The following is a 56,035-nucleotide window of genomic DNA, read 5'->3' on the forward strand; positions in this document are numbered from 1 at the left end:
TTGAGCCGTTGAAGCCGTAGCCGCCGTATTCAGCGGGGCATTGCCTGTACCAAAATCGGTAGCTTTCACGTTTTGCCCATTATCAGCTTGATCTGCATTTAGTGAGCTTTCACTGCCAGCCTGAGTATTGTCAGCTTTTGTTTGAGTAGGCTCAGTCACTTGCTGAGTAGCATTGGCTTGAGCTGTTGAAGCAGCACCCGTATTCAGCAGGGCATTGCCTGTACCAACATTGGTAGCTTTCACGTTTTGGCTATTATCAGCTTGATCTGCATTTAGTGAGCTTTCACTGCCAGCCTGAGCACTATCTGCCTTTGGTTGAGTAGGTTCATTCACTTGCTGAGTCGCGTTAGCTTGAGCCGTTGAAGCCGTAGCCGCCGTATTCAGCGGGGCATTGCCTGTACCAAAATCGGTAGCTTTCACGTTTTGCCCATTATCAGCTTGATCTGCATTTAGTGAGCTTTCACTGCCAGCCTGAGCACTATCTGCCTTTGGTTGAGTAGGTTCATTCACTTGTTGAGTAGCGTTAGCTTGCGAAGTTGAAGCCGTAGCCGCCGTATTCAGCGGCGTATTGCCTGTACCAACACCAGTAGCTTTCACATTTTGTGCATTATCAGCTTTTGGCTTTGGTGCATCAGTCACTTGTTGAGTCGCGTTAGCTTGCGCAGTTGAAGCTGTAGCCGCCGTATTCAACGATGCATTGCCTGTATTAACCTCGGCATCATTCACGTTTTGAGCGTTATCAGCTTGAACATCATTTAATGAGTTATCACTGTCAGCCTGAGCATTATCTGCTTTTGGTTGAGTAGGCTCAGACACTTGCTGAGTAGCATTGGCTTGAGCTGTTGAAGCAGCACCCGTATTCAGCGGTGCATTGCTTGTACCAACATCGTCAGTTTTCTCGTTCTGGGCTTGTTCACTATTTAGTGAGTTTGCATTATCTACTTTTGGTTGTGTAGGCTCATTCACTTGCTGATTCGCGTTAGCTTGCAAAGTTGAAGCCGTAGCGCCTGTATTCAGCGGTGCATTGCTTGTAGCAGCATCAGCTTTCACGTTCTGAGCGTTATTAGCTTTTGGTTGAGTAGCATCATTCACTTGCTGAGTCGCGTTAGCTTGCGCAGTTGAAGCAGTAGCCCCTGTATTCAGCGATGCATTGCTTGTACCAACATCGGTAGTTTTCTCGTTCTGGGCTTGTTCACTATTTAGTGAGTTTGCATTATCTACTTTTGGTTGTGTAGGCTCATTCACTTGCTGAGTCGCGTTAGCTTGCGAAGTTGAAGCCGTAGCGCCTGTATTCAGCGGTGCATTGCTTGTACCAACATCGGTAGTTTTCTCGTTCTGGGCTTGTTCACTATTTAGTGAGTTTGCATTATCTGCTTTTAGTTGAGTAGGCCCATTAACTTCTTGAGTCGCGTTAGCTTGAGCAGTTGAAGCAGTAGCCCCTGTATTCAGCGGTGCATTGCTTGTAGCAGCATCAGCTTTCACGTTCTGAGCGTTATCAGCTTTTGGTTGTGTAAGCCCATTAACTTCTTGAGTGGCGTTAGCTTGAGCAGTTAAAGGAGCAGCACCCGTATTAAGTGGCGCCTTACCTTTACCAACATCGTTAGCATTCGCGTTCTGATCGTTATCTACTTTTGGTTGTGAAGTATAACCATCAATAGAAGAAGTATTTCTTGGGACAGAAGAAGAACTATCAACGCCTTGTATCTGTTTTTCTGCCGCTTCATCACTTACTTTTGACTGATTAGTGTTAGTTTGTGAATTTACATAATTCAATAGACCAGGAACACCAACTGCGAATGCTGATACACCCATAGATAATGGTATTTCGCTATTATCAAACTGAGCTGTATTTGAAGACCCTTCAGGTGCCTCAGGCGGTTTAGCACTAGTATTACTAGTCGGATTTACACTAGATGGCTCTTTACTCTCTATAGGTGACATATAAGCATCACCTTGCTTATAGGAATAACCATTGTCCTTTTCATTTTTATAAACAAATGAACCATCTTCATTTTGTGATTGTAAAGTAAATCTACCGTTATCTGTCTTGAATGTTGATACAGGTGATTTACTAGAGCTTACTTCCGTTGGTACATCGACATTATTTGTTTTTTGTATTTCATTCCCGTCAGAATACGGTGAAAGGGATGAGAGACCCTGCCTATTATATGCTTCATTAGCTTGATTAAGAATATCGTTGAAGTATGGTTTAAAGTTTTTTGGTAATTCTTCGTCTGGTATTGAGTCCAAAGCACCCCGAAGTTCATCAGAGTTTTGATAAACACTTCTTAATAAATTGTTGTCTCCGCCCCTCAACATTTTGTCTATAGTTACATCATTCATATTAATATAAGGATTACCCGGAACGGTTTCATTTCTGTCAAGAAGTGAAGTAAATGCTTTAGCTGCTGATGTTGAATTATAACCTTCTTCATTAGAACTCATTATATGTGCTGCATTTTCTTTGAATGAATTCAACGCAGCTGTAGGAGCTGATTCATCTTTATCATAACTAACACCAGTACCAAATAAGGTATTTTTATCCGCTTTATCAACCCCATTTTTGTATGATTGATTATTGTTTATAAGATCGACTTTGTTGGCTTCATAAGGGAATTGAGCCCCGACAGTACCACCTTTACCGGCCATCAAGCCCACTGCATCCATTGTAGATGCATAGCTAAAACCATTTTTACCACCCATTTCCATTACACTGTTAATATCGCGACCTAGGGATGTATTACTTAACGCTTGCTCTCCAGCTTTAAATGCTAATGTAGAGCCGCTAAATTCATCTAACTCGCCAGCACCTAAACCTACAATAAAAGAGTCGTTGCCAGATTGTGTATTAGTCAAATAATCAGCTGCATGTGACATTTGTGCTATTGATTTCATATCATCAAATGAAGCTATGCCGGTATTCACGCGACCAAACATATCTTGGACCTCAGAAGGCGATTTTGTATTCAATGCTTGAGTACCTTCATAAACACTCTTTTCGTCATAGCCTAATTCAGCAGCTCTATCAGCAGCAAATCGCGCAAATTTATCTTCTCCTTCAATCTGCCCGAACGCCCACATTGCACCGTTTAACTCTCCGCTTTTAATTCTATCGATTACATCTTGTTGGTCACCACTTAATAAAGTATGACCTTCAACACGTTTCATTGCATCAGCTTGTTTTTCAGTCATTGCCCCGTATTTTTCTTTTGAATAGTCACTTTCAGAAGGAATATCATTTTTAAAAGGCTTATCAAACTTGGACGTTTTAATCGCATTTTCGGCCTGTTTAGCATTAGAAGTATCTGTATCTAATCCTAGTAACTCAGGGGAAGCATTTTTTATCACGCCACCATCTGCTGTAGTTTCATCAAGTTTACGGTAAGAGTCATTCATCATACTTAGCGCATTAAGCTGAGATGGTGTTGCGCCATTTGATTGGGCATTGTCGGATACAACTTGGCTCCAATCAGCAAGCATATCTGCTTGGCTGTTAACATCATCGATAGACTGCGGTTGTTTTGCTAATGTGTCGTCAAGTATAGACAGCATACCTCCGTAACCTGCTTGCGCTGGACCTGCTAACTCAGCGCCTTCTTTTTGATATTTATCTTTGAGGTAATCTTTTTTACTATCAACTGAGCCACCAGCATCATTACCCACTAATGATTTAACTTGATCGTCGGATAGACCATCAATATAAGTATCTAAAGATTTGCCATCTACAAGGGGTGCTAAAGCTTCATTATTTAGCGCTTGACTAAATTTAAGACCATTACTTGAGTTATACATTTCACCTAAGTTAGTTGAAAGTTCTCGTGATTGTGCAATTTGCTCTTGTAATTTATGCCCTTTATTTAAACTTTCTTGAAAACTTTCGCTTTGTTGATTTGATTCGGAAATATTGTAAGCACCTTGCTCACTATTAGTTGTTTGCCCCTTGTGGCTTTCTGCTACATCTTCCAGAAGCTTTTGGGCTGAACTATCTTTAATACCAAATTTAGTCATATCCATATTTGATAAATTTGATGAAACGCCTGCGTTCACACCAAGCTTAAAAGGAGTAGGAGCACCACCTATCGCAGAATAATCTTTATACGTATTAACGCCGCCAGCTACTGAAATTCCTGCTTGCCCCATAATTTGGAATGCGGCTTGGCTAGCTGCATCGGAAGAAATATTTTGGCCTTCTTCGAGTGACCTTTTCAATGCAACGGTTTTTTCGGCCGTATTCATATCACTCCAAGTCTTGTTTTTTGATCCTGCAACTACATCTGCGTTTTGTTCAAGCGACGCCATAGCAGTTGATGCAGTCTGCTCATATGCTTGGGTTTTTGATTGAACATCTTTCTCGGCAATGGATGTTGAATTACCTAATGAATTATTAATACCAGAATCTATATTTACGTTTGCAAAACGACCCGAATCACTTGATTTCACGTTAGCTTCAACAGCTCCAGTGCCAGCGTTGTATGTATTGCTGTGCGTACCCATACTTTGCGCACCATCAGACCACGAACTTGATAACCTTGGCGCAATATTTGTACCATCAACACTGCCTTTACCAGTTGGATTAACTGAACTCATAACACCCATTAGTGAGTGAACACCACCGTAAAGTAAAAACATTGCAAGCATTGGTATTGCAGCGGTTAATGCCGAAGCTACACCTAAGAACCCTTCAACTTCCGATATTACAGCGGGCATAGCTCCCATTGAGAATGGGTCCATCTGAGCGAAACTAGTAGATACTGAGAATGCTTTTTCTGCTGCTTTATATGTAAACAAATCAACAAAAACTTTAATGAAACCCCATAAGTTAACGAACAAGATAAGGTACATGTATTTGCCTATCATGGCGAAACCAGCGCCCCCCATAACAGATAATAGAATCATTACAGGCCCAATAAAGAACGTAAACATTTCAAATACAGAAATCATTGGAATCATGTAGTTCATGAACAAAGAGCGTTCACCTGCTTGCTCGTACAAACGTTTTTGCATTGACTCAAAGACCATTTTATTAACCCACGGGCTATCTTGGCCTTGTAGAGCCTCATAAGTATGAAAAGCAAGAAAACGACCTGCCATTACTTCATATGGATTAGGGCTGGCCATACCACCACCAGTCAAAAGGCTATATGCAGCAGTTATAGAAGGAGCATCAACACCGCGCGCTTCATAATAACTAGAAACCATAGTAGGGAATTTACCCGTATTTATATGGGCGTATATCTTGTTATAAGCCACGTCACACGATAGATACTCTCCATCAGGACTATTATTTAAAAATATTCTAGTGTAGTAGTCAGGGTATGTAACCTTAATTTTATCAATTACCTTGTCTAATCTAGCTGCATCTAATCCACCCATATTCCCATTTGGATTACCTGTACTTAATAGCTGATCAGGTATATAGCAATCATTTATATAATTTTTGATAGATGTCTTAAAATCGTACTGTCCCGGATGATCTAAGGAGTTTATAACGGGTGACATAGGAATAGAATGGAGTCTTACAAGTGCTCCTAATGGATCTGCGGGTGCATTACTGCCCATTGAAGGTGTTGTGAAGTTGTTTGCAGCTAAATCACGTAAGCCACCAATTAAATTCGTACCAGCCCAAGAAGGAACAGCTACTAAGAACGGTACATTTGAGACAGTCCGAACATCAAGCGAACTAGTTGAAACTGATTGTAGATGAACAGTAAAACGCGGGGATAGAGGGCCTACAAACATAATAAAGCCCATAACGCCGAAGACAAACTCTTTAAAAGGGTAAGGTGAGCGTTCTGGATCTAGAATATACTTAAAGTATGATAGAAATAGAGTTAGGAATATTAAAACTCCTGCACCAGTTTGTATTTGATCGTAAGTCGAACCAGCGTTAAACATACGGGCTACAGCAACAAGAGTATCATTCGCAAACTCTAAATCACCTTGTAAATAAACATTTAAGTCCATATATCACCCTTTAGTCTGTTTGGTTATAGCAGAGATTTGCACTACTGTTTGGAGGGCTTGGGTGCTCTCTGTATTACTTGCATATATCTTTTTGCTTACAAGCTCGTACTGTTTGCTAAAGTCTCGGTATGCAATTTCATACTCCTTTTTTAAAGATGTACCTGAGTTATACATATTTTCTTTAGCCGAAGCGGTCATTGCATAAACTTTGCTGACTTGATTAAAAATTTCCTCGTTAAGTTGTCTCAACAACAATGTAGCTGCATAGTTCGCAATATCGTCTATGTTTATATGGTTCTCTTTAGCAAATACTGCCCAACGTACATATGGGAAAGTGAATATTTTAGCAAAGCGCTTCTCCTCTGCGTTAAGAGGTGTTTGACTTAAATATTTAGCAAAAATACCAGGACTACCTGCTTCTCCAACAAGTCTCGCTTTTACTACCATCTCTAATGGAGTAAAGCTCACTGTTTCTGTTTCAACATTTAAACAGCGATATTCGCCACCTATAGGAATAGTTTCAGTTCCACAACTTCTAATTTTTATCGGTACAGCTGTTTTCCCAAAAATGAAATCTGAATAATTAGCAGGTCCAGTGTTATCAACTCCAGGTTCTGCATCTACATCAGTGGCACCATTTTCAAACTTAATAACTTTGGTACCTAATAAAGTCATTAACATAGATGCCATTTTTTTCTTCTGCGTATCACCTTTGAACTCAAGCGCATCCAAAAAAGGTGTTGATGAAGTTGGGTTTAATATGGTAACAGCTTGATACACTGAATTACCTTCAAGAGTTAGCTTTCTGGTGTTTAAATCTTTCTTTTCATTTGTATTTTTATCGCCAAGAATAGAACCAGCCCAACTAGTAACAGAACCAACTTTTGAGGCCATATCGGAACTAATAAGGCTTTCTTGCATTACCAACCTATCTTCACCAACATATTCGTTATTAGCTAAGAAGGTTTGAGATTCAGCGCAGGCATTTCGAGCCAGTTCATTAAATCGCTGTAATTTATTTTGTAAGTTTTCCATTTCTGCAGCACATGTTGAGCAGATATTATTAATTGCTAGTTTAAAAAAGTAAGCAGCTGCACCTTGAGCTACCGCTCTACCAACTTGAACTAGCTCGTCGCCAGATATTAGACCAAACGAACCTCCGTATAGATCTACGCCACCACAACCTACGGACATAGATGGACTTTCCAATGAAACGACATCAATTGTAGGCTGATTCCAACGAGCAGAAAATTGACCTACCCCCCAGTTATTGCCACTAGCAACGTCAACTTGATATGGACCTAAATCATTTTGATACGAATCAAATAAGTCTTTCATTCCTGCATTAGCATTTAGAGAGCTTGTTAACATGCACAAGCTAACAAAAATTCCAATTCTTTTTAATTTCATCATTATTCCCCAGAAAGAGAGTTAAATAATTGAGCACCTACTGGCTTAGAATCAGCTAATTTCGATTTAAGTATTTCAGCTAAATAACCAGGGTCATTCTCAATTAATTCTGCATCAGCTAACATAGTTCCATCCGTATCGGTCAGCACATTTATCTCCCGAACGTTTTGAGTTTGTTGATACTGTTCATCGGTAATTACATTTTTTAATCGGGCGGATAAAAGAATACGATCTTGCATTAGAGGTAACGTAGTTAAGCCTTCACCTATTTTGGTGAAACCGCTACCGTCATTAAGAGCCATAAACATGGTTGGTGTGAACTGAACGCCAAAGCGTTCAGCAACATTTGTTGTATCAACCACGACTTCAATATCTTCCATGTCGGGCAATACTGACCCATCCATTGAGATACCAAGTACATTCATACCAAAGCGTATTTTTAATTCTTTTAATAACGGGAGTTGTTTTTTGCAATAGGCGCAATTAGACGAGAAGAAAAACCATAAATGAGACTTTTCATTGATTGCACTAATAACATTGCTTATGGCTTTTTTGGTGTCATCTTTAAATACGTTTAATGAAAACGTGGACATAGGGCGACGTTTTGATTCATCTAATTCAGATTCGAACTGATTAAATTCCATTGTTTTAGTAGCAAATCGTGAGCTAATATCGAGCATATAACGCTGCACATACATGTAGCGTGCAATGTTTTCCCTGGTTGGGTTATTAATAGCGGCTTCTTGATACTCAGGTATTTTTGATTTGAGCCAAGCAACATCTAAGCGTACTTTTTCTTCTTTTTTCTCTTCTTCTGGCTTAGTTTCAGCTGCTGGTACTGCCGGCTTTTCTTTTTCTGGCTCATCTTCAGGTTCTACAGGTGGATCTTCAAACCAATACCACCCTCTGTACTTATCGCCATAAAAAGGAGAGTTTGTTGAAGTTGATGATGCAGCTGAAGCATTAAAGCAAGTTGCAAGTAGTAAAGTAGCTAATATAGTGTTTTTCAAAATGACCCCCAATATTCAATTGAGCCATTTTCATATTAATATAGGAAATTTTGAAATATTAGAGAGTACAAATATGCCACCTCTAATCATTCAACAGCCAAAAAAGGAGGAGGGGAGAGTTAATCGAAGAAATAAATAATTATGTAATAAAAAAGAGGCTTATGAGCCTCTTTTAAAATTATAAAAATTGATTTGGTATTTCACACAATGAAATTGAATTTATATTACCAACATCTGAGATTTGTTGAACAAAATGCCTGCCATTACTTGCTTGCTGAAATCGATGCCATGGAGCAGAAAATGACATTTGTTTATAATACAGTTCCACGCTTTGTGATAAATAAGCCTTAGTTTTTAAGAGTTCATCTGCAAAATCACCTTTTAGGCGAGAACATGTTGCCTTTACATTTACGTGATTGAAATAAAAATCAAATCCAGACAAACTTTTATCGAAGTTAGCTACTACTAAAGTTAAATATTTAGGTTTCTCTTTTTGAATTAGCACACCCGCGACATAATGCTTTTGTTCAGCATTGTTGTTTAGCCCAACATTAATTAGTGAAGCCTGCTCATCACCTAGTAAGTTAACAAAATTAATGCTTATTTGTGACTTCTTAGGAGTCATTGGATCAAGCCATTCGACAGCCTGCAAAGGTAGTGTGGCAATAAGAAGTAATGATAAAAAAGTTTTACGCATAAAAAAAACAACACCTTGGCACTTGAAATTGCTATTAGTATTGGTTTTCAAATATTAAAAATCAAATTTTTTAAATACGTCTCTTACATTAACTTTTAAACTTGTTGTCGCTGAGGTAAATTATCATGCATTGGAACGTCAGTTATCTGATCTTCAAATAGCCCATGTTTCTCACGTTTAGCCTTTGGAGCTTTTGCACCAGTAATATGGCACGATGCACAAAGGTTTATGTCAGAGTTGTCATCATAATGAACTACGTAAGACTTAGAACAGCAAGCACATGACGGCATAATACCAAGTAGCTGTTCACGTACTAGTGGGAAAAAGTAAAATATACGAGTAGGGTGAATTTTAGAGTTTGGGTATAATGCATTATAGGCATAGTACATGTTCAATAATTGCACACCAGTTATAGGTCTGTCTAGTTGGGTATCTTTATACATTTTTTTATATAACGATAAAATTCTGTCGGCCATCAGCCGACCTTCAGTATCTTTTACCCAACCACCTTGACCACGACGAAATTGTCTTGAAAAAGGGAGGTCTTTCCAAAAGTGTTTGATATTGTCTTTTCGTCTATGAGACAGAGCAAGTAGAATTTTCTTTTCAGTACCTAACACTGCTAAAGCGCAAATAGCTATTTCATTTTTATAAATATTAGTCAACGATATAGACATTCTATTTAACCTCAGATGCAAATATGTGGTCTATTGACCCTGCTTTTGGTTTGTTTATTTTCATAGAAGCAATAGCTTGAGTTAGGTCACTTGGTGAGCACGCTAATTTGAATAAAGGAACGCGAGAATCTGCATTTTTTAAACATGCAATATCTTGAACATGAGCATTTTTAAGAGCTGTTACAAGTTGTGAATCAATGCCAATGACACCCTCAATATCACAATCAAAATCAATAAGTGATTTAATTATTAATAACAGCTCCACATTGCAATTAAAGTAGTTATTAATTTGATCGGCAAGGTTGTTTGCATTTTCTAGCATTGCTCTAGTTCCGTTTAAAATTATTCTATGAATTTGAATTATAGATTCATAAAAGGAACATCTCAATAAAAATAACGCCACCACTTGTGACTTAGGGCGAGTTAATTTTTAATTTAGTATATAAATACTAATAGATTCAATGATTAACGAAACATCAACTTAAATTATATGAAGTAAAATAAAATTTAATAGCATTTTTTTTCTAATCGCTTTACAAAATGCCCATCCTAAAGTATTGGATAGGCAGGCCTTTAATCGGGACTTGCATTTGAATCTGTAAAATCAAAATCTTCCATGTATCTATCCAAGTAAGGTACGAGGTCAAGTTGATTTTTACCTTCCTCAACTTCTTCTACAGGCTCACTTTGGGTTTTCTCTACAGCAACAGAAGCTTTGTTCAAACTACTGTCAACCAAAGGGTGATTCGGTTGGTTAACTGATAACTTTACCTCCCCTCCATTATTAACTAGACTCTCAAATAACAAACCTTGAATGGCTAACCTAATTAACTCATTAGGGTAGCCAGATAACTGAGAATCATTAACCAAATGAATCCCAAGTTTACTTTCTCTTTTTATTCTCGCTGTTACTTTAATTATACTACTCATAGATTAACCTCTAACGACTTGTTTGCCCGCGTAGAACAGCCCCTCAACAACTGTAGTTAAATTATTTTCTAGTACAATCATTTTGTGATGTGGATATTGCGCTCTAATAGCTGGTTCAAAAGTTTTCATTGGTCCACCGAATAAAACAAAATAATCAATGTCATCACCGCTACCTACAATGTTTCTTACATAGTTTGCAGCCGTACTTGTCGAACTATTAATATTACCCGTTACGTCATATTCGATACCGAGATCATTATCTTCTTTTTTGCAAATTGGGAATGGGTATTCGTAACCTCTAACCTTTAGCTTGCCATTAGTTTTCCAGAAAGCATCATCCACTAAGCGTCTTGATAAGTTGTTAGTTAATGAAAAAGCTTTAGATAAGGTCGGTATAATTTCATTCAACACGGTTGAAAAGCCGTTCTCAGTAGCACCACTTCTTTTTTCAATTGGCGTTAATCCACGAGATGTACATACATCTAGTGTTAAGTATCCGGCATCGACACAAACAACGTTTGCTGTTTTAAAGTTTTTTTCAAACTCTTGTTTAGGTAGACTTGTCGCATAAGAAACTAATCCAGCAACCGGTTGTGGTAACACCATAGTCTTTTTAACTATTCGTTGCTTACCGCCTTTGAAATCATGCACACCTTCTGTTAATTTGATAAGCTCGTTTTTTTTTGACCAATGATTAACAGGTAGGCCAACAACAAGCAAATCAATAACACGATCATGCATTAGTGAAAGACTGCCTTTTAATAATGCTTTATATTGTTTGGAACCAACATAATGATCACTTAAAACATCATCAGAGTCTTGAGCACTTAAATAAGCGTCAGGCCCAACTTCAAAAATGTCGCCATCAATATCGACTTCTACCGTTTCACGCTTACCAATTCCCATATCGGCTTGCCCAATTCGGCTCTCATTAATTCGCCCAACAGAAGAGCTAAACGTTTTTATCACTGGCTTATCGTCACCCGACACAGTAAAACTTACTGTTCCAAACCCAACCTCAGCAGCTCTCACTATCTTCTTAGCCATTCTCTACACTCCTATATGTATTGTTCAGGCAGAGAATACACCCAGTAATTAAAAGCTTTAAATATTAGAGCACCCCAAAATGACACCTCTAAGGTTTAATTATAAAACTTATTAGTTATTAGTTGAGTGAACGAAAACCAAAAACACAGACCAATACAAAGCTATAGAACAAAAGTGGCATAATAGCGGCATAATATGGCAATGTACGATTTATAATATTGGATATGTAAATTATTTACCGACCAGCGGCATGAAAGCGGCATAAAAAGGGAGCGATATGGCGATGCGAAATTTATGGTATTGGGTATGTCAATCGCTTATCGGGAAGTGGCATGAAAGAGGCACAAAAGCGGCACAGCATTGCAATTATGACTAAGTAAATTCCATATTGTTCGCATGCAGCTTTAATTGATGAACTGCGCTACTCATTTTACCTTTCCCTCTAATTAAATACATTAGCACTTTCACAAAGTGAGCTTCATTTCTTCTTGATTGGTATATCCAGCATTATGATTGAGATGCTGAACGATAAAAAAATCGCATATTTATAATAAATAACTAAGCCAAATACGCCTCAATAATTTAGAACCACAAAAATATATAGTTTAATACCGCCCTCAATTAATGGGGTGAGATTTTTTTTACGCCCATTTTTAGGGCATTATCCCTAGTCTAAAAAATAAAAAATTATTAAAACTACCCTCAATTAATAGTGCACTTCCCTAGAACCTACCCACAATGGCGCAACTCCATTTATTTAGAGGAATTACGCTAAATTTCATACTTCTCCAAAATTAAAGTTTACAAAATATTAATTCAACAAAAAAAGAAGCCGCCCTCAATTAATAGGGTGAGATATTTATTGCGCCCATTTTTAGGGCAGGATATTAAATTAAATTGATAAAAAAAATTAAAAGCGCCCTCAATTAATTAAGACGTCACTCAAAACGCCCTTTTAGGGCATTTTACAAATCATTCTGTTCTTACCAAAAAAAGCACCAATTAAGCAAACCTCGAAAACTTAATTCTCCCCTAATTAATTGAGGGCAGTTTTGGTTAAACCGCCCGTTTAAGGGCAGTTTGATGAAACTGCCCTCAATTAGATTTTAGGGCATCAATAGTAAAAGAATACCTCACCGGAAGGTGCCCGAAATTTACAGCATGCATTTATACCCTCTGTATTTTTTTTCTCTTAAGGATAATTACGCGAAAATGACATCACGACAGAAACAAGAGTTTTGAAAAATGAACCAAGATGCATTTGAAGTTCGACAGTATTTAACTGATAAAAAAGACGACCTAGCTTTAAAGCTTGATTCGTTAGTGGATGGATATTGGGGTGTTTGGCGAGACATTAATAGACAAATCATAAGTCAAGCCGCTAATCCGGACCGAACCGATAAAGTCGGCAAGGTTGCACCGAGCATTCGCATATACAAAACCAAAAACCATAACCGAGTAACGCTCAGGTGGCGAATTTACGAAAACAGTTGGGCAAGGCTCAATGTTGCTAAAAGCAATAAGCAGACACTTCGCTACGCAAAAGAACTCAAGCGGAATAAAGATGGCACAACAAGTCGATTCCAATTAGTGAAAAACGCTGAAAGCTGGGAAGTTAGTTTAATTGATGAATTCCTAATTAAAGCGGAACCAATTATCACGCTTATTAATATGATTCATCAAAGCTTAAAGCTACTGAACAACACAAAAACTTTAGAAACTGAGGAGATACAAAATGCAGAATAAAACTGAAAATTCAATATCAGCTGAACATGTCAAGAATGAACAGGCGCAAAGAGCGGCCACAAAGCATGCTGGAAAAATGAAAACAATCACTACCATGATTAAGTATGAAACAGACCACACACATTCATATTTAAAGCTTAACGAGCATAAAATTCTAAATGCATTCGAGCGCTTAGCTGCAATTTTACGGATGGCAAAAACCTCTAGCGTTGCGTACACAAGAATAAGTGAATGGCATAGAGATATTAATTTAAGTCTTGCTCAAGCCCAGCTGGATACACTTCATGAGCACCGAGTAGAACGTGAGAAAAGTTTACCGGTTATGGGTGACCTTATAATTAATACTCCAGAAAGTTACGCCATGCAATTTGAAGTGTCTCACCCAGTAGGACTCACAATTACTCAGTTAATTGTTGCCGTGGACAAAGAGTTAAACGCAATTGAAAAATTATTTATGTTTGGTGCTTTAGATGATCTTGAGTATGAGCAAGCATGCAAACAGGCAGCAGCAATTGTTACTGGTGTAACTGACAGAATAATGAAAGTGACTTCGCCGGGTAAACGCGAAGGAGGCCAATTTAATCCGCGTTACTATTTGGAATTTTTACGTGATCCACAATTTAACATGCTTTCACTGTGTGACATTCCTTATGAGGTAGCAAAAACAATACTGACTGAAGAACAATTAGTATTAATTGTTAAAGCCAAAAATGAAGATAGTGAAAGCAAGGTAGCATAATGTCATTTGTATCCACCATGAAAATGCTATTTGGTTTATCCACTTCTACTAAGCCGGTTAACGGTGACGTAGAGGTTCTTAAAGATAAACCTAAGCCGATCCACTTACAGACCAATGTAAGTGGAGAAATTTATTTGGATATTTATAACAGGCCAGTACACGATGCTGAAGCTCAATTTTACCCACCTAAAGTAAATGGTTTGAGCGTGTTTTGTGTAGACGCCATTTTAAAGCGCTATAAAGACCAAATTATAGCGCTTGAGCAACACGTAGATATTGGGTTTCATAGAACCACTGCGGATGGTGTTAATCTTTTTGACGCGCGTTATTTGAGTGTAATTCGCAAGCTAGCGGAATATGTTCACATGCTTCCTGCATCTGAATACCACCACCATTCACAACCAGGTGGATTATTTCGGCACTCGCTAGATGCAGCTTTAATCGCTTTGCGTAAAGCAGACAATCAATTGCCTCCGACCGTTGGTAAAGTGGACTTAGATGCACAACGTCGTGTCCGTTACATGTATGCAGCGTGGGTTGGGGCGCTTTTACATGATACAGGTAAAATTTTGACAGATATGCAGGTGAGTGCGTATACAATTTTTGATGATGAAAAAAATATAAGTGTACCAATCGCGAGCTGGGGGAAACCAATTAAGCCTTGGATACCACAAATTGAAACTTTAATTGAATGGGCTACCCGCAATAAAGTAGAACGATATTTTGTCCACTTTAGAGCATCTCGTGTACACAAGGAGCACGTGTCTTCAGGTGCCACTCTGTTACCACACATATTAAAAGGAGAGGGGTTAGAGTTCATTATGGACTCCCCAGATGACTTATATAGCAATCTAACGTCTGCACTTAACGGATATGCTCACATCAATGGATACCTTGCCACAGCAATTCGTTTTGGAGATTCAGTGTCAACGGCTAAAGATGTCAAAACAATGGCAACTTCGGCTTTTGGTACCTTAAAAAAATCAAGAATGATGTCTATTGTCGACACGATGCGAAGCCTTAAAAGCAAATGGAATTTTAATGCTGAAAAAAGCCATGCTTTTGTAATTGGAGATTGTGTTTTTATTCGTTGGCAATCAGCGTTTGATGGAATCCTAAAAGCTGCACGGGCTAACCAGTTCGATGCTCTACCAAATGATACAAAGTCTCTATTAGGAATGATGGAAGATTTCAGAATAGTAGAGCCATTCGATAAAGAAAATCGCTTTGCGCTATTTGCTATAGGCAAGTTCACTGAACAAGATGTAATAAACATCATTGACGAAACAATCAGCATTAATTGGATTGAGTTGATTAAAGTGGTGTATCGCGAGTGGATATATGATTCTGACCCAGTGCACCCAAACTTAGAAGGTTTACTTTACCTTAGTGGCTCAAACAAATATTTCATTACGAAAGAAGATGGAAGCTTTACAGAGCTAAGCTTTGATACTAAAGCGCTAAGCGAAGAAAAAGAGACGGTAATTGAAGGTACGAACGAATTACATGACAAAGTTAACATTAGCACGACTAAAAAAACCGTTTCCGTTAACAATGGTGTAAACCATGTTGAGGAAAAAACCAGTACCTCCAAAACAGAAAAAACAGTTCCGCCTAAAACTGAAGTAAATACAGAGGAAAAAAAACAAGTCACGGCCAAAAAGAAAAAAATGCCAAAGCCTAAAAAACCGGAAAAAGCGAATGTTACACCAATTCTATTTGAAAACAGCACCGATACCTCTGTATTACAAACTGAACAGACAACACTTGCAGAAAAAACTGAACAGGCTGTACCTGCTCAAATAAATGAACAAACAATACCTGCGGAAAAAACTGAACAGGCTGTACCTGTGGAAATATATCAAAAGGCAATACCACCAGCTTTGGAGAACGAAAAACCTACATTCCACGAGTATGTTTTGCAAATCAATAATAAATGGTACGTAGACGTAAACAAGTACGTTGAAGCCTACAACACTAATCAAATCGAAGCTGGACAAGCGCTATTAAGCAAAGGTTTTATACGGCAAAAACTAGGTAGCTCATCCCTTGCAACACTTGTTCGGCGTCAAAAAGCAAAGTCTGTCGTTTGCTTTGAACTAACACCTTTAGGTCAGTCCTCGTTAACTGGCGCTGTTAAAAGCAGTTCAGAAACCAAAAAAGGTGTTAATACCAATTCACCTAAAGCAAAGAGTGAGACTACTAAGAAAAAAGCCACTGCCGGTAAAGATAAATCTAGTTTTCCTTTGACCGACCCAACAGAGTTTGAATTCACAACAACAAGCATCAAAGGAAGTCTTGGCGAAATCTTGCTAGCTCACAAATTTAATGTAGCTGGTGGTCCAGAACACATAGACATTATATTAAAAGAAGTAGCGTTAGTTAGCGATTCAAGCCCATCTTTTATAAAAGGGATACGTATAAGCAAACTAATCCAATTAATGAAAGCGCGCTATAAACATGACGTAAAAATTAACGACATGAGTTCATTTTCCATACAAGTCCACATACAAGATGTATCAAATACAGAGGTGTTCAGTGAGTAGTAAATACAATAGAACAGATGGGCGATACGTTGAGTTTCTATTTCGACCTATCTATGAAGTAAACACAGCAATAGCTTATGGCATTGGTGCAATAACAACTCCGTTTGTGACTTTAGGTGCATTCCAACCAGGAGCAACCGTTTCATTTGGTATTGCTGGCATACTGGCTGGTGGAAGTTATCTGTATGCTTGGAAAGCAAAACCATTAATAGAGCGTCAGTTAAAACTAAAACTCAATAGAAAAGAGTTTATGGATTGTAAACAATTACGGGAAATCAACTCGCTTGAACCAAGAATAACGAATGACAAATTTATTGACCCTAGACACAACTTTATGGGGTATGGGTTTGAATGGGGTTCAGAACATGCCAATCGTATTTATCAAGTTATGAATATGGACTCAAAATTAACGGATATAAAGCTTCCATTTTTTCTACGCAAAGCAACAGACGAATTTCAGCATGAAACTGAAGAGCTTGGTGGAAAACCCTTTATCCATGCTGTAGGCGATGAAACAGAAATAAAGGTTGTGGAAGATACTTATTTTGGGCACACACTCATATCAGGAAATATAGGTACAGGCAAAACAACACTATTACGCTTGCTTAGCCTCAACGCTATACATATGGGTGCAAAAGTAAGTTCAGCTCGCTTCAATATAAATGGCCAACAAAATAAGATCAAAAAAAGCGACAAAACAAAAAATAACAGCAAAGTAATCGTCGTTATCGATCCAAAAAACGACACTGACTGGAAAGAGTCTATCAAGCAGGAAATGGAGCACTTAGGTTATGGCGATAGGTTTTTCAGTGTACACCCAGCTGCGCAAAGTGACTCTTGTCGTATACCGTTACTAAAGAACTTTGTACGCGTCTCAGAAATTGCTGACAGAGTAGCGCCACTCATGGGAACTTCAGGGGGCAGCAAAACCTTTGAAGACTTCGCCTATGAACAAATAACATTTGTAGCTGCAGGCATGGAGTACATTGGCACACCTATTCGCTTAACTTCCATTCAAAAAGCGTTGTCTTCAGGGAAAATACCTTTCTGTGAAAAAGTGTTGCGTGTGTTTTTTGAAAGGACACTAGGACCAGGATACGAAACAAAGCTGAATATGGCTGAGTACCTTAAAAAAGGTGTAGAGGCGTGGCAAGTAATGAGCGAATACTATAAAGCTCGTTTAAGCGAGTCGCATGAGAACGCGGCTATTTTAGGTATTATTCAATTAATCGAACATCCTTCTGAGCACTTTATAAAGATGATCACATCGTTACGCCCTGTATTAACGGCGCTAACGTCAAAGCCAATGGATGATTTGTTTTCCCCTATTGATGATCCCGAAAGTGAAGATAAGCGAAGAATAGTAGATTTAGATAACCTCATGGAAAAAGGGGGGTGTCTATATATAAGTTTAGATTCAATGACTGATAATAAAACAGCAGGTTTTTTAGCGCGTTTAATTATGGCTGAGATTGCTGCTGTGTCAGGTCGTCGTTATAACAATAACGACAAGAAAGCATCACGAGTTGCTGTTTTCTTAGATGAAGCACATGCTGCACTTGAAAATAATGACAGCTTATTAAATCTCCTTGCTGTTGGTCGCGCATCATCAATCGAGCTTTATCTTGCTACACAAACAATAAGCGACATTGCAGCTAAAACCGATGAGCCTACAGCCAACAGAGTTTTAGGTTTATGTAATAACTTCATTTCATTTAGAACAACTGATCCAAAGACCCAAGAGTATGTTGCTGCGCAATTTTCAAAGACAGCAATCACAAAAGTTCAAAATCAAAGTTCATCTGGTGCATCAAGTAGCGAAAGTATATTTGCCTTCAACTCTATGCATGGTGAGCGTTCAGCTAAAGAGATGGATGATTCATTTCCAATGGGCTTAATGGGCGATTTACCAAAACTTCAATACATAGCACGGTTAGCAGATGGCCGAAAACTTAAAATGAGGCTACCAATTGTAATTAACAGCTGCCCAGAGGAGCGAGCCAAATGGTTATAGATAAGTGGCGAATTGAAAACTTTAATGGTTTAACTGCGCAAAAAACATGGCTTTCACTGAATGACATTGAAAAGCAATCATCTAAGAATGAGATACGAGCACGACTAAGTGAAAAAAATCAGGATAAGTTTTTAAAGTTATGCAGTGATAATGAAGCAGTATTGGAATTGGCAAGAAACATAGCGCTGTATGTTGGTTTACAAAACAAGATATACAAAGAACACGTATTTAGCCTCATTATGAACGGCGTTATAGACAATCTTGAAAATACAAAAGTTGAAACTCTAATTCTGGCAGTATCCGAAAAGTTATACCCAATCATTTACGCAAAAGTGTCGGGCAGGCCAAAAGGCCAGCGATTGTCAGCCTCTGTAACGTGGGATTTTACGAATGAAAGTTTATATTCGTGGATTGAAAACAATAACTTTGAGTCAATTTCAACGACTGAACTTAACGTAAAGTTAGAGTACCTGCGCAAAGATGAAGTAGGACTACTCATTTTAAATAAATTCTTTGACGCTGAATCTATTTTAAAATTCATGCATGCAGTTAAAAATAAAACACTGACAAAGAAAGCGCAATTGGTTGATTCAATCGGTGAGTCAAATATTAAAATACAATTGTCGATGATAGATACCATCAACCCGGCAGTAGTAAAAATATGTAACAAAGTCAAAGAGTACATGGGCAACATTGATATATTCAATAGTGGCGCACCTACTTATATATCCATCATTACAACATCCTTGAGCGCGTATTACGCCAAGGCTGAGATACAAGGACAATCGGCTGCGTATTTGGTTTTTTGTGAATATATTTCTAATCAATTAACTCAATTATGTTGCATGGAAATTAAATGTGAAAGTGAGGTGTGGGATTGGACTAAAGAAAGCTTGTGCGCCTGGACAAAAAGGCACCCAAAAGACAATTTAATAACATTGCACACTCCAACTAAAAAGACGAATAAAAAACTATATTTAATTTTCAATTTATTGGTATTTAATCGCGTTGATTTAAGTATTTGGGGAGTGCCGGCCACAGGCAAAAGGCAGGCAATATTTTGGGGGGATGCAGTATGAAGACTGCAATTACAAGTAAGCATACACGTTTAGAAATATTATTACTGCTCTCCTCATTATCGGTGGCGGCTATGCTGCTCATGCTGCTACTAACTGAACCAGACGAATATAAAACGAATGTACTGCAAGAGTCATATCAGATTAAAGATGCGATTTCAGAGAATGATTGGAACGTATTGCATAACGAAACCCTCTTTTTACAAGATAAATGGGTAAATGGGAGTGGGCTATACAAATGGTTTTTATCAAAGTTGATGCCTGAAAAGGACACTGAATGGGATGGTGTCATAGGTAGTACATTCCAAGAAAGACTAGCAATAAACGGGCAGATACTAGCGTATCAAATCGCTTTGCGAATAATGATGTTTAAGTATTGGCTGTTTGTATCACTTCCACTTTGTTTAGCTTTAATTTACGGCTCTGTTAACAGACACAAAGCAAACGCATATAGATTTGGCGGGGCTAAACCTAATTTGGTGCGTTTATATATAAAGATCATTTGGATTTCATTCTGTTTATTTACATTTTTTATGTTAGCGCCGAATTTTGTAGGCGTAGTGCTGCCCTATTTCCCATTTATTTTTTTGATAGGTATTGCCCTATTGATTTCAGGAATAATCCGTAATTTCCATAAAGGTACAAGTTAAAATGATTACAAATTTACTAAGATAATTTAAAAGAAAAAAAGTTGAGAAGTTAGAGTTCCACCTGAAAATTTAACACAGGCCATATCAGAGTTAACATCTACAGTTGAATCTAAGTTAGGACCAGTAGCGAAGGCTTATTCATTTTCACAGGTTTTTAAAACATTCATTATATTTGGAGGCTTCTTAACGGCCATATTAATCAACTGTAAGACAGAGACATTAGAAATAAATAAGCCTAAGTATGTATCGCAAATAATGCTTGAGGGTGAGATGACTGATGCTGGTGGCGGCTCTGGCTACAATTTAGCGAAAGATTGAGGGTGCAAAGTCAAAAGGTTTCATAGATGGGATAAGTAGCACAATAGAAGTTGAAATTGAATTAATGGAGATGACAGAGACTAAAGATGCTAAGTCAGTTAGCGCTCAAGGTTTCAGCATTAGTCGCCTAATAGGTGGAATTCTATAAATGTATACCTTAGAGGTGCGATTTTAACCCTCTGTAAAATTTAAAATAAGCCAAATTAAAGGTAATAATGATTTTGCTGAGAAGGACTAGGAACACATTAATGTGCTCCTTTAAAATTAGCATAGCTTAGAGGGGCCATTTTAGTACGCTCTAAAATTTTAAAATGAATCAATTACAGTGAATAATCACTTTGAATTAAAACCACTCATTAATCGGAGATAACCATGAGTATAGCAATTGCAAACATCGACAACATGAATAACGTTGAGACATCTAAAAAAACTAAATACCTTCTATTAGCACTAGCTATAGCATGTGTAGTGTTTTCATCACTAGCACTTGCTGCAGGTAGTGGTACTGAATGGAACTCGATATATTCAACGTTTGATGGTTGGGTAAAAGGTATTCCGGGTAAAACAATTTCACTTTTAGCATTTGGTTACTCTGTTTATAACATTACTCAACAAAACTACACTATGGCTGCTGGTGCATTCCTTGGTGCAGTATTAATGGTAAATGCTGGTTCAGTATTAGATTTAATCTTTACTGCGGGTATCCCAGGCCTTTAATAAAAAATTTAGTTTCCCTCCTTAATATAAGGCTCATTTTGAGCCTTTTTTTTTGGTCTAAATAATTAGAGGTATCAAATACACCCTCTCTAATTTTATGCATTCGTTTTTATACGGTAAATAATAGCGAATACATTTTAATGAAGGACAAACCAATGTCAGACAATCCTTTTCAATACAGAATGCCAAAACGCATTAACGAGCCACTAACTCTCATACTGTGGCCAATGCACTACGTACTTATGCCGATCATGTGTTTTGGCTTTGGCATATTAATCAACAAACCAATGGAATTGCTTACTTTTGGTTTAATTTGGTTTTTCACATTGAAATACACAGAAGAGCGTTACTCACGAGGGTTTATTCTTCATTTCCTATGGTGGCATGGCGCTTTGCCTTTTTTGAAAAAAAGTAAATATATACCTGACCCATATAGTCGTGAATATTTTCAATAGGAACTCTTTAGATGAAAAGAAGTGAAAGCAAAATTTTAAAATCCGTTAGCGAGATTAAAAAAAATCAAACTAAAAACACAATTATTCAGTACGGTCTACTTGCCATTGCAGGGGTATTAGCTTGCGCATTGGCTTTTAAAGACACTGAAGTAATCGCCACGCCACCTAATTTCACACAACCTTTAGTCGTTGCAGGTAATGTAGCCAATAAAGAATATAAATTACGATGGGCAGTTGCGGCAGCGTCGATAGCAGGGAACTTATCGAAGGACAATGCTGATTTTGTATTGAATCAACTGGATAGCATGCTTTCACCTTACTTACGGCAGCAAATATTGCCATCACTAAAAAAAGAGGTCCAAATTTTAATAGCACGGGATGCAGAGCAAACATTTGTTATTAAAGACGCGATTTACGACCCAGTAAAGGACTTAGTTTGGATCTGGGGTGACAGGACTATCAAACTAAAAGCAACGGCCAATAATATCAACTTACCTCAAAGATGGACGTATGAGTTCAGAATTAAACCTTTCTCTGAACGTGCAGCTATTACGCATTTTAACTCATACAAAGGTCTGCCAAAGAACCGTGATGTTGAATATCTGGTTGAAGAAAACCCTATGTTAACTGCTGAGCTTAAAAAAGTCATAAGTGACGATTAAGGAATGAAAATGAAACTAATAAATAAAATAACAGCATCTATCTGTTTATCACTGAGCTTAATGCCGGCAGTCTATGCGCAAGACGAAGGGTTAGACATACCAATACAAACAAACTTTGGTAGAAAACCAATGAATGCAACACCGGCGGGTCAACCAGCTTACAACGGTGCCGCTGAATTGCGCGCTGCAACTAATAGCTTTGTACCTAGTGAAACTAATAGAGCAACGTCGAACGCTCCTGTAAGTAAAAGTAGTAATGAACCTGATTTCTTACAAAAGGTGAAACAAAGTTTTAAACCAGAACAATCGTACAATCTAAAGCCGGGAAGAAACATAGTTATTCCAGTCGGACAGGGTTTTAGTAATGCCATACGCACCAACTTTAGAAGTTTATCTGTTAAAACGAGTGCCAACGCAGAGCAAGCTTTACTTGAGGTTGAAGATGGCCACTTGTATGTGACGTTACGAACAATGCAACCAATTAGTTTATTACTATCTGAAGACGGTGTTATTGAATCTGAAATTTCTATCGTATTAGTACCAATGGCTTCACCACCAGCCATGGTAGATATTGATATAGATATGCCAGCTGAAATGACGTTAAAAGCGCTGAATCATTTTAACGAAATGGAAAAACAGAAAAAAATTGATAAAGCGACTCTTGAAGCGCAAAACGCACCGGTACTGCGTTCATCAAGTTATCAAAAGAGTATTGTTTCAATATTAAAACCGATAGCGCAAGGTAAGACACCTGCTGGATACTCAATAACAAACGATATACCAAATTACCTTAAACATCCGTGCCGTATAGCTATATATCATGAAGCGGGCCAGCGATTAAGTGGAAGCCAAGACTTTATTGATGTAGTTCTCGTACACAATGATAGTGATCGTGTTTACCAAGTACGTGAAGAAATGTGTCTAAATGATGGTGTTACATCGGTTGCGCTATATCCAAAGTCCTATTTACAACCTGGTGAAGAAACAGAGATTTATATTATTCGTAAACTGAAAAAGGCAAGTGCGGACTCATATGGTCAGACTAGACCACGCTTAACAATGGGGGCAGGTGAATGATGCAGGAAAAGATAAAAACCTATATTGAAGACAATCCATGGTTACGCAAGGGCATTCTTGGAGTCATATTTCTTGTTATTCTTTGGTTTGTAGGTGGATCACTGTTTACAGATGACACCATGAGTGAACAGCAAGTAGAGAGTCAATCCGTTACATCAATTCTGGGCCTATCCGACACACTAGGCACAATGGATCAACGCGAAGCAGAAGGTATTGTAGATGAAATGAAAGTACGTCTAGCCGATAAAGAGCGCGAGATGGAGGCTAAGTACAACAAAGACGCAGAAAACCTTGAGCAATTGAAACTTTCAATGCAGCAAATGCAAAATGAGATGTTTGAGCTGAAAAGGAAGAACGCTACGAACACAAAACCAATTGATATAAGCACTAAGCTGCCTAGCAAACAGTTTCAAGTACAAGGTGAGCCAGTCAGTTACAAAGCAGATCAGCAAAACCAAAATGTACTATATAGACCGCAAACTGAGATAATAACGCAATCACCGCAAATTAAAGGCAACGTTATTAGAACAATTACTCAACGCAGTATACGTGAAGTGCAGCGCTCTGGTGAAGTAACTATAAGTGATATTAAAGTTCAGCGTTTGACGAATGACAGTCAAAATGTAGACGATAGTCGTGAAGGACAAATTGCTAAAAGTAATGACGAAAGAAACCCGTCAGCAAAAGGGGATAAAGGTGAATTTACATTAGCAATGGGCTCAATATTATCGGGCACGTTAATTAATGGTGTTGCGGCGCCAACCAAAGTAGGTTCACAAGATACACCAATCCCTATTTTACTTCGTGTAAAACGCGAAGCGATTATGCCTAACTTTTTCTCACTCGATATACGTGAGTGTATGGTCCTTGGTGCAGGTATTGGTAACCTAGCAAGCGAACGTGTTGAAATCCGTGCAGAAGCAATTTCATGTATTACCAATGATGGCCAAGCCATTGAAAAATCATTAACGGCTTATGCTGTGTCTAGTTCAGATGGTTTAACCGGTATACGTGGCACGGTAATCGAGCGTAGTGGTAAAGCGATAGGTAACTCTATCAAAGCAGGCTTTTTGTCAGGTTTTGCAAGTGCAGCTGCCCCGCAGCAAGTACCTTCGATTAATACTGAGCTTTCTGCATCAACAGTATGGCAAAGCCAAAACCTAAACCAGTACGCTGGAGCAGGCATAATGGAAGGTGCAAGTAGCGCAATGGAGCGTGTAGCTTCATATTACTTAGCAATTGCTGAGGCTATGTGGCCTGTTATAGAGATTCCAGCAGGTATTGAAGTAGATTTCTTAGTTCAGAAGGGAATGACCTTACAATTGAACCAAGACGATATTAAGGACCTAAAATAATGGCCGGTTATTTAGCAAAACTAATTTTAGCCTCCAGCATTGCTATTTTATTATTGGTAAGCGTTAAAACTTACCAACAGACAAAACAAATAGCTCAGCTGCAGCAACAAGTAAGCAAAAAACCATCTCAAGTGATCGCCTTAAATGGTAAGCGATTAATTGATAAGTTTATGCGTGATGGAAACACACAAGCGGAGTCAATGGAGGCTTTCGCGCTATTAATAAAAATGATGGAGGATGAGGGAGTATTAATTATTGATAGTAACCAAACAATAACTGCGCCTACAGACAAGCAATTTAAAGATCTGCGCGTAAGCGATATAAACGCAATGGCTAAAGATAAAGGTATAAATATAGTTAAGTTTCGGGATGAAATAATTGAACAAGCAAAGAAGGAAGCGGACAAAATGATAAAAGAGTTAGAAGCACTACAAAGGTAGATTTAAAAAGGCCAAATACCCAACGGAGAGTAGTGTTGGATACTCGGCCTAACCCTTGAGAGACATAATACGTATTTCGATATTTTAGGCTACTGATTAGAAAAGGGTACAAATGAGCATAAAAAAGTGATCATCATTTGTGAATTATCTTGATCTAACTATTTAAGCGAAGTATCCTTTGCCCGAATTTCGATAAATAATTGAATAATTAACATATAGTTAAGGCTAAGCACAACGAAGAAATAACAAAAAAATAACATTGCTAAGCAATAGAAAAACAAAACCGACATAAAAGTCGGTTCTAGAAAGGTTTTATATTTATGTAATGTTGTAAGCAACCAGCGCCAACTGGTAAGTCCCACGTAACTCAGGACAGCTTATAACTACATAAAAATAAGGTCAAGGGCTTTTTTGGCTAAAATTTAAGTTATAAGTGTTTTTTTATGAAAATTACTCTATCTGATCGTAGTGTCATCCCATGAGCGACACTGCAATAACGGGTCGCTCTGTGCATAGGCATTTGACTCCGCATTTCGATTTTAAAGCTAAAAATCCAATTGCGAAGCTCCTTGTTGCTCGCATTGAAATGCATGATTTCAAACTAAATACGTTCTTAAACAAAGCGCGATACGCTGGTGGCATTGTAAATCTTGGTTTCAGTAACCTCGTACTCGCGGCGCGAACTAACCGTATGCGAATAGAAAGAGAGCAAACCCTTCGCGAAACGATGAAGGCGTTAGTTTACTGCGCCTCATACAAACCCTATTCAGATTCACTATTTGAAATTAAAATGTCCATTAAAGCTTTGGCCAAAATGGTTAATCAACTTCACATATCAGGGCCAACAGCCAAATACCGCCATGGCCGTGAAAACTACAACCCTGTAATTAATGCATTAAAGGATTTAGCTGCTGCAGGATTGGTCATGCTACAACAGAATTACAGCGTTAAACTAAAGCGCTATCAAAGTATGCGTATCTTCATCACCCCTGAGTTGTTCACATCCCTTGGTATCAATAAAAAAACCGTTAAAAAGCTTATAAACTCACAAAATAAGCACGATATTAAAAATGGATTTGATGTAAATAAATCAAATAGAATAGAGCATTTACGCGCGCAAAATAATGCGGCCATACAAGAACACGACAGCCATAGCTTAAAAGCATTTAAGGCCCGCCTTAAAAATGAATTCAATGTTCCTGACGATATACGCGAGATGAAAGAAAAGGTAACGTCGCTGATTAAAAAGAAACAAAAGGAAGTTGGGAGCGAACAAAAACCAGGGGCCAATCCACAACAGGTGTTTAACCGGTTAGTTGTAAAATTGAATGTGCCTGCGTTTAAAGTTTATGAATTAGAAGAAAACATAAAGCAAGAACATCCCTATATTGAGAAAGCCTCCCCCCCTTACTACGAGCTGTTAATAACATTACTAAAAGAAAGTCACCTATAACCAATTAGGTGAAAGCACACGGCTGCCCAGCCATCAATGACCCATCAAAAAACACCCGATTTCAGAAAAAACCAACCCATAAATACGAGTTTAATTATTTCTTAATGATACTAAAGTTGAGTGCTATTATTTTTGAACAATTAATTGGGGGATTTTTTAACACACATACTTAAATAAATTTATTAGAGCTGGTTTTTAAGCCCAGCATCTAATTTAACTGTTAAAACTATTCACTATCATTAATAGACATCACTACTAGATTATCTGGATCTGAATAGTAATTTGAAGGTAAAGTACCATCAAACTCTAACAGAAAATCGACATCGTCAGAATTAACACTGTTATCTTGATTGGATAATAGAACACCAGATTCACGCATTTGCTCATCAGTTGCAGTATCAGCAAACATTGATGAGCTAGTAGTAATCAAGAAAAACACACCCATTAAAATTACGAAGAAAATAATCATTGAGTTCTCCTAGTGAACTGTTGGTTTAGTAAAGCGTTCAGACTTAGCTTTAATTGATTTGATTAATTCTTGGCTAGACCCTTTAGTTAAACCAAGTTGCTTTTGCGCCTCAAGTAAACGTTTGTTGAAAAGTGATTCCATTATATTAAAAGCCAGTTGTGAGTTGATGAAATAATAGTATCAACATTCAATATTTGGGCTACTGATTGGAAAACAGTTACTGAAAGGGTTTCTGGTAAGTATTCGGTTACCCATAGTCGAAATACTATTTGGTCCACTGAGCTATGTTGACAAGCTTATTGAGTTATATATTGAAATAGGGCGTAATCTTGATTATTGAAAATGCTGGAAAAGAATACCAGGCAAGGACATACACATTAATGCACTGATATTAGTCAATGAAAGTATAGTATCGAGATAGGCAAAAAAAATGCGCTGAACAGCGCATTTGATTACATTGAGTGGTAGATGTTATTTATTAAACTCTAATTTACGCTTCAGCGCGTTAAAGCCTTTTAAAGCATTAAAGGTAATTGCTTTGCGGATCGGCAGTGAAAAAGACATTAACGGTAAACTTAATTCATTGTTTTTGTTTAAGTAGTGCAGCTTAGCACCCAATAGATAATTGAAAACTATGTATATATCTTGATGATAAGCATCTGTCTTAGAACAATAAATTACCCGGTGAAAGATAGAGCTTTTATTATCAACAGAATGGTGTGCATCACGGACATTAAAAACATTAACTGGTTCGCCACAGCACTCACATGAAGTGGGTCTAGCTATTCGTACCTGAACACCATTAGCACATGCAAAACCTATGTTAGCGCTTCTGTTACTTTGGAACGATTCTTTGATTGGTTGAGCTATCAAGCTCTCAACTTTACTCTGTACTTTTTCCATTCTAATTCTCTTGTAATACTTACTGGTAACTCGTTGTTGCAGAATAATTTTAACTTAATAATCAGGAAGTGAAAGTGTGATTCGCTTCATCAATTGTAAAACAACGATACTGGCTGAAAGTGTATAATAGCGTGCACTTATATTTAGTCGTCATAATCAAGGGCTCGTGACATAACAAAACCAGCAGTGCCATCATGCACCACCTGGGCCCAACCCCAATCATCCAAACCTATTAAAGTAACCTCATCACCAGCATCTAAGCTACCGATAACATTGCTTTGTGGGTGTGCATTATCTCTAAAGTTAACAGGTCGAGTAATAACTGCAACGACCTTTTGAATATTTCGATCCATTGGCTGAACTTTAACCTCTTCATCGATTTCAATGTCATTCTGTAACTCTAAAACATCATTTTTACTGGTTTCAGTTTCGCTCTGTGACTTTATATCAATCAAGTCAGTTTCAATGGCAACAGGGGCAGGAGTGGCCATTGGTCGAATATCTTCATTGACTTGCGCAGCATTTAATAAAGATTGCTCTGCAAAGCCATAAACACCTAGTTCATCTTCAACAACAAACACACTGCCGTTATGAAGTTCATCTACAACATTGAAACGTGCGCCACCCATAACTAGGACTGGGGGAAGTGCGTTATCCTGCACGATTGACGCGACATAAATATCTTTTTCGGTCGTTATTACTTTTTTTGAATCAAGTATTAAGTTTTTGTAAGGTAATGCTCCATCGACATCATTTGAAATTGCCTGTGTTAGTAGTGGCCACGCCTTGCTGTACGACTTGTAATGATTGATGTAAAACTTAGCCAGGGTGAACGATGCGTTATTGTCGCCCTCTGAATGCAACTTATTCAGAATTGATTCTATGAAAGGGTAATCTGCACTGATGAATGTTCCTCTGTCATAGAGTGATACTAAATCAGTCATGGCGTCTTTATTACCATGTTTGGCAGCGACTTTAAGCCACAAAATAGCAGGAGAGGCATCATTCAACGGTTGTTCTGTATCAAGTTTTAATAATTCTGAGGCGTAGATGTATTGCGCGGAATCATTTCCCGCTTGAGCGGCTGCGATAAGCGCTTTTTCAGCTTGTTTTGTTTTCCCTTCACGCTTTTCTAAAATGTATAGATTTAGGTAGCCAAGTGCATCCCCTTTTTCACCTGCTTGAGAATACAAATTTCGCGCTTCAATCAAGTCATTTTGCTGCTCTTTAATATAGGCCATGTTGACTAACGACTTAACATACCCATTATTAGCTGCATCTTGGTAAGCGATATAGGCTTTTTCTAAGTCTACCTGACCGAAAACACCTTTTTCATACAACACGCCCACCATGAATTGTGCTTTTGGGTTACCTGATCTAGCTGCGCGTAGTATTAATTCAGACCCTTTTTCGGTTAAATCACCCGCGACACTCACTTGCTTTGTTAGCATTAACTGGCCAAGCAAAAGTTGGGCTGAAGTATCACCCACACTGGCTTTTTGCTGTAAGTCAGTGATTTCGTTTTGCTCAATACTCAGTGCGCTAAATGAGATTGCAGCCAGTAGGCTCGTGTAGATTAACTTCTTTAACATTATTTACTCCGCTTATGAGATGTATAAGCGTATTAAAACGTTTTTAATCTAGGAAGTTAAAAAATAGAGATACCTAAAAAGGGGTGTGTAAATTTAAATGTTTGATATTTGATATTTGATATTTGATATGGAATAGATGGGGAAATGGCGCACCAGTGGAGAGTAACCAATTCAAAACTGGCGCGACACCAAAACTAAAAGTTTTTTCTGCTCAAACCCTAGAGCAGATTTTCATTTTACACAACATTCCTTTTAATTCAATGTGAAAAATGAGTATTTCAACACAAGAACAAGGATAATTATTCTGTTTATAAATAATCCTTGTTCGCCAGCATCTTATTAGGGGGGAAACTTATAAGAGAATGATACAGGACTAAATTCGGGTCGCCGGTAGGTATTAGAAAAAAGAGTGCTCAGTGGCACTCTTTGATGGTTTTACTCAAATTCTGAGTTAGGTGCAAAGCCTTCCCCATGCATTGCCTGATATTGATTGCTAGGTCTTGGGGCGCTCTTGTGTGGTTCTTGTTGCTGAACTCCCGCGCTTTTCTGTTGAGATTGGTTATGAGTAGTGGGTGCAGGTTTATTATCTTGGTGTTGATCGTCAAGTTCGTTTGCATTGTTATCGGTGTAAGCATGATCTTTCTTTTTACCATCTAAAAACTTGATAGTGTGGCCTTTAATATTTTTATGATAAATTTTACCTTTCACTGAATTATTCTCAATAGAAGTGCTTTGCTCACCGAGTACAAACACCAAACTCCCTTTTTTTAGGTATGTATTTATATTTTCTGCCACTGAACCTGTAAAAAAAACATCATGGCTTTCAGTTTTTTTCTTATTCTCACCATCGCTTTTGTAATATGTATTTGTACCGATACGAATATTAACGATAGCTGTACGTTGCGCTGTATAACGAAGAATCGGGTCTTGGAATAAGTTACCTAGAACTAGCATTTGATTGAACATAATAAAATTCTCTATAAAGTTTATTGGTGTATTTGGTTATTAAAGCATCATTTACATTTCTGGCTACTAAGCTAGATTTACCCTCTGGCCTTTTTATAATTCTGGAATGTGGCTGATTTCATTTCTGCATTCAATAGACAGCGTTCTGCTATGAAATAAAGGCTAATAAGCAATAATGCATATTTAACGCTCTCTTTAAATACAGCAAAAACATACTGAGTTTCGTTGATAGCGACATTTGCATCTGTTTCAATATGAACTGGGGGAAGGATAGATAACCAAATAAACATAATTGACGCTGTTAAGATGATCGTAAAGCAGGTTGCAGTAATAAAAAACCTTACAAATCTATATATGTAATTTAAAATACTCATTCGTTTCTCTCTCGAAGTACAAAATAATTAAACGTAGTTTTACCTTTATTGAGTGAAAGTGAAAAAAATAGAGAGGGTCAAAACACCCTCTGTAAATTTATCCCACCAACTCAAAACGAGTTTGACTTAGCTCAGAGAAATCATAATAGGTTGAGTAGTTGCCTTCTGGCTTTGCTGTGCCCTCGATAGAAGCTTTAGTAATAAGCGCATCATCATGCAAATAAATACCCTGTAGGCCATTTAATTTAGCGGTCGTTATATTTGAAACATCATGAGCAAAGAGATCTGCAGGATGGCCATTAAGCATGTAATCACGCCCTCGAAGTAATACATGATTTATTAAACCTTCCGCAATGGCGCTATGTGTTATATAGCTAGTTGTATGCCTAAGCTTTAAATAAGAGCCTATAAAGTAATAGAGTGAAGGTACATTGTAGTTATCTCTTGCCTCATACCCACTTGTGCAAATACTGATTGAAGAACTCACACTCAACCCAAAGTCTGTACCAAAGAACTGAGTCGCTTTCTCTAAAAATGTTTCATCTTTGCGTACTGAAAAAGAAGATAATTGCTTTGTTACTGGGTCTGGACACATTGAGTCAGCGAGTATATTGATAGCTGCCGATGCTTGAGTGATTATGCTGATAATGTAATCTTTATCACTTAACGATACCGCTTTTCTAAATTCACTGCGTTCACTTACGCTTTTGGCCACTACCTTTAATTCTGCCAGCGCATTTAATGACTCGCGTTCCACCAGCTCACTCACGAAAGGGAATTGCTCAAAGCGATGGTTATTATTCAAGATCAACTTCATAAAGTCTCTATGCAGTAAGATATTAGCCAATTGCAGGAGTGATATTTTCATTTCTTTTGGTGTTTTAATGGCAAGCATTGGGTAATCCTCTATTGATAGCTGGTGGTTGAAATATCGCTTACAAAAGCCATGAACGAATTGCTTTTGTATTCACAACCCTCAAAAGTGACTGCACTAGGAAGCTTACCTAAAACATGAAAATAGCTACGCGCTTTACGTCTAATGTGGCAAATTGCATTTTTAGGTATAGGGTCGCTTATGTCGCCTTCACGTAAATTAGCTTTAATGCGTAGAAAATTAATTTGAAGTTTCTGCTCAACCGCTTTAGCTTTTGTATAAAGCGCGCTTAGTTCAGGGTACATTTTCAACAGGGCGGTACTGTGACGATGTTCTAGCGGTATGCGACTCTTAGCATGTAATCGAACTTTCATGCTTGTACGCTTTGCGTCAGCGACTTCATTGTGTAAGTCTGGAATGGTTTTAATACGAGCACGGCGCTCTTGGTAAGTATCTATTTTCATAATGACAAACCTAACTAGATTGAATATGAGTTAAGTTTGCCAGAATAAGATAATCGCGCTACTGATTGGGAATGGGCTAAATTAAGATGCAGAACACCTACAGAAATGGATTTAGAAATTACTGAGTGAAAATGATTCTAAATAAATCTCTTGCGTACCAAACTTTGAAACCGCCTCTTTTGCCGCCAGTTCCAGAGCATAACCAACACATTCCCCTTGAGTATTAACTGTTTTACGAATATCTTTGCCACTTTGTTTACAGATGAAAATAAAACTATAACTTTTCATTTCATTGTGTGCTCCCTTCATCACCAAATTAAGTGCGCTTATCAGTGAAGCCAAACATTGTCCAGATTTCTGGGGCGATTGGCAAGGCATTCACAGTAAAAGATTTTAAATCAACTAAAGCGCCATGCGCCCTAATTTCACCTTCACGGACTAACTGCCAAAATAGCTGCGTCATTTGCAATGCTATTGCATTATTTATACCGAGCGTTTGTGATCTCATTGCTTCAACATGCGAACAACTTTCGGTCGCAATATACTCCTGTGTTTTAAGCTGATCTGCATATAAGTCAAAAACAGAAGGTAAGCGACTGTATGGTAGGTCTTCTCTCTGTTCATACGTACCAAGCACTACTTGCCCATCTGCCCTGCTGTTCCCACCATCAATCCATAAAACTTCGCTGTTTAGCCGCTTTTCTAAATGCTCACCCACGGTGACACGCGCAATTGGATTATCGACACATGTAAAAACTACACAGTTATTGGGAATATACTTGCCTATATTTTCGGGAGTTATTCGTTTAACTACGTACTTCCACTTTAAGTTACCAAACGTATTAAAGCGTTCAATGAGTGTCTTTGCTTTTGATAAACCGAGATCAAAATGGTAGAACGACTGCCTCCCTAGATTAGTGGGACTAACTACATCATCGTCAATTAACGTTACGTCTAGGCCAGCACTACCTAATTCCATTAATGTGTAATTAATTTTGAAAATTTGGCTTATTAACTCAGAACCAGTACCACCAGCACCAATAATTACAACTTTAGTTTTTTTGTTTTGAAATTCATTATCCGTTAGCCATTGCGGTGATTTATACATTTTATACTCCTTGAGTTAATGTTTTAAAAGACACGGTAGACAATACAAGTTCACTCGCTTTAGGTTCGCGATTTTCTTTTTCAAACTTCTTCCATAAAGCAACATGCCCCGCTGTTGTCACATCCTTTTTACTCTTAAAGGTTTTAGGGTTATTTATGTGGCTAAAATTGGTATCAAATAACGCTGATTCACACGCATTACGTATTTGCTTGCTATCTGATTGAACGTCATCAGGCAATGTCGCAGAGCCTAAGCAGAGTGAGCCATTGAGACTTACATTCATCAATGGTGCGTTATAGAGTTTCGTTTCGAAGGTTGGGCGAGATTTTGATTTACAGCTAAACACTCTTAACGTTCGGGCATTACGATTTAGGGAAAAAACAAAAGGTGGCGTGTGAACTTTCAGTGAAAATTTATTTTCACTAGCTACAAACCAAAGCGCTCTTTTTTGAGCGGGTACATACCAGATTAATTGATTGTCACTTGAATACAAAATGTCTGTATCTATCCAGTTACATTCGCTTTCTATAGGCTCGTCTTTCAAGCTGGCGAGTGCTTTTACTGCTTGAGCAATGTCGATGAATTTACCATCTTTGATTTTGTTATTCGCATCAATGTCATGGTAAGTAATATAGGTAGATGACTCATACTGATTTACAACTATGGCACAATGGCCTTTCATGCCACCAATTTCTTCGATATTGGTGATTTGCTTTATATAATCATCAGAACTATTTTGTGCAAACATTCTATTCGCTCCTATATTTAATATAGGTTCATAATAAAATATTTGAAAATTCAGGCTACCGAACGGGAATACACAAACTAAAAATTAAATTGCTTTGCGCGCTCACTAAGGAAAGATAAAAAGTTCATACAATACGAATTAATCAACGTGTTTTTTACGGTAGTTATATTGCTGTCTGTCAGTGATATTTTATAGCTTAATGTTAGCTCGTCTACTTCATAAGCATGATTGTAAACATCGTCAATCACACTGTAGGCAGCTTCATTATCGCTAGTCATGTAATCAGTTAAAACGAAGGTTCTAAGTCCAATATGATCTTCATTAGCTATTTCTAAGTAACCATTGTCAGTTGCTTTACTGGCAACATCATAAATTGCTTTCAGTATTTTAGCAGAACTTGCCTTTTTGTTGTTAAGCTTTGAAAACATATCAGGGTCTTGAAACCTTGATGCTAAATAGCTAAAACTGGCGATTCTAGTCAGCATTTGATGGAAAAAAGTCACCAGAGACTCCAATTCACAGTCTATGTTTATACGGCTGTTAGCAAGTTCATCTACATAACCTTCATCACACGCCATCAATCGCTCTGCATCCAAGTCATTAAAGTTCATTAAAAGCAACTCAGATATTTCAATATCATATTCTTTTTGAATACGTGCCAGCAAAGGTAACGCTAACTTAACCCACGCAGTTTGGTCTTGTAATTCGTCTAAATCTAACTTGCTCGATAGCAGCTTATTAACTTGTGCGATTATTTTGGTGTCCGTGATTGGATCACAACTTTCCATGTGGTTGTAATAAGATGCATTATGACCTTGATCGAATAAGTTACCCTTGCATAATAATGACACTAAGGCACTGGCGGCTTTAGAGTTAGAGCGAAAACTATCAATGTTAACAATCAAACACCCTTCAATATTAGGTGTCTCAAATACAAGTTCAGAATTGTTGTAAGTAAAGTCAAAATCAGGGCTAAATTGAGCGTCAAATTCCTCAATTAGCTCACTTGGCACACCACCAGCAATCAAGTCTTTTTTAGCAGTGTGTACATGCGGCATAAGCTGCTCAATAAGCTTAACGGGTACGTTAGCAAGCAAGTTACGAACAAGATTAATTGATTCTTTTGCTTCATCAATCGTTGTCGGACGTAGATTGGGAAGTTGATTTGGGTGAATCAGATTAAAATCAATAGCATTAATAATAACACCAGAATATTTTTCAATAAAGTCAGAGGCTTGGCTTAAATAGTAACTGTCATTTAATGAATTAAAGTAATTAGAGTTTTCATAAACAAGCGTTTCACCAGTAAGGCTAACTAATGGGTTAGTTACATTAATGGCGGTGCAAACATTCTTAATACGTTTATTGGCGCGTGTATCTTTTTTAATTTTTGTTTCAAAACCACAACCTTTGATGAATCGCATGTTTTGTATTCCTTCTTAAATTTAATGCTTGCACTTGGCTTACTAGCTTTTGGTTTTACTGAGTTATCACTGTGTTCAGTTTTGTTAAGCTCAATCAAATAATCTAAATTTGATTGAGCTTGCGGTGTTACCCGTTCGTTTTGCATGGCGGTAACTCCACTTCGTAAAGAATTGAGCCATCTGATTGCGGTATCCCATCTACTTCGAGAATATGTGTGAAGCGAAACATAGGGAAATTAATCATTAATTGGTCAACATTTTCTTGTAGAGAACCATTTGGTAAAGGTGCATCAATCTCACGCGCACCCACTTTGAAAATTCTTTTTAGTTTATTCATTTTTTTGTTCCTTACTTACTAATTAAAATTAAATGCTGACAATATCATCGAAATCATTAAATAAATCGTGTTCAACTGCTGGTGGCTCTTGAACTACAACAGGTGCTTGTGCTGGTTCATTTTCAACTACTGTAGTAGCTGGTGTGGTTGCAGTATTAGGCTTATTATTTTCTTTAGGCGCTACGGCAGTGGCTTTGTTGGCTTCAACGGCTTTAGTTGCGCTATTTAAGGCATCTATAAAGCTTGAGTTATTCATATTTGAGTTTGCTTGCTCTAATGGAGTGCCAGCACTATGCAAAAAGTCATTTAATTGCGTTTCTATGCTTTCAGGTGTGCCTGTCATAACCCAAGGGGTTGATAGGGCTGCACGAAGGTTAAAATGGCTCTCAGCGTTAGCCTTACCATCTTCTAATATGTCAGATTTACCAGACTTGCTTAATGCTGCTAACTTAGGAGTGAAAACGATAGCAAGCTCAGTGTCGTTTTTTGAAGTAACGTTAATTGCTACTCCCGCTAATGTCGCGCTATCAATGATTTTTTTAAGAGTGTTCAACATGGTTATCTCGTTTAGTTAGTATCTATGTTTTAAGTGTCTACATAGTAAAACAAACGAAAAAAACCGCTACTGATCAGGAAATAGCGGTTTGGGTTGGGAAGTTATGTAAAAAGGGATTAGCGTTTAAGTAGTGTCAATAACGCTGGTGGCGCGTACTTCTGCCAGTTAAATTTAGTGCCTAAAATTGATTTAATGAAATCGTTTTTTTTGGCCGAGTGCATTGTTTTAAAGCTGTCCTCTGCCTGTTCATTGGCGGCCTGTGCAAAGCCACTACCAGAGCATAGTTGTTTAAGCCCCTCAATCGTGTAGCTTGAAATATTCTCTTTACTCGGTTGCCATTCTTGCACTGCTTTATCAGCAAGCCCATCAATGCTTTGAAATGCTAATTCATAAAATTGGAATGCATTTGCATTATCAGCGCCATCACTTGTTAATATAAAATTAGTAATAGATTTTGAAAGTTCATCCAAAATTTCTTTTTTAGTTTTGGTTGAAGCAAGTTCAGCAGCGATTTTACCAACATTATTAAACCCTCTTTGTTTAGAGTGTGCGCTGGTTACACATGCAACAGCAAGGCTTAATCTAAATAGTTCGTTATCTTTTAACTCATTACGTGCAAAGTCCACCAGCTCCTTTTTATGAGACTCAATGACCACGTTTGAAGGTTGGCAAGCAACAGGCTCAACAGTTCCCAGTGTTTCGACAGGCGCACTAGTTGTTTCTGCATCCGCTTCATTAATAATACCTTTATTGTCGCTCTCGGATTTCGGAATACTTTTTTGAATTTTTTTCGTTTTTGCTTTTTTAGCTTTAGCGAGTGCCGCAACACACTTATCATTGCAGTCAACATCAATACACTGACTTTCAATAACAGTGCCTTCATGTGCTGGGCGGTCATCAAGTATACTGATGCGCTTAGAGCAAAGGGCGCAACCGCTAGTGAATTGTTCTTCACCCACGGTAGTTGTATCAACTTTTCGTCTATCGGCTGGATTAGACTCACTAAAAAATAAAACTTTACCGTATTTTTCTTCTAATTTATTTTTTTGGTCACTTAAATATGCCTGTGTCTTGTTTCGGTAGCATGTGCCAAACGAACAGGTAGAGCTTTGTTCATCACCTAAATCGAACAAACCCACTTGGCGCTCGCTGTTATGCTTACATGAGTTACAATCTGTTTTATCAAACTTGGCCGTACCTAATGGCAACTGAACTTTAGTTGCTCGTTGCTTTAACTCAGCGACAGTCAATTTCTCATCAATAACACGTTTTAATGTGCCGATTTGAATTTTCTCTGGCAGGATAGATAAAATCAAAGCATGACCTGCTTTAATCTTGCCTTGGTCTAGCGCGTCCAATACTTGATCACAACAATGAACAAGCTCAAGTCGTTCGTTTAGCTTTTTAACACTCCACATAAGGCGCTTGGCTGCACTTTCTCTATCGCCATTAAAAAAGCTTAACCAGCGTTTTGACGCTTGAATTTGGCTAACAAAGTCTAAGTCCTGACGAACTGTATTTTCGCAAAGGTGCTGCTCCATAGCTTCACGGTCTGTAAGCTCTTTATGCTCAACATCAATTGATTCTAAGCCGTTACTGATAGCCGCTGAAACGCGTCTGTGGCCAACAACGATTTCAAGCTCACCTTCACTGTTTGTGCGTACTACAGGTTTTTGAATGATGCCAATATTACGAATTGACTCACACAGCTCGTTAAAGGCCTGTTTATCGTTTTTTCTTCGTGTGTTACCCCCTTTAAACTCTTTTAGTTCAGCAGGGTTAACAGTGATGCTACGTGAAGCAATAGACGCATTTGGCGTAGTAGCTTCGGTTTCATTTTTATCAGTTACAGTATTCATTAATAATCTTCCCAAGACTTAATAAGTTATAAGTATGCTAACCAATTTCGATTTTCTGGCTATTGATCAGGTTCGCAGTGGTAGCACTATCATGCGGCTGGTTTCATCTTCACCTTGGATAACAAGATATTTATCTTTCGGGTGTTGTCCAATTCGCGCAACTTTGCTTGTTACGTTAGCCACGGCTTGCATTAAGAAGTTTAAATTTACAGATAGCGCATTTTCAGGTTTAAAAGTCACCTTTGATTTAAGGTAGTCCTCACCAAGCGTTTTCCCGCCTTGCACTGTGCGTAAATGTGTTTCTTGTGTTTCATCGTCAATCAATAACTCTATAGCGGGTAGACGCTTATCAATGGCCGCAGATAAACGCCCCAATGCATCAGCCATATCTTTTTGTTCTAAATCCATCAACCAATCTGGTTCATTTAAAAATAATTCGGATAAGTCAGGGAATTTATTATCAAGTAACTGAGAGCGAATAAGTGTACTTTTGAAGGTGATTTCACATGAATTGGTATCGCAACGTAGGCGTACTAACTCACTTGCATCACTTACTTTTAGCCCTTGAATCATATCAATTAACTTAGTGGGGATAACGATATTGAAATCATTCTTAGAATTTGTAACATCAAGCTTATTATCGTAAACACGGTATCCATCGGTAGCTGTTAAAGAAATCGCTTTTGCTGAACAGTCTAGCTTTATATTTACACCATTTAGGGCAGGTCTTGTGCTGTTGTTGACCGCCACTGAGCCACGCGCTTGCACAAGTACGTCTTGAAGTCGCTTTAGGGGGATAGTCAATACTGAATGTTCAGCGTATAACTTTGGTGGTGCTGGGTACGCGCTAGGGTCTGCGGTATCAATTTTCATTTTTGAACGTTTAGCAGTAATTAACCCTCCATTTTCGCTAAAATCATCCCATGAGATTTTTACAGGCTCGTTTGCATCAAAAGACGTATAAGCACTAACAATAGATAAAAGCTTTTCACCTGAAAGTAAAACCTCTTTATCTTCACCCAACATATCTATATCGCTTTCAAAATTTTCTATTCTACGCGCCATAGACTGCCCACCATTTGAAGCACTCGCGTAAGCGGCAAGCTTGCCACCTTTGTTCGTAATAAGAATGCGAGCGAACTCAAGTACACCGTTACTCTTTTTGTTAGAGCAAGCAAGGCGAGCGATAGGGTTTAAGATTGATATAAAGTCTGCACAGGGTAATTTAATAAAAGACATAAGGGCTACTCTCCGTAAAAGTTAAATAAATAATACGTTTATTTGAAATCCTGACTACTGAACGGGAATTAGGTTGAAGCCCACGTAAATAAAGGGGTTAGCTAGTGTGGATAAAAGTAATAGCGTGAAAGAGTCAATAAGTCCAAGCGTATTAGATGATCGGGTTTTTAAATTCACAGATTAATTTTAAAAGGTTTAACAACCGAAAAGACATGGGGTTACAGGGTGTAATTGGGTGATCGGTTTTTTAAATTCACAGATTAATTTTAAAAATGAATATTTAAATAATTAGAGAGGCACTTTATACCCTCTGTAATTTTAGCCAAGCAACTTATAGGGTGTAAAAATAGACCTAATCAAATTAGATAGGCCTTAATTATGAAGTTAAATATGAAGAATATGGTAACGCTTGCATTAAGCGTTACATTTTCGTTAGCAGCGAATGCTGAAGGCGTAAAAGTTGAAAAAAGCCAAGCAGAAATCGTACTGCAAGCCGCGATAGACAACTTTACAAAGCTTGTACCAATTCCAATTGTCGCAATTGAAGAATCACCACTTCCAAATATGGTGCAAGTTGTTACCGAAAAAGGCGTGTTTTATGCCACCAAAGATGGAAAATATATTGTTGCTGGCAATGTTCATGAAGCTAAAGAAGGCCTTCCTAATTTAACTAAAGCGCGTTTAGCAAAAGAAAATGGAAAGAAAATTGCTGAATTAAAAGATAGCTTTATTACATACAAGGCTGAAAACGAAACTAGTGAAATAGTCGTTTTCTACGATACCTCATGCGCGTACTGCACAAAATTTCATAATGAAGTAGAAGACTTCAACCAAGCGGGTGTAACTGTCCACTATGCAGCATGGCCAAGACAAGGCGTATACAACCAACAAAATAAAACGCAGTACACTGGTGCTTATTACAAATTAGAGAATGTGTGGTGTGCCGAAAACCCTAAAGCGGCCTTAGATGCCGCAGCACATAGAGCGAACGTGCCAAGAAGTACGTGCGAAAATACAATCCCTGAGCAATTTGCACTGGGATTAAGTTTAGGTGTAAGTGGAACGCCTGCCATTTTCTCAATTGATGGGCAGCTAGTGCAACGAGGATATGCGCCAGTTGATGTTCTAATTAAAAATCTGAAAGGCGTTAACTAAATGAAATTACTAACCCTCCCCATTATTGCGGCACTTCTAAGCAGTTCTGTTTTTGCAGAAGAAAAAGTAAATAAGGATGAAGTTAAATTACCTTTACCGTCACGCACTGAATTTGCAGAACAAACAAAACGTGACCTTGGAAAGTACGGTGCTGTAAACGCTATTCAAGAGCTGCCGGTCTCACGCTTGTATTTTGTCGAAGCTGAAAGTGGAAGTTATATAATAAGTTCTGACGGTCGTTTTGCTATTGAGGGAGCGATAAAAGACGTATGGCATAGAAAAACACTCAAAACTGTGGACGATGTGCGCGATACATTGCGCATGCCTTTATCTGAAATGAAATTCGACTTTCAAAAAGACCTAGCTTCACTTGTTCTTGGCAATCCTGATATACCGCGCCAAGGGGTTATTTTCGGTGATCCAACAGCTAAACATACCCAAGAATTTGTAGCAAAGATTAACGCTAACAAAGAAAAATACCATTTCGTATTTGTCATGATGCCGCTGATTGGTGGAGAGGATGCAGTAAAGCGCAGCATGAGCATTCTGTGTGCACCAGATAGAGAGCTTGCAATAGAAGATTTAGCTAACAACACAAGCAAATCATTCTTGGACACAAATGAAGGCTGCCCTGACCAGAATTTAATGTTTACTGTTTATATGCAGGAAATTTTTAAAATCACCAATTTACCGCATGTTGTACGAGAAGATGGCCTTGTGTCGAAAGGCGCACCTGTTGAATTAGATAAATGGTTGGGATCATTATGATTAAAACATTAACAATAATAATTTTGGTAAGTGCATTAGGTGGCTGTATGTCACCAATTGGCAGTGAACCTGATCCGCGCCATTGCCCACGCTACCTGACTCAAACAGACAACATGTGTAATCATTCAGATTTAGGGATTTACAATGAAATTTAAGCTTTTAACTACTTTAACGTTGGTCATTAGTGCTTTAAGCCTTCAGGGGTGTGTGAACTCACTAGGTAAAGAAGAATTTACCTGTCCAAATTTAAAAAAAGGCGGAGTATGTGGAGGCCCTCGTGATGTTTATAAATTAACGAACAACCGCGTTAGTCTTGAGAACCTAACCCAAGAAGAGCTTAACGCATACCGCAATGGCCAAAATACAAATCAAGTTTCATTGTACGAGAGTGATGGTGAAACAAAGCAAGTTATTACCAATCAAAACAAAACAACAAAACTAGAAAATAAATCAAGTAAGCGTGGTACAGACAATAGTGTTACCTATGCAGCGCGTGGAGATGGCCAACAAACCCCCGATAATTACCAAACACCGGAAGTCTTACCGCAAACCCGATTTTCATACCAACAAAATCAATATGAACAGTGGCCAAGCAATAATGAACCACTCGCACCTGAACCATTAGCGACGCTTGAGCCCGCTCAAGTTATGCGTGTATTAATTGCCTCATATACTGATTCGGATGGCTTATTACATATGCCAGGATATACATTTGTTGAAGTTACACCAAGACGATGGAGTTATGGTGAGGCAGCGAACGACAGACCATCTCGCGTAGTACCGTTAGAAGTAAAACGCCGCAGTGAAGAACAATTCAACCGTGCTCGTAATCGTTCAAACGGGGTCGATGCTATGGAAGTTGTAAACCCAATCAATCGTAAAAAGTAAATAAAGGGGTATTTAAAAAATGTCTGCATTTCGCCGCCGTAACGAAAAATTATTAAAGCACGAAGCTTTTGCTGATTTATTCCCGTACTTAGAATACTGGGAGGATGAAAAATTATTTTTACTAGAGGGGCCTTATCTTGGCTTTGCATTTAGATCAATGCCCACAAACGGCGGCAATCGTGAAATTTTAAATAGCTTAACCGGTATTTACAAAACAAAATTCCCCAAAGGAACACTTATACAGGCATCTTTAATTTCAAGCCCTGATATTGAAAATCAGCTATATGGTTTTCGTGCTGCACGAACTGGACGCTACTTAGGTAAAGACCAAGAGCAAGTTTCATCCATAGCAAAAGCTGTTCATGATTTCTACCGCAAGGGTACAAACGAAGGAATAAATGAATCTGATTTTATTTTTAGAACTTTTGAGTTCATTTTTACTATAAAAATTCCAATTAAACAGCTTGTACCAACTAGTAATGAACTGACGCTAGCCAAAGATGTTAAAAAGCGCGCTTTACGCTCACTGTCAATATTAGGCGCAGTAGAGCTTGATGATGTAGGTTTTCGTCGCCGCTTACGCGTTATGTTCAACATGTTCAATAAAGACAAGTGGCGTACACGCCCGCACTTTAAAGAAAAGTCACAATCTTCGGGCTTAATGCGTGATCAGATTTTAGATCCTGGCAAGCGAGTTGAGATAGAAGGTAGTGGCATAAAAATACTAGATGAAAAAGATAAAGAATGTGAATACATTAAATCGTTGTCTGTAACTGAAATGCCAGAAAATATGGTTTATGGTCAAATGATGGACTTGCTTGGTGATTGGCTAGAAGGTAAGGGAGCACCTTTGACAGAGCACTTCATGATCACACTTAATATGTATTATGAAGACGCAGTAAAAGCTATTAAAGATATTAAATCTAAACGTAGTTTTATAAACTCACAGGCAAAAGGCAAGTTAGTGCAATGGGTTGACCGATTACGCTTCCAAAATAAAGACTTTAACGATATAAATCGTGAAATAGAGCAAGAAAAATCAACTATTGTTAAGTATGCACTGCAAGTAAATGTGTTTGCTAAAAATGAAGAGCGAGCTGACGTATTTGCAGAAGAACTTATTGCATTTTACGAGCGTAAAGGTTGTACGCTGGTTGATAATAATTTTTTCACAGTACCGATGTTCATAAGCTCACTACCATTGGGGCTTAGCGAAGAAGTTGTTAATCTCTCAGGCCGTTATAATGTGTGTACTTCAAAAGCACTTCCTTTTTTAACCCCTCATATGGGGAGCTGGGCGGGAAACACCTCGGAACCTAGACTATTATTAACATCACGGTTAGGTCAGCTGGTAAATATCGACTTTTTTAAATCACAGACTAACTATAACTTTTATATTGCAGCTACTTCTGGAGCAGGTAAGTCTTTCTTTACGGGATACCTCATTGCAAATATGCTTTCATCTGGCGTTAAGTTACAAGATGATCCCGATAACCCTGCACAAAACAAAGATTTCGATGATGGAACTCAAGTATTCGTAATTGACGTGGGGCGTTCTTATGAAGGCCTAGCAAAGCAGCTGCATGAAGCACAATTCTTAGTGTTCAATAAAGACTTAGCCTATACACTAAATCCGTTCTCATATATTCATGAGTTTGATGGTGAAGAAGGTCAAGGTATACAATGTCTAGCACAACTAAAAACAATGGCAGCACCTTCAGGTAAAATATCAGACTTTCAAAGCTCGCAGATGCTGACCCTGTTAACTGCGCTATGGAATGACAAAGGAAATAAGGCCTGTATTGATGATTACTATGAACTGTGTGTAAAAAGTGAACATGAAGCAGTGAGAGAAATTGGCCACCAGCTTAAACCATTTTGTAAAGGGTATTACTATGGCGCATATTTTGATCCCGAAAAGCCGCCAGTCGATTTCTCTTCTCGCTTAGTGGTAGTTGAGCTCGAAGAGCTAAAAGGCGACCCTCACTTACAAACAATTGCGTTAATGTCTGTAATTATGTCAATACAGCAAACAATGTACCTTGGTGGGCAAGCACGTCGTCGGATGTTCCTGCTTGACGAGGCGTGGGAATATTTGAAGGGCGATGAAGCAACAAAAGCAAGGCTTGGTTTTTTTAGTCAATTCTTAGAAACAGCTTGGCGACGCTTCAGAAAATATAATGCTGCTGGTGGGCTTATCACTCAATCTGTCATGGATGGTTATAGCTCAGATGTAGGTCGAGCGATACTTGATAACTCAAATTGGCTACTTTTACTTAAACAAAGAGAAGAGGCCGTTGAAAAACTACAGAATGAGAAAGCATACTCTGGTAGTGAATTAGATTTTAAACTGATAAAATCAACACATACGGTACAACCTGATCCGTCTAGGACAGATGTTGCTTATTCTGAGATTTTTATAAAGTATGAAGGACAATCACAAGTCTGTCGATTATATACTGATAGACGTATACAGCTTACCTTAACCACTAATGCCGACGAAAAGCAGCGCAGGCAAGAGTTAATTGATAACGGTTACTCTTTCATGGATGCAATTGACCAAATGGTATTAGAAGACAACCGTCAGTAAATAGTGAAAATTGAATGTTAAATTTGAGTAATGAATCCCTTGTTGTTTTGGAGGTCCGGCGTCTTTTTGGCGCTGGACGCAGCTTGGTTAAAGCTAATAACAAGGTGATAACTGAGTTAAAGAATGCATGCTTTAACCAGGATTACAATACTGCAAAGATAGTACAATTGGCTCATACGGATGGCGCAGTGCTATCAAAGATAATTGAAATAGCTAATAAGTCGGTAAGATACAAAAGAAAAACGCCTATAACTGACCCAGCCCAGTGCGTAGCTCGTATTGGTCAAAAATGTATGCAAGGTATCGCACTCCATTTGGAAATTGAATCGCTTAGCGTCAAGCTAAATGATTTTTGGAAGAAAGTTTTCATAAAAATTGAGTCCAATACAAGAAAAGCACTTTTAGAAGCAATGAATTTAAATAAGGCAAACGAAAGTAGTAACTTGTTTGAAATAACAAATAAAACCTTACTGCTTAGTTTATCTTGTTACGCCAAGGCTATTGCATGTTCTAACATCGACATTCAGATGACCAAAGAGTTACTTCAATTTGTACTAACACCAGAGCCTGTGATGGCTGAATTAATTCAAACGTCGGTGGGGGTTCGTGTTGAAATACTCTGTTTTTCTGAAGAAGACATTTCAAAGAGTTCATACATTGCTGCTGCAGCATGGGCAAAGGTATCTGGGGTAGCAAACCCTAAAGAAGTCTGTAACCTTGAATTTAGTCCATAGGGAGTTATATGAGTGTAGATATATTTGAACATGTTGAAGCTATAAAAGCTGGGGTTTCATACTTTGAAAACCAGGACAGTATAATTGATGCAGTTTCAAGCTTGGAAATGATGGTTTTCTTAGAAAATGCATTTAAAGGGCGCAAAGTTAAAATATGTGCTAATTACTCTAAGGCCAGTGGGTATCACTTTACTATAGACAGACCAAAGGCGGGTTATATAGTTTTAAACTCTGTTTCGGGGCAATGGCATCATGATAATTACATAGAACAATTTCTTATGCGTATAAGACTCTGTGAGTTGTCATCACTTCCATACCAATGGGTAAACGAACAAAACGAACGCAACCACGATATAAAACTTTTAATCGTTCATGATGGAGATAAGAACTATTTAGAGGCGCGTCGGTATTTTGATTTATATGGCGGGGTTCGGTGTGATAATCTTTGTAAAACCATTGAGGATTTTACTGTTTCTGCGCAACTTTTATCACAAATAGTGCAACGTGATATGGGCTTGGTTAGAAAAAGATCAGAGGCTCCCTTTCATCATTTTCAGTCCGAACACACGCAACACTAGCATATTCAAAAAAATTGTAATTAGACCTACTGTAAAACACACTAGGTCTTTTACATATAGCACCAGTAGTTACATTCAAACATTCGATAAACTCCCCATCTAAGTGCAAAGAGGCACGCTCAGGCATTAAATCATCAATAATAAGAGTATCAATTTGACTTTCAACGTCATTCATCAATGACAATGGAACTGAATTTTCTTTTTTAAGGAATAAAACTGAACTGTGCACAACTGAGTATGCGCTGCATCCTAAATTAGTACGACTTGAGATTTTTAAGTCACCAGTTTTAAATAAACTGGAATTAACCCTACTTACAAAGCTATTCATTAGTTTAAAACGTTCGCTATAAGGAACATCTATTAGCTTTTTACCATTCACTATCGCAGCATCAACGGCTGTAAAACCAAATCTTGCTGAATAGAAGCCTTCCACAATAGTGTAACCCAAGCCAAGTCGCTTAAAACCAGCCTTGATCATGTTCGTATATGTCGTTGGTAAAGGGAGTGCAGCCCCTTCAATACCAATTTTGTTAGCTGGATAGAATCTAACATTGTAAAATTCATCAAATACAACGACTGACTGAATGCCTGAATAGACTTCTAAGCATGGATGATTAGCTAGGCCATTGATTTGCTTGTCATCTAACTTTGAGTAGGACAGAGGCATGATAGGCTTCGATTTTAGCTGCTCTAGCTCAAATGTTTGGACTGAATTGTCATTACGTTTGGCAACTTCAAAATCAATTTGCTCTAAACATGTAATTTCTTCTTCAAGGCGTTCATAAGCCAAATGTTCACGTTTAAAGCCACCTGCGGTAAATTCTTCATACTCAAAGTTCAAACCCTTACCACACAGATCCAAACGTATGAAAAACTCAGAGTCGTTCTCATACACCATTATGCGTACTGATTTGCGCTCATTTTCATTACATTTTAATATGACACGAGTTTTAATATTCATTTATTTCACTTTTAATTATTTAACAAAGAAAGTCGCTAACAATAAGTTCTTCAGACGATTCCATATGTTCATGCTCTGCCGGTGATATAGTTTGTACTGGCTCAATCTCACTGCGTTTGTTATTAACCAATATTTCATGATTGAAATTTCCGAAATCAAATGGATCTAAAGTAACCTCATTATTATCGAGAGAGCTAGTAGCACTTTGACCACGTGATGCAGCAATTTTAAATGCACCATAACGCGGTAAGTTTTTCTGTTGAATTAATTCAGCAGGGGAGAAAAGGTTAGTTTTTCTACCAATAACTCGACCAAAGTCATTCTTAATTAAAGAATCAGCTCTTTCTTGTTTGCGGAAAAATACGTTATGCATTTCTACCGCTACTTTGTACTTAGCAGTCACAGATTTACCAAGAATTTTTTCAGGGCATTGTAATGCGTCATCTTCTAGTGCGCGTCTGTATGTTGATGCTTTGTATATATCAAGCCATTCATCATCATTAAATACATTGAAGCCGCCGTACTTAATATCTATGTAGAGTCTTTTAATTGCTTCCAGCTCTTTAAGAGAGAGTCCACACGAACCTTTACTTTTATCTATATTGAAATTGATACATGCAGCGATAACTTCACTGTTTGGCTTTTTAGGTAACTCACGATAATTAATATGGTTATCGTTGCCACAAAGCTGGTACATATCAGTCGTGTATAAAATAAAGTCCTCATGAACCTTTGTCTTCGTACTAGAGTTAATTAGGTGACGAAAATAAGCTGATTTCAGCTCAACAACAGCAGTGAGTTGTTTGGTATTGCGATCAATTGCAGGCACTACACTCACAAAATCAAGTAATTCGCTTAAATCCAATTCTAACTTTAACAATGTTTCGTTAAGGGCAAGTAAAATGTCCGACTCATTGACCTCGTGCAAAGAAATAGGTGTGTTTTCATGAATAATTACACGGTTATATTGACCTTGAACAAAATGGGTGATTTTTGCTGTTTTATTGCTTTTGTAGTGCTCAGCGATAGCTATAATAATTCTACGCACGATAGATATCCTTTAATTAATCATGTTGAGATGGCCACTATAGGCCATCTCAACAATCTGGCTACTGATCTAATTGGTTGGCCAACAGTGCAGCAAAATCTTCATCGCTCACTGATTCTTCAGTAAAATGCGCAGTTTGATTAACTTTAGGTGTTTGTTGTTCAACCTTAACGACAACACCCGAATCATTAATGCTTCTGTTGTTCGGCAGTAAACCTAATAAGTTTGCGAGGCTATTAAACGTTCTGCGTAAAATGACGTTTCGTACACAACGACTGGTAAAGTTAACCCAAGCACTTATACCGGCTTCATCCATCATTTGAGTTTTATCTGAAATAATAGACTGAATTTCATTTGTGCCAATATAGGAGCAATAGAACGTACCATCCGTAAACGTTATCACTGAGAAGGCGGCAACTATTGCGTTTCCATCGGTTGTATATGAGTGGATAAAACGAGGTGGAGTGTTCTCACCATACCACTCAAACTGATCACCATCGTGCACGACACTGAAATTCGTTGATTTGATTTTTGAACATGCACCATAGAATTGATTCATGCCCTGGATTCCAATTTGGACTGTGGGAAATACTTGTTCACAGTGAGATTCCCAATGTATAAACAGATAAGCCTCTTTGTCGTATGGGTTTATCGATAGGCCCATGTTGGCTATTTCAATAATACACCGTGCTAACTCCTTTGTTTTAATGCTGTCAAAGCTAGGTTTGCGGTTGCTATACAATTTTTCTTTATTAACTTGAGATGTTATCCAAGCAAATAGTTCCCGTAATTGGCTATTAATTTCATTCACATCAAATGAACGCCCAATTTTGTTTGTTTGATACGTAGCTATAAGTTTTGTTCTAAACTCTTTATCTAAAAATAAATCGATGTAATTGTTATGTGACATAGTAGCCTCCAGTTTTTTCAGTAGTTAAACATATTTAATAATTCTGGCCACTAAATGGATTTAAGCATTCCTATTTTAATAAGGTTAACAATAAAGGTTAAGATGGTTAATATATAAGGTATAAGGATAAGGCTATAATATTTACACTTAAGGTTATGAAACTTAATACTATTTTATAAAATATCAGATCCACTTTCCAATAGGTTAAGATCAGAGTTCCCCTTTAAGTAGATCGAGTTTCCAATATTTAAATCTAAATACTTTAGTTTTACGCACAGCTTGTACACATTTCTACGGCATTTTAAATATGGGAGATCTGATCTCCCATATTTAAATAGACAAATTTCTCCGCTTAGAGAGATAAAACACGTCAAAAATCTGCTTTTTTATTCAGCTAGATCATGTTTCCAACACTATCAGATCGAATTTCCAACGATTTAGAGGTTTTTATCCACAAGCGTATTTGTGGCTGCCATAAATCCTGCTCCTTTTATGTTTGCATATAAAAATCAGCTAAATTTTGGTTAATATAAAGCTATTAATTAAGATTCAGAACAATATTCCCCTAGTTAAATTCATTGAGTGTAGTGCAAAAATAACAAGGTGTAATTATAAGCGCCTGATTTAATAGTGTTTTCATTTTGAGATCAAATTTCCAACATTTAACTTCTAAAACCTGACTTAGTAAACATATCTTCAGATCATATTTCCAACATTAAAAGTAATGATTTAATATAAATTAATTCGTTTAACAATATCTATAAGCTATTGTTTATTATCAATTTATTATGCCAGATCAATTTTCCCCTATTTAAATTTAGTTCTTACAGTTGCACTTAAAAATAGTGGTGAACCAGATGAGACGGTTACTATGAAGCCATTCAGAACAATATTTCCCTATTTAAAAAGCTTCAGTTTACGAACAAACAAAATATAAGTTTATGTTATTTATAGTATTAAATTCCCAGATCAATTTTCCCCTATTTAAATTACATGAATATGCTTTGAAGGGGAAAGCGCTTTTCGTGTGAGCTAGTCCTTTTATCACTCATGGGGTGCAAACAATAGGTTTTATATAGGCATTGATATTCGTTTAAGTTATAGTTTGTTAAAGCTAATGATAACTTAAATAGGTACTAGCATCGTGGTTTCTAAATTACTTTTAACAAATCTCCCTGATACATTAAAAAAGGATGTTTCTGGCATTACAGATGCTCATGAAATAGAGCAGTTAAATTTATTTGGAGATAATAGAAGTGTTGAAAGCAAGGTTGGAAACACAATCTCCAACAGCTTTAATGCATATGATTTAAGCTCACGATTTCTTAGAAACCGCAAACAAAAAGTAAAAGTAAGTGATAGTCCAAAAAAAATCATTCATGAACGAAGAATATCTGAGCGTCTTGACGGTGTTACATATGAAGGTATTTTGCGTATTTCACCTGCTATATTGAAGGGTAAAGATGATGATTATTTTGCGTGGCCTTCTGATAGAGAAGAAAAAGTTGAACGTTCGTTAATTCGCTTAGCAAGTCAAGGAAAAATAGCTAGAATATCAGGACGAATGGGTGAGCGATATGGCATTTATTTTACGCTGGCTGAGTTAAATAATGAACTAAAATCAGTAAACCAATCTTTAAATCTACAGGAATTAAAAGAGTCATTGCACATATTGAAAGGTGCAGAAATGTCATTGCAATACGACACTTCAACTGATGGTGGCATTACGCAAAGAAATGAGACAACAATGAATTACCTTAGTTCAATTCATTTCTCGACTGTGAAAGGACGGTCAAACATGCGCTGTGTTGCAGTATTGAATGAGCTAATGTCTACACAAATAGAATCAGTTGAGTATAAAAGCTACTACTTCAATCGTACCCAATCATTTAAACGTTCTTTGTCTATTTGGCTTTCTTTTCGATTATATAGGATGTTTAGATACGCAAGCCCATCACATACGCATCATTTCAAATTAGTTAAAACGATGGTTAAATATGGCTCTATAGATAATGAGGATGAAGCAACTAAAAAGCTAATAAGCCTACGCAGGGATATGACTACTACAATGAAGGATTTAATAGCTGCCAACATAATAAGATCTTATGACATTGAAAGTGTAAAAGATGAGTCTAATTCAATAGTTGATTATATATATACCCTATACCCAACAGATAAATTCTGTTTTGAAATTTTAGAGCTGAACAAGCACCACAAAATGATTACAAGCAAGTCTCAGAATATTTAAGTTGTTGAAATTATAAAACTTCCTGTTCGGTAGCCAGATTTTTAGATTTTGGCATTATGGTTGACATAAATAGTTAAAGGGCTAAATAAATGTCACCTGCAAAATGCTTTAATTATGATCTTGATGAGACTCAAGTATCTGTTACAAATAACGAAATTGACCTTGAGCCTAATTTTAGTAATTGGGTTGAAAAAGCCATACAGACTTTCGGTGCTAATGGAGAGCCTAACTATATTGATTCTCAAGGTGAGTTAATCGAAGGCATTTACATTGATATGCCTAACGATTTGTATCATAGCCTCCCTGCTTTAAGCTCATCTCAACTTAAAGAATTTAATGAATCACCGCCTCATTATTACCGTAGATATCTCTCAGGTATTGAGGTTAAGCGCACTCTTCAAACTAAACGCACATTAGATGCAGGTACACTTGGGCATGAACTAATTCTTGAACCAGAAGACTTTTATAATAAATACTTCAGAGAATTATTACCAATCGATGAGCCCGATGCATTGCATACTGAGGCGCAAATCAAAGCTGAGCTGGAAAGGCTTAACCTAAAAACAACAGGAAGTAAGGCTGTTAAAGCTGAGCGATTGGTTCAACACGATCCAAATGCTAGAGTTTTTGAACATTTACTACGACTTAATCGCGAAAAAGAGGGCGCACAAAGCACCGCAGTAATAGAAGGCGAAGAAAAAACATTGTATGGCGGTAAGCTTGGTGTTGATGGCCAAGTGTGGGATAGCGCTATACGAATTGTTAAATCTTTAAAAAATGAACCACAAGCTGATGCATACATTAATTATGGCTTACCAGAAGTTGCCATTATTTCACGCTGCCCACGTTCAGGTTTACTTTTGAAGGTAAAATTCGATTGGCTTAGGTTTGATGATGAAGCCGCTGATGTAAAAACTACTCGCTCTGCTAATCCAGATGATTTTTCAAGACAAATGCGCTCGTTGAAATACGACCTACAGCAAGCTTTTTATACTTATGTAGCAAGTTTGGTGGGTATTCATATTCGTCGCTTTTTGTTTGTTACTGTCGAATATGCGTCAGCAGATTATTGCCAACTATTCAAAATTAAAGATACTCGCCTTGCTAAAGCGTTTGAAGAAATGCATCAAGCCAAAGATGAATTCGTAGAATGTAAACGCACGGGGAAATGGTTAAGCCGCTACAGTGGCTCAGTTATAGAATTAGATTAAAAAATTTACAATGTAGTTTTTGGGTAGCTGTAATTTTATAAATTGTTGTTGCTCGATGTTAATATTCAACTTTAAAACAAGGTATACATCCATGAAATTGAAAATAACTTCGCTAGCGATAGGTCTAGCTATTTTATCTGGTTGTTCATCAAATGATGATATGGCAGATAGACTTGAAGCACTTGAAAATCAACGAGCTGCAAACGAAGCTGCGCAACTAGAAAAATCAACTGTACAGCAAGAAAAAGAACTTGAAGCTTTACCTGAGTGGGTACTCTCACCACCAGCGTCCGATTCAACCGGGTTTTATGGTGTTGGTATTGCACAATCAAAACAACTTAATCATTCTCGTCGTGCCGCACGATTACAGGCTGAATTTGAATTGGCTAAGCAAACAGGCCAAGAGTTCTCTGGTTCAGAACGTTCGTTTGAGCAAGGTGGTGCAAGCGGTGAAGTTAATACGCAAACTACATTTTTAATCGACCAAATAGTAGATTCGATACCGGTAGTGGGTTACCAAATAGTAGATCAAAAGCTCACGACTATTAACGGTCAATTCCACGCGTATACGTTACTGAAGTTGCCGTATGAAGAATTTAATAAAGCATTACAGCAATTGAAAGCGAAGAGTAATAATAACGCTGTTCTAAAGCAATTTGATGACTTGGAAAGACGCTTAGGTAAGCGTCGTGCTGAGAAGGAAAAAGCCACTCAAGCTGAGCACAACCGTGAATTAGAATTAATTGAAGCTCGTACAAAAGCTTTAAATCCAAGCACTGAAACTAAAAACAATTCTACTAAAGGTTAAAGGCAATGATGTTTAAAAGCCACCTTGCAATAGCGGCTGGTGGCTATCTCGTAGCTTTAGACTTTTTGAGTGATAAATTCGAACAAATCAACTCACAATTAATACTTGGTGGAGCATTAACTTTAATTGGCGCTTCGTTGAACGATCTTGATCATCCAGGTTCGTTCATCGGTAAGCGGCTTAAATTTATCTCTATTCCAATAAGCTTTATTTTCGGCCATCGAGGACTGACACACAGCATAATCCCCTTGGTCGTTATTCTGCTTTTATATGGGCAATCTGCTCCGTACTGGCTGCTATGGCTTTGCTTCGGCTATGCAATGCATTTGGTTGGTGATTATCTTACTGATAGCGGGATTCCTCTGTACTACCCGATAACGAATAAGCGGTTTAAATTTTTATTAGTAACTAAAACCAACACTATTGGTGAGCCAATATTAGTCACTGTTTTTTTAGTTGCATGTTTTCTATGGGTGTTTTTATGAATAAAAAATCTTTTGATAAAGATAGTAATCCATTTGGTTCAGATCTGAATGAAGACCTGTGCCAAATAATGTCTTCTGGGCACTACCAGCCCGGCGAAATAATTGAGAACGTTACGATGTTTGATGTTACACAATTAATCGAAGAGGTTGTTCTTGAGGATGCAATTTATGAAAAAAACAGAATTTTGTATAAATTAGACTATTTCGATTTAATCGTCAGACCTCTTGAAGCGGTTACCAGTTGGAGTGGTGAAGAAACCGTTAGTAGCCTTTATTTTGAAAGCAGAGTAAAGAATTTTTCATTCTTTGATTATCAGTTACTTTCTGAGTTCAATCTACGGTACAAGCTTTTAAAAGTATTTATTAACAATGAAAATCAGCTTTGCTTTTGTTTCCCTTTGATTTTAGAAGGCGTCACTACAGAGCATTTGCTTGGTGCAATACACTCTTACATGACTGATTTGCAGAGTGCTCGTAAAATGATTAAAGAGCTTGTATGCATAAAAGATATTAACACTTCACCAAAACATTAAATGTTTAATAACACATTAGGCGAAGCATGAGGCCACGCCTAATTTGACCATTCTAGTTTAGTGGCCTGATTTTTCATATTGTATAAATTAGTGCTCTGTTCTTTTCTTAAAGGTAATTATTATGAAAAATTCTAACAATACGAAATATTCTGATGTTCAGGTTGAGTTTTTAAGTTTGAATGTGAATCAATATTCTTTGGCAGAGCTTACTAAGCTTTACAATTCAACATTTAAAACTTTCAAATCAGATACAGCTATAAAAAACACGCTGTATCGCAACAATATAAAGCGACCAAAAGCAAAGGGTATAAGTGAAGATGTGCTTAAGGCCTTTTTTATGGCAAATACAAATTGCACTGCTGATGAGTTAACGCGACGATACAATAAGAACTTCGCAAGCAACCTATGCACAGCATCAATTAGAATTAAACGCAGAAAGTATGTTGAAAAAGTAGTAGAAGAAGAGGAGAGAACACTAGCGTTTACAAAGTATGATGAAAATTTGAACCCACATATAAAAGAATTAATATCGTCAAACTGGGGGTTATTGCTCAGCAAGCAGCCCGCAAGAAAGAGCGCAGCTTAAATGCCTGTGACAAATTAAGATAAAAAGGAGTTTGAAATGTTTACAGATCAACAAAAACTATCATGTGCCGTTGGTGAGTTAGTTCATAGCTTAGGGAATTTGATTGTAGATAAAGATATGTGCTTAGGAGGCTTAACTGTGTCAGATGGGGAGATATTGCAAGCACTAGGCAAACGCTACGAACGAAAGAACTAAGTGATGATAACCTAGCGCTTCAAAGTGCAGGAATAAAACCAAGTTTACATTCACGAGCTGAAATTGTTGAGATGGCAGAGGCTATATTGCTAAAAGATTCTTAAAGCACAGGCAGTTAAATCATACTCATTGCTACAGCATTAAAAACAACTGTTTAATCGCTTATAGTTAATAAAGTAAGTTGGTGATAGATACATGATTATGTTTGAAATAGAGAAAGCTGGCCCCTGTTGCCGGCTTTTTTATTGTCAATTCAATGAAGAACCATTAAACCTGTTAAAAAAGGTGAGTCTGAGTGAATTAGTCTGAGTGAATTAGTGTGATTACCAAGGGATTATGTCGGTCTAATTACCGAGCGACTTTGTCGTAAATAGCATATCAGCCAGTTGCTAAACTGGCTACCTTTTATGCCGATTCAGCCAGAGCATTAGATTTTTCGAC

Annotated in this window: 54 protein-coding genes; 27 read left to right on the forward strand and 27 right to left on the reverse strand. The window is 37.6% G+C overall.

All coding sequences use genetic code 11. From position 1 onward, the window contains the following. The 8 genes from H5180_RS18945 to H5180_RS18980 all read right to left on the reverse strand — a co-directional run. On the reverse strand, positions 1–5,964 hold a 5,964-nt coding region (locus H5180_RS18945), incomplete at its 3' end, for a conjugal transfer protein TraG N-terminal domain-containing protein (RefSeq protein ID WP_182758824.1). 3 nt (positions 5,965–5,967) lie between these two features. Then, positions 5,968–7,377, reverse strand: coding sequence for a conjugal transfer protein TraH (locus H5180_RS18950; protein WP_182758825.1), 1,410 nt, complete (start codon positions 7,375–7,377; stop codon positions 5,968–5,970). Beyond that, positions 7,377–8,384 (reverse strand): conjugal transfer protein TraF, encoded by a 1,008-nt coding sequence (traF, locus tag H5180_RS18955; RefSeq protein WP_182758826.1) that lies wholly within the window; start codon positions 8,382–8,384, stop codon positions 7,377–7,379. Before traF ends, H5180_RS18950 begins: the two co-directional genes overlap by 1 nt. A gap of 178 nt (positions 8,385–8,562) precedes the next feature. After that, on the reverse strand, positions 8,563–9,081 hold the full coding sequence (locus H5180_RS18960; protein WP_182758827.1) for a hypothetical protein: 519 nt from the start codon (positions 9,079–9,081) through the stop codon (positions 8,563–8,565). Between the two features lie 95 nt (positions 9,082–9,176). Continuing rightward, complete coding sequence (locus tag H5180_RS18965) at positions 9,177–9,758, reverse strand: FlhC family transcriptional regulator (protein WP_182758828.1); 582 nt, start codon at positions 9,756–9,758, stop codon at positions 9,177–9,179. Position 9,759: 1 nt separating this feature from the next. Then, positions 9,760–10,080, reverse strand: coding sequence for a hypothetical protein (locus tag H5180_RS18970; RefSeq protein ID WP_182758829.1), 321 nt, complete (start codon positions 10,078–10,080; stop codon positions 9,760–9,762). A 251-nt stretch (positions 10,081–10,331) separates the two neighbouring features. Continuing rightward, positions 10,332–10,688 (reverse strand): hypothetical protein, encoded by a 357-nt coding sequence (locus H5180_RS18975; RefSeq protein ID WP_182758830.1) that lies wholly within the window; start codon positions 10,686–10,688, stop codon positions 10,332–10,334. Positions 10,689–10,691: 3 nt separating this feature from the next. Next, positions 10,692–11,735, reverse strand: coding sequence for a ParM/StbA family protein (locus H5180_RS18980; RefSeq protein WP_182758831.1), 1,044 nt, complete (start codon positions 11,733–11,735; stop codon positions 10,692–10,694). Between the two features lie 1,245 nt (positions 11,736–12,980). On the opposite strand from H5180_RS18980, the gene H5180_RS18985 reads away from it, so the two are divergent. The 13 genes from H5180_RS18985 (at position 12,981) to H5180_RS19045 (ending at position 26,983) form a co-directional block, all read left to right on the forward strand. Continuing rightward, a complete protein-coding gene (locus H5180_RS18985; RefSeq protein WP_182758832.1) occupies positions 12,981–13,481 on the forward strand; it encodes a conjugative transfer protein MobI(A/C) in 501 nt (166 codons plus the stop codon). Continuing rightward, positions 13,471–14,220, forward strand: coding sequence for a hypothetical protein (locus H5180_RS18990; RefSeq protein WP_182758833.1), 750 nt, complete (start codon positions 13,471–13,473; stop codon positions 14,218–14,220). The genes H5180_RS18985 and H5180_RS18990 overlap by 11 nt, the downstream gene beginning before the upstream one ends. Next, the gene (gene mobH, locus H5180_RS18995; protein WP_182758834.1) at positions 14,220–16,766 is read left to right on the forward strand and encodes a MobH family relaxase; all 2,547 of its coding nucleotides are present in this window, start codon (positions 14,220–14,222) and stop codon (positions 16,764–16,766) included. The genes H5180_RS18990 and mobH overlap by 1 nt, the downstream gene beginning before the upstream one ends. After that, a complete protein-coding gene (traD, locus tag H5180_RS19000; protein WP_182758835.1) occupies positions 16,759–18,780 on the forward strand; it encodes a conjugative transfer system coupling protein TraD in 2,022 nt (673 codons plus the stop codon). Before mobH ends, traD begins: the two co-directional genes overlap by 8 nt. Beyond that, positions 18,771–19,859, forward strand: coding sequence for a hypothetical protein (locus H5180_RS19005; protein WP_182758836.1), 1,089 nt, complete (start codon positions 18,771–18,773; stop codon positions 19,857–19,859). The genes traD and H5180_RS19005 overlap by 10 nt, the downstream gene beginning before the upstream one ends. Continuing rightward, entirely contained in the window at positions 19,856–20,506 is a 651-nt protein-coding gene (locus H5180_RS19010; RefSeq protein ID WP_182758837.1) for a hypothetical protein, read from the forward strand. Before H5180_RS19005 ends, H5180_RS19010 begins: the two co-directional genes overlap by 4 nt. Before the next feature lie 690 nt (positions 20,507–21,196). Then, positions 21,197–21,541, forward strand: coding sequence for a hypothetical protein (locus H5180_RS19015; protein ID WP_182758838.1), 345 nt, complete (start codon positions 21,197–21,199; stop codon positions 21,539–21,541). A gap of 155 nt (positions 21,542–21,696) precedes the next feature. After that, positions 21,697–21,996 carry a type IV conjugative transfer system protein TraL gene (traL, locus tag H5180_RS19020; RefSeq protein WP_024595919.1) on the forward strand — a complete coding sequence of 100 codons (300 nt, stop codon included), beginning with the start codon at positions 21,697–21,699 and terminating at the stop codon, positions 21,994–21,996. An 11-nt stretch (positions 21,997–22,007) separates the two neighbouring features. Next, positions 22,008–22,658 (forward strand): TraE/TraK family type IV conjugative transfer system protein, encoded by a 651-nt coding sequence (locus tag H5180_RS19025; RefSeq protein ID WP_182758839.1) that lies wholly within the window; start codon positions 22,008–22,010, stop codon positions 22,656–22,658. A 9-nt stretch (positions 22,659–22,667) separates the two neighbouring features. Further along, complete coding sequence (locus H5180_RS19030) at positions 22,668–23,735, forward strand: type-F conjugative transfer system secretin TraK (protein WP_182758840.1); 1,068 nt, start codon at positions 22,668–22,670, stop codon at positions 23,733–23,735. Next, positions 23,732–25,090 (forward strand): TrbI/VirB10 family protein, encoded by a 1,359-nt coding sequence (locus H5180_RS19035; RefSeq protein WP_182758841.1) that lies wholly within the window; start codon positions 23,732–23,734, stop codon positions 25,088–25,090. Before H5180_RS19030 ends, H5180_RS19035 begins: the two co-directional genes overlap by 4 nt. Further along, on the forward strand, positions 25,090–25,530 hold the full coding sequence (locus H5180_RS19040) for a hypothetical protein (protein ID WP_182758842.1): 441 nt from the start codon (positions 25,090–25,092) through the stop codon (positions 25,528–25,530). Before H5180_RS19035 ends, H5180_RS19040 begins: the two co-directional genes overlap by 1 nt. Before the next feature lie 478 nt (positions 25,531–26,008). Next, positions 26,009–26,983, forward strand: a complete 975-nt coding sequence (locus H5180_RS19045) for a hypothetical protein (protein WP_182758843.1) — start codon at positions 26,009–26,011, stop codon at positions 26,981–26,983. 226 nt (positions 26,984–27,209) lie between these two features. On the opposite strand, the gene H5180_RS19050 is transcribed toward H5180_RS19045, so the two are convergent. The 16 genes from H5180_RS19050 to H5180_RS19120 all read right to left on the reverse strand — a co-directional run bounded on the left by H5180_RS19050 (position 27,210) and on the right by H5180_RS19120 (position 39,896). Then, positions 27,210–27,452, reverse strand: coding sequence for a hypothetical protein (locus H5180_RS19050; RefSeq protein WP_182758844.1), 243 nt, complete (start codon positions 27,450–27,452; stop codon positions 27,210–27,212). Between the two features lie 9 nt (positions 27,453–27,461). After that, positions 27,462–27,593: a hypothetical protein gene (locus H5180_RS23655; protein ID WP_259398326.1), complete on the reverse strand. Its 132-nt coding sequence runs from the start codon at positions 27,591–27,593 to the stop codon at positions 27,462–27,464. A 330-nt stretch (positions 27,594–27,923) separates the two neighbouring features. Next, positions 27,924–28,355 (reverse strand): hypothetical protein, encoded by a 432-nt coding sequence (locus H5180_RS19055; RefSeq protein WP_182758845.1) that lies wholly within the window; start codon positions 28,353–28,355, stop codon positions 27,924–27,926. 143 nt (positions 28,356–28,498) lie between these two features. After that, the gene (locus H5180_RS19060; protein WP_182758846.1) at positions 28,499–29,947 is read right to left on the reverse strand and encodes an SH3 domain-containing protein; all 1,449 of its coding nucleotides are present in this window, start codon (positions 29,945–29,947) and stop codon (positions 28,499–28,501) included. 435 nt (positions 29,948–30,382) lie between these two features. Beyond that, positions 30,383–30,913, reverse strand: a complete 531-nt coding sequence (locus tag H5180_RS19065) for a single-stranded DNA-binding protein (protein ID WP_182758847.1) — start codon at positions 30,911–30,913, stop codon at positions 30,383–30,385. Positions 30,914–30,990: 77 nt separating this feature from the next. Then, a complete protein-coding gene (locus H5180_RS19070; protein ID WP_182758848.1) occupies positions 30,991–31,287 on the reverse strand; it encodes a hypothetical protein in 297 nt (98 codons plus the stop codon). A gap of 97 nt (positions 31,288–31,384) precedes the next feature. Next, entirely contained in the window at positions 31,385–32,182 is a 798-nt protein-coding gene (locus H5180_RS19075; protein ID WP_182758849.1) for a hypothetical protein, read from the reverse strand. Positions 32,183–32,193: 11 nt separating this feature from the next. Further along, positions 32,194–32,625 carry a hypothetical protein gene (locus tag H5180_RS19080; protein WP_182758850.1) on the reverse strand — a complete coding sequence of 144 codons (432 nt, stop codon included), beginning with the start codon at positions 32,623–32,625 and terminating at the stop codon, positions 32,194–32,196. A gap of 111 nt (positions 32,626–32,736) precedes the next feature. After that, positions 32,737–32,913, reverse strand: coding sequence for a hypothetical protein (locus tag H5180_RS19085; RefSeq protein ID WP_182758851.1), 177 nt, complete (start codon positions 32,911–32,913; stop codon positions 32,737–32,739). A gap of 28 nt (positions 32,914–32,941) precedes the next feature. Then, complete coding sequence (locus H5180_RS19090) at positions 32,942–33,733, reverse strand: PRTRC system ThiF family protein (RefSeq protein WP_182758852.1); 792 nt, start codon at positions 33,731–33,733, stop codon at positions 32,942–32,944. 1 nt (position 33,734) lies between these two features. Next, on the reverse strand, positions 33,735–34,481 hold the full coding sequence (locus H5180_RS19095; protein WP_182758853.1) for a PRTRC system protein B: 747 nt from the start codon (positions 34,479–34,481) through the stop codon (positions 33,735–33,737). Positions 34,482–34,558: 77 nt separating this feature from the next. Then, complete coding sequence (locus H5180_RS19100; protein WP_182758854.1) at positions 34,559–35,905, reverse strand: hypothetical protein; 1,347 nt, start codon at positions 35,903–35,905, stop codon at positions 34,559–34,561. Between the two features lie 127 nt (positions 35,906–36,032). Then, the gene (locus H5180_RS19105) at positions 36,033–36,242 is read right to left on the reverse strand and encodes a hypothetical protein (protein WP_182758855.1); all 210 of its coding nucleotides are present in this window, start codon (positions 36,240–36,242) and stop codon (positions 36,033–36,035) included. 28 nt (positions 36,243–36,270) lie between these two features. Further along, complete coding sequence (locus tag H5180_RS19110) at positions 36,271–36,798, reverse strand: hypothetical protein (RefSeq protein ID WP_182758856.1); 528 nt, start codon at positions 36,796–36,798, stop codon at positions 36,271–36,273. 116 nt (positions 36,799–36,914) lie between these two features. After that, positions 36,915–38,657 carry a PRTRC system ParB family protein gene (locus H5180_RS19115; protein ID WP_182758857.1) on the reverse strand — a complete coding sequence of 581 codons (1,743 nt, stop codon included), beginning with the start codon at positions 38,655–38,657 and terminating at the stop codon, positions 36,915–36,917. 66 nt (positions 38,658–38,723) lie between these two features. Beyond that, positions 38,724–39,896, reverse strand: coding sequence for a DNA polymerase III subunit beta (locus H5180_RS19120; protein ID WP_182758858.1), 1,173 nt, complete (start codon positions 39,894–39,896; stop codon positions 38,724–38,726). Positions 39,897–40,274: 378 nt separating this feature from the next. Here H5180_RS19120 and H5180_RS19125 point away from each other — a divergent pair, with 378 nt between their 5' ends. Genes H5180_RS19125 through H5180_RS19155 form a run of 7 tightly spaced genes read left to right on the forward strand, consistent with a single transcriptional unit; the run spans position 40,275 to position 46,609 of the window. Further along, entirely contained in the window at positions 40,275–41,051 is a 777-nt protein-coding gene (locus H5180_RS19125; RefSeq protein ID WP_182758859.1) for a thioredoxin fold domain-containing protein, read from the forward strand. Further along, positions 41,052–41,819 (forward strand): hypothetical protein, encoded by a 768-nt coding sequence (locus tag H5180_RS19130; protein ID WP_182758860.1) that lies wholly within the window; start codon positions 41,052–41,054, stop codon positions 41,817–41,819. After that, positions 41,816–41,974, forward strand: coding sequence for a hypothetical protein (locus H5180_RS19135; protein ID WP_182758861.1), 159 nt, complete (start codon positions 41,816–41,818; stop codon positions 41,972–41,974). The genes H5180_RS19130 and H5180_RS19135 overlap by 4 nt, the downstream gene beginning before the upstream one ends. Then, positions 41,964–42,707 carry a TraV family lipoprotein gene (locus tag H5180_RS19140; protein ID WP_182758862.1) on the forward strand — a complete coding sequence of 248 codons (744 nt, stop codon included), beginning with the start codon at positions 41,964–41,966 and terminating at the stop codon, positions 42,705–42,707. The genes H5180_RS19135 and H5180_RS19140 overlap by 11 nt, the downstream gene beginning before the upstream one ends. 19 nt (positions 42,708–42,726) lie before the next feature. Continuing rightward, positions 42,727–45,297, forward strand: a complete 2,571-nt coding sequence (locus H5180_RS19145; RefSeq protein ID WP_182758863.1) for a TraC family protein — start codon at positions 42,727–42,729, stop codon at positions 45,295–45,297. A 14-nt stretch (positions 45,298–45,311) separates the two neighbouring features. Then, on the forward strand, positions 45,312–46,031 hold the full coding sequence (locus tag H5180_RS19150) for an HDOD domain-containing protein (RefSeq protein WP_182758864.1): 720 nt from the start codon (positions 45,312–45,314) through the stop codon (positions 46,029–46,031). Between the two features lie 8 nt (positions 46,032–46,039). Next, complete coding sequence (locus tag H5180_RS19155) at positions 46,040–46,609, forward strand: hypothetical protein (RefSeq protein ID WP_182758865.1); 570 nt, start codon at positions 46,040–46,042, stop codon at positions 46,607–46,609. Here H5180_RS19155 and H5180_RS19160 read toward each other — a convergent pair. The 3 genes from H5180_RS19160 to H5180_RS19170 all read right to left on the reverse strand — a co-directional run bounded on the left by H5180_RS19160 (position 46,551) and on the right by H5180_RS19170 (position 49,528). Beyond that, the gene (locus H5180_RS19160) at positions 46,551–47,570 is read right to left on the reverse strand and encodes a hypothetical protein (RefSeq protein WP_182758866.1); all 1,020 of its coding nucleotides are present in this window, start codon (positions 47,568–47,570) and stop codon (positions 46,551–46,553) included. The two genes, H5180_RS19155 and H5180_RS19160, sit on opposite strands and share 59 nt — an antisense overlap. A 19-nt stretch (positions 47,571–47,589) precedes the next feature. Further along, positions 47,590–48,618, reverse strand: a complete 1,029-nt coding sequence (locus tag H5180_RS19165; RefSeq protein ID WP_182758867.1) for a hypothetical protein — start codon at positions 48,616–48,618, stop codon at positions 47,590–47,592. Between the two features lie 61 nt (positions 48,619–48,679). Next, complete coding sequence (locus H5180_RS19170; protein ID WP_182758868.1) at positions 48,680–49,528, reverse strand: recombinase RecT; 849 nt, start codon at positions 49,526–49,528, stop codon at positions 48,680–48,682. A 1,144-nt stretch (positions 49,529–50,672) separates the two neighbouring features. Here H5180_RS19170 and H5180_RS19175 point away from each other — a divergent pair. The 7 genes from H5180_RS19175 to H5180_RS19205 all read left to right on the forward strand — a co-directional run bounded on the left by H5180_RS19175 (position 50,673) and on the right by H5180_RS19205 (position 55,594). Next, positions 50,673–51,776, forward strand: coding sequence for a replication protein A (locus H5180_RS19175; protein WP_182758869.1), 1,104 nt, complete (start codon positions 50,673–50,675; stop codon positions 51,774–51,776). An 89-nt stretch (positions 51,777–51,865) separates the two neighbouring features. Next, positions 51,866–52,987 (forward strand): PD-(D/E)XK nuclease-like domain-containing protein, encoded by a 1,122-nt coding sequence (locus H5180_RS19180; RefSeq protein WP_182758870.1) that lies wholly within the window; start codon positions 51,866–51,868, stop codon positions 52,985–52,987. A gap of 91 nt (positions 52,988–53,078) precedes the next feature. Continuing rightward, the gene (locus H5180_RS19185) at positions 53,079–53,795 is read left to right on the forward strand and encodes an LPP20 family lipoprotein (protein ID WP_182758871.1); all 717 of its coding nucleotides are present in this window, start codon (positions 53,079–53,081) and stop codon (positions 53,793–53,795) included. Positions 53,796–53,800: 5 nt separating this feature from the next. Further along, on the forward strand, positions 53,801–54,280 hold the full coding sequence (locus H5180_RS19190; RefSeq protein WP_182758872.1) for a metal-dependent hydrolase: 480 nt from the start codon (positions 53,801–53,803) through the stop codon (positions 54,278–54,280). Then, positions 54,277–54,813: a YbjN domain-containing protein gene (locus H5180_RS19195; RefSeq protein ID WP_182758873.1), complete on the forward strand. Its 537-nt coding sequence runs from the start codon at positions 54,277–54,279 to the stop codon at positions 54,811–54,813. Before H5180_RS19190 ends, H5180_RS19195 begins: the two co-directional genes overlap by 4 nt. Positions 54,814–54,934: 121 nt before the next feature. Further along, complete coding sequence (locus H5180_RS19200) at positions 54,935–55,399, forward strand: hypothetical protein (protein ID WP_182758874.1); 465 nt, start codon at positions 54,935–54,937, stop codon at positions 55,397–55,399. A gap of 36 nt (positions 55,400–55,435) precedes the next feature. Beyond that, the gene (locus tag H5180_RS19205) at positions 55,436–55,594 is read left to right on the forward strand and encodes a hypothetical protein (RefSeq protein ID WP_182758875.1); all 159 of its coding nucleotides are present in this window, start codon (positions 55,436–55,438) and stop codon (positions 55,592–55,594) included. Positions 55,595–56,035 lie beyond the last annotated feature (441 nt).

Source organism: Pseudoalteromonas sp. SR41-4 (assembly GCF_014163985.1).
Taxonomy (GTDB): domain Bacteria; phylum Pseudomonadota; class Gammaproteobacteria; order Enterobacterales; family Alteromonadaceae; genus Pseudoalteromonas; species Pseudoalteromonas rhizosphaerae.

Excerpts from the sequence above, each read along its gene's own strand:
- H5180_RS19160 (WP_182758866.1), bottom strand. The coding sequence starts at position 47,570 with ATGAATATTAAAACTCGTGTCATATTAAAATGTAATGAAAATGAGCGC.
- mobH (WP_182758834.1), top strand. The coding sequence starts at position 14,220 with ATGTCATTTGTATCCACCATGAAAATGCTATTTGGTTTATCCACTTCT.
- H5180_RS19155 (WP_182758865.1), top strand. The coding sequence starts at position 46,040 with ATGAGTGTAGATATATTTGAACATGTTGAAGCTATAAAAGCTGGGGTT.
- H5180_RS18985 (WP_182758832.1), top strand. The coding sequence starts at position 12,981 with ATGAACCAAGATGCATTTGAAGTTCGACAGTATTTAACTGATAAAAAA.
- H5180_RS19120 (WP_182758858.1), bottom strand. The coding sequence starts at position 39,896 with ATGTCTTTTATTAAATTACCCTGTGCAGACTTTATATCAATCTTAAAC.
- H5180_RS19075 (WP_182758849.1), bottom strand. The coding sequence starts at position 32,182 with ATGCTTGCCATTAAAACACCAAAAGAAATGAAAATATCACTCCTGCAA.
- H5180_RS19045 (WP_182758843.1), top strand. The coding sequence starts at position 26,009 with ATGAGCGACACTGCAATAACGGGTCGCTCTGTGCATAGGCATTTGACT.
- H5180_RS19140 (WP_182758862.1), top strand. The coding sequence starts at position 41,964 with ATGAAATTTAAGCTTTTAACTACTTTAACGTTGGTCATTAGTGCTTTA.
- H5180_RS19065 (WP_182758847.1), bottom strand. The coding sequence starts at position 30,913 with ATGTTCAATCAAATGCTAGTTCTAGGTAACTTATTCCAAGACCCGATT.
- H5180_RS19090 (WP_182758852.1), bottom strand. The coding sequence starts at position 33,733 with ATGTATAAATCACCGCAATGGCTAACGGATAATGAATTTCAAAACAAA.
- H5180_RS18980 (WP_182758831.1), bottom strand. The coding sequence starts at position 11,735 with ATGGCTAAGAAGATAGTGAGAGCTGCTGAGGTTGGGTTTGGAACAGTA.
- H5180_RS18970 (WP_182758829.1), bottom strand. The coding sequence starts at position 10,080 with ATGCTAGAAAATGCAAACAACCTTGCCGATCAAATTAATAACTACTTT.
- H5180_RS19115 (WP_182758857.1), bottom strand. The coding sequence starts at position 38,657 with ATGAATACTGTAACTGATAAAAATGAAACCGAAGCTACTACGCCAAAT.
- H5180_RS19050 (WP_182758844.1), bottom strand. The coding sequence starts at position 27,452 with ATGATTATTTTCTTCGTAATTTTAATGGGTGTGTTTTTCTTGATTACT.
- H5180_RS19180 (WP_182758870.1), top strand. The coding sequence starts at position 51,866 with ATGTCACCTGCAAAATGCTTTAATTATGATCTTGATGAGACTCAAGTA.
- H5180_RS19130 (WP_182758860.1), top strand. The coding sequence starts at position 41,052 with ATGAAATTACTAACCCTCCCCATTATTGCGGCACTTCTAAGCAGTTCT.
- H5180_RS19200 (WP_182758874.1), top strand. The coding sequence starts at position 54,935 with ATGAAAAATTCTAACAATACGAAATATTCTGATGTTCAGGTTGAGTTT.
- H5180_RS18950 (WP_182758825.1), bottom strand. The coding sequence starts at position 7,377 with ATGATGAAATTAAAAAGAATTGGAATTTTTGTTAGCTTGTGCATGTTA.
- H5180_RS19005 (WP_182758836.1), top strand. The coding sequence starts at position 18,771 with ATGGTTATAGATAAGTGGCGAATTGAAAACTTTAATGGTTTAACTGCG.
- H5180_RS19105 (WP_182758855.1), bottom strand. The coding sequence starts at position 36,242 with ATGAATAAACTAAAAAGAATTTTCAAAGTGGGTGCGCGTGAGATTGAT.
- H5180_RS19110 (WP_182758856.1), bottom strand. The coding sequence starts at position 36,798 with ATGTTGAACACTCTTAAAAAAATCATTGATAGCGCGACATTAGCGGGA.
- H5180_RS19035 (WP_182758841.1), top strand. The coding sequence starts at position 23,732 with ATGATGCAGGAAAAGATAAAAACCTATATTGAAGACAATCCATGGTTA.
- H5180_RS19125 (WP_182758859.1), top strand. The coding sequence starts at position 40,275 with ATGAAGTTAAATATGAAGAATATGGTAACGCTTGCATTAAGCGTTACA.
- H5180_RS19060 (WP_182758846.1), bottom strand. The coding sequence starts at position 29,947 with ATGTTAAAGAAGTTAATCTACACGAGCCTACTGGCTGCAATCTCATTT.
- H5180_RS19145 (WP_182758863.1), top strand. The coding sequence starts at position 42,727 with ATGTCTGCATTTCGCCGCCGTAACGAAAAATTATTAAAGCACGAAGCT.
- H5180_RS19025 (WP_182758839.1), top strand. The coding sequence starts at position 22,008 with ATGAAAAGAAGTGAAAGCAAAATTTTAAAATCCGTTAGCGAGATTAAA.
- H5180_RS19055 (WP_182758845.1), bottom strand. The coding sequence starts at position 28,355 with ATGGAAAAAGTACAGAGTAAAGTTGAGAGCTTGATAGCTCAACCAATC.
- H5180_RS19195 (WP_182758873.1), top strand. The coding sequence starts at position 54,277 with ATGAATAAAAAATCTTTTGATAAAGATAGTAATCCATTTGGTTCAGAT.
- H5180_RS18965 (WP_182758828.1), bottom strand. The coding sequence starts at position 9,758 with ATGTCTATATCGTTGACTAATATTTATAAAAATGAAATAGCTATTTGC.
- H5180_RS19135 (WP_182758861.1), top strand. The coding sequence starts at position 41,816 with ATGATTAAAACATTAACAATAATAATTTTGGTAAGTGCATTAGGTGGC.
- H5180_RS19205 (WP_182758875.1), top strand. The coding sequence starts at position 55,436 with ATGTTTACAGATCAACAAAAACTATCATGTGCCGTTGGTGAGTTAGTT.
- H5180_RS19190 (WP_182758872.1), top strand. The coding sequence starts at position 53,801 with ATGATGTTTAAAAGCCACCTTGCAATAGCGGCTGGTGGCTATCTCGTA.
- H5180_RS19170 (WP_182758868.1), bottom strand. The coding sequence starts at position 49,528 with ATGTCACATAACAATTACATCGATTTATTTTTAGATAAAGAGTTTAGA.
- H5180_RS19150 (WP_182758864.1), top strand. The coding sequence starts at position 45,312 with ATGTTAAATTTGAGTAATGAATCCCTTGTTGTTTTGGAGGTCCGGCGT.
- H5180_RS18960 (WP_182758827.1), bottom strand. The coding sequence starts at position 9,081 with ATGCGTAAAACTTTTTTATCATTACTTCTTATTGCCACACTACCTTTG.
- H5180_RS19095 (WP_182758853.1), bottom strand. The coding sequence starts at position 34,481 with ATGTTTGCACAAAATAGTTCTGATGATTATATAAAGCAAATCACCAAT.
- H5180_RS19040 (WP_182758842.1), top strand. The coding sequence starts at position 25,090 with ATGGCCGGTTATTTAGCAAAACTAATTTTAGCCTCCAGCATTGCTATT.
- H5180_RS19015 (WP_182758838.1), top strand. The coding sequence starts at position 21,197 with ATGAGTATAGCAATTGCAAACATCGACAACATGAATAACGTTGAGACA.
- H5180_RS19085 (WP_182758851.1), bottom strand. The coding sequence starts at position 32,913 with ATGAAAAGTTATAGTTTTATTTTCATCTGTAAACAAAGTGGCAAAGAT.
- H5180_RS18975 (WP_182758830.1), bottom strand. The coding sequence starts at position 10,688 with ATGAGTAGTATAATTAAAGTAACAGCGAGAATAAAAAGAGAAAGTAAA.
- H5180_RS19010 (WP_182758837.1), top strand. The coding sequence starts at position 19,856 with ATGAAGACTGCAATTACAAGTAAGCATACACGTTTAGAAATATTATTA.
- H5180_RS19185 (WP_182758871.1), top strand. The coding sequence starts at position 53,079 with ATGAAATTGAAAATAACTTCGCTAGCGATAGGTCTAGCTATTTTATCT.
- H5180_RS19100 (WP_182758854.1), bottom strand. The coding sequence starts at position 35,905 with ATGCGATTCATCAAAGGTTGTGGTTTTGAAACAAAAATTAAAAAAGAT.
- traL (WP_024595919.1), top strand. The coding sequence starts at position 21,697 with ATGTCAGACAATCCTTTTCAATACAGAATGCCAAAACGCATTAACGAG.
- H5180_RS19080 (WP_182758850.1), bottom strand. The coding sequence starts at position 32,625 with ATGAAAATAGATACTTACCAAGAGCGCCGTGCTCGTATTAAAACCATT.
- H5180_RS19070 (WP_182758848.1), bottom strand. The coding sequence starts at position 31,287 with ATGAGTATTTTAAATTACATATATAGATTTGTAAGGTTTTTTATTACT.
- H5180_RS23655 (WP_259398326.1), bottom strand. The coding sequence starts at position 27,593 with ATGGAATCACTTTTCAACAAACGTTTACTTGAGGCGCAAAAGCAACTT.
- H5180_RS19030 (WP_182758840.1), top strand. The coding sequence starts at position 22,668 with ATGAAACTAATAAATAAAATAACAGCATCTATCTGTTTATCACTGAGC.
- H5180_RS18990 (WP_182758833.1), top strand. The coding sequence starts at position 13,471 with ATGCAGAATAAAACTGAAAATTCAATATCAGCTGAACATGTCAAGAAT.